We start from the raw sequence: 57,671 nt of genomic DNA, 5'->3' as shown, positions 1-57,671 counted from the left end.
AGGAGCTGGAACGACAGAAGCGAGCCATTGAGGAGCAGCTCCGGTTTGCCAGTGCTAAATTTCTAGGTGACCATCCGGAGATACTAAAGCTGAAGGAAGAATTGCGGCAAGTGGACGCGGCGCTGGAAGTCGAATTAAATGTCTCTGTTTCTGGCTTTGAACTGCAAAAGGCCCGCTTGACAGAAAAACTTTCTGAACTGGAGAGCAAGCTTCCTGCATATTATCAAGCAACGAAAAACTTTGATGTTAAAAGGCAGGATTATGACCTGTTGGAAAAGAGCCAGCTTTCCTGGGATAAAGCCTATGAAACATTGAGCAAGAGAATCGAAACGCTAGGCTCCGATGATGGCAAAACGTCCATGAATATGGAGTTCCGTGGTTTTACCAATTTGCGAGATGGCAGGCCCGCTTCTCCGAATAAAATGAAATTGTTGATGATGGGGTGTCTTCTTGGCTTTGGCATGGCAGGCGGGGTGCCATTCTTACTCCGCCGGTTCGACAGCTCGGTGGTGGATTTGAATGAGTTTGAGGGGACCTTAGGCATTAATGGCATCGGTTTGATTCCGATGAGCGATCCAAAGGTGCTGCAAGAGCTGAACCGCTCGCCTGCCATTGGTGCGACGGTGCCTAACGCGCTGCTTGAAAACTTCCGGCTTGTCCGAAGCAGTATTCTTCTCAATAAAAGCCCAAAAGGTGATGGCCGCATCATTATGTTTACGAGTGCGCGGCCAGGTGAGGGGAAGACCACCATTTCATCCAATGTTGCCTGGGCTTTTTCTTCATTGGGAGAGCGTACATTGATAATTGATTGTGACCTTCGCCGTGGACGGCTTCATAATGTGGTTGGCGTTTCAAATGAATTTGGCTTGACCAATTTGCTTACCGGTCGTGCCACTCTTGATCAATGTGTTCAAAAATCCAATACTGACAATCTCTGGACAATTAGCCGGGGTCCCGTGGTTCCAGGCACCACTGAGCTGCTGAACTCTGGCGTGTTTGCAGCTGTGCTTGATCAGTTAAAAGGGCAGTATGACCGTATTATCCTGGATACCCCGCCAGTACTTGGCCTGAGTGAGACTGCATTTTTGCAGAACCACGCTGATGGCATTGTGATAATCGTGCGATGTGGAATCACTCAACGCAAAGATGTGGTAGATGCAGTACAGACCCTTCAAAAGCTTGGCGGTCACTTCTATGGTTTTGTGTTGAATGGAGTGGATTTCAGCAAGCGCTTAAATCATTATTACTACTATTATTATTCGTCCAGCTATTATGACTCGAACTGGGATGAGGAAAAACCCAAAAAGATGAGTTGATCGCGGCCTGGGCATCTCAAGTGCGCTGTGTCTGACTGGATTGTGCAATTCGAGCAACATCCCTCCATGATTGCTCGTTTTTGCTTTTCTTTTGAGGCCAAACAAGACCAATTTCTTATTCCCATTAAATCATATGAGTCATTCTAAACCAAAACTTCATAACGCAATGTGGCCCGGACTGGTGGGCAAAGGTGATGGCGAAGGCCAGGAGCCGCCAATCAGCCTGGAGCACATGCTGGATCTGACGGCTGCGGCAGAGGTCGGCGGCCAAAAGTTCGACGGTATTGATTATTTCCTGTTCCATCCTCACACCGATCCCAACGCGAGCGATGACGAGCTGAAGAAAATCGCGGATCTGATCTCGGGCAAGGGTTTTGACGTGGGCTCCCTGGTGGCCCCGGTCTGGCCTGGCACCGTCGGTGATTCCGCCATGGGTGATGATGCCTCCCAGGCGAAGTTCCTCGACGCAGTTACTGTGGCCTGCCGGATTGCCAAAATCTTCAATGAACACGGTGTGCGCAAATATGGCGTCATCCGCGTGGATTCGGCCGAGTTCGGGGTGGCCAAGTGGAAGGAAAACCCGGCAGTGAATACTTCCCGGATCGTGGATACCTTTAAAAAGGCCGCCAAAATTGCCGCTGACCATGGTGAGCGACTGGCCGCTGAAGGAGAAATCTGCTGGGCGGGCATGCATTCCTGGAAAGATATGCTGGACGTTCTCGAAGGGGTGGGGATGCCGGAGTCCTTTGGCTTCCAGGCGGATCTGGCCCACACCTATCTTTACACTCTGGGGTACAATGCACCGGAACATGCTCTGGTTCAGGAAGGCTATACCGATGAGGAATTCTGGACGGCCTATGAGAAAATGACGGACAAGCTCCGCCCATGGACGATTGATTTCCATGTCGCCCAGAACGACGGCCAGGTCCATGGTGCAGGCTCTCATGACAAGACCGGCAAGCATTGCCCAGCGGACGATCCAAATGGCAAGCTGGACATCACCAAAGCTGCCGGTTACTGGCTCAAGGATGCGCCGAGCCGAGGCATCCAGCACATTTGCTGGGATGGCTGCATGTTCCCCAACGCGACGCTGGAGAAGCCTGAGACGTGGAACAACATCCTGGATGCCATGATCAAGGTGCGAAACGCCCACGGCTGGTGAGGGGAAATTTATAATAACGTGTTCAGGCAGTTTGAGAGGGAACTCTCAGGCTGCCTGATTTCATTTCGCGGTTGTCCGCATTCGGTTCGGGGTTTACCCCACGGTGTTCGTATCTTCGGTATGTCAGACCTTCCCTTTCACTATGCCATCGTCCAGGCAGTTGAAAAAGATCCCCGCTATCACCCTCATGCCTATGAGTTTGTGCGGGATGCCCTGCATGTGGCGGTGAAGCACTATCGTGAAGGGCAGGAAAACCAGCATGTGTCCGGCCAGGAGGTGCTGGAAGGGGTGCGTCTCCATGCCTTGGCGGAATACGGTCCCATGGCCTTCACCATTCTGGGGGAATGGGGTCTGCACCAGGGATCCGATGTCGGAAACATTGTCTATAACCTCATCGAGACCGGCTACTTTGGCAAAAATGACGGCGACAGCCTGGAGGATTTTAGCGGCGGGTATGACTTTGAAACGGCGTTTACCGAACCGTTTAAGCCGAAATTGAACCGGCAGGAAGCCTGAGTTTTTCAGTCACCTTTTAGGTCATTTCAGCAAAACCAGGCTTGAGCCGGAGGCAAGTCTGCGCATTCTGCGCGCCCCTATGCCCGCCATTCCTGCTGAATTTACCCAAGTCACCGCCATCACCAAAGCCAACGTTTATTTCGATGGCAAGGTCGTCAGCCACAGCATCGTCTTTCCGGACGGCCGGAAAAAGACCCTCGGCCTCATCTATCCGGGCAGCTATCACTTCGGCACCGAGAAAGCTGAGATCATGGAAATCGTCGCCGGTGCCTGTGAAGTGAAACTGGATGGCAGTGAAGAAAAGACCGCCTACGCTGCTGGTGATGTCTTTGAAGTCCCAGCCAAGTCCGGGTTCGACATCGCGGTGACCGCAGGCATCTGCGAATACATCTGCTCTTTTATTGACTGAACCCTGACCGCACCCCGGCCCGCAGGGCAGGGAAGTGATTACTCTGGTTTCACCTTCGCCCATTCTTCATGCAGAACGGGCTTCAGGATCTTGGTCCATTCTTCGTAGCCTTCCGGGCTGAGATGGAGCAGATCCTTCGCATAATATTTGCGGATGGGATGGCCGGTTTCATCTGCCAGGTAGCTGTGGCAGTCCACATAGCGTGCCCAGTTCTTGCCCTCGGCCCAGGCTTGGAGCTGGCGGTTGACTTCAAGTACCTGCGGGATCTGGGCGATTCTTTTTTCGCCGATTTTGACGGAGGTGATGATGACGCGGGCTTTGGGAAAGCGCTCGTGGACGAGCTCCAGAAACTTCGTGTAATCGGCCATCGTTTCCGCGACGGTCAGCTTGGCATTGATATCGTTGCTGCCGGTATAAGTGACGATGAGCCTGGGCTTGTGGCGAGAGATGAGGGTGTCAAAATGGACGATGAGGTCATTGGCCACACTGCCGCCGAAGCCGCGGTTTAGAACCGGGAGACCCGGGAAGTCCTCGTTCAGCGTCTTCCACAGCCGGATGCTGGAACTGCCGGTGAAGACGATGCCGCCTTTTTCCGCAGGCTGCTCTGCAAAGGCGGCGATGTCTTTGGCAAAGCGGGCCGGATCTGGACGTGGAGTCGGCTCCAGGGCGAAGAGGGAGGGCGCTGCAAGGGCAACGAGAAGGGAGAGTAACAGGCGTTTCATGTTTGGATAACAGGAGTCAGGGGGTCACCAGAGGGTCGTTGTTTTCGCAAAGGGGTGCAGGTTGGACCGATGAGAGATCCAGACCTTCGGCCACCTTAAAGAACCCGTTATTGCGGAGGGTGTGGCGGGCGTCCTCAGGCTGGGGGCTGGAGCTTGTGATGCTTATTGCCTCCTGACTGTCGCGCACTTCATTGCCCTCCAGCAGGCAGGCGTGGCTGGAATGGAGGTTAAATGCCGTTGCCACGCGAATGATCTGATTGCCCCTGGCTACGCTGGCCTGCGCGCTCTCCCACTTCATGGCTGCGCCTGTCCCATCGCGGAAACTGCATCGCTCAATGGCCACCGCCGCTGCATGCTTCACCGAAATGGCTGAACCGGGAAAGTTTTGCAGCAGGCAGTCGCGGAGGGTGACGTCTTGAATGGACGCCGTGGGGGCAGCAGGTTTGGCAGGCACCTGGTATTTCTCCGGCAGGCCTGTCATCAGCACGAGTTCTTGGGGCTTGCCGCTGCCGCTGTCGAGGGTCAGACTGGCGATCTCCAGGGTCTCACAGGTGCCTGTGATCTGGATCAATGCACTTTCATCGTCTGTGGCGGCCAATTTAAGAATGCAGCGCTCTTTGTCCACACCACGCAGGGCCAGTTTGTTGGCATCTTTAATGACGAGCCCTTTATCCAAAACGTGCTCGCCCTCCGGAATGGTGACCACACCGCCACCGGCCTGGATGGCCTCGTCAATCCATTGCTGGATGGGCGGAGCCTCCGCCTGGGCCAGGGTGCAGACCAGGAGGAGGCAGAGGAAGGAAACAGAACGCATCAGAGCTTTTCGTCCGCTACGGGCTGCTTCTTGCGACTACTCCTTTTTGATTTCGATAATCTGCTTGGCCACACCCCAGGCGATGTCCTGACGCGGCAGCACGCCATCGCCGCCGACATAAAATTTGCTCGCCACGATGTAGTTCTCGCGCTGGATGCCGCCCTTTTCGCCACCGGAGACGAGATCGGCCACAGCCAGACCTACCGTCCCGGCGATGCCGGTTTTCTGCCGCACGTGCTCGCGGAAGTCTGCCTCGGTGGGATTGGTGAATGCGAGGCCGCCGGCGACGACGATGAGGAGCAATAAGAATTTCATAAGAACAGGTTGGTAGGAATCATCGTTGATTCCATGGGCTTAATCGTGCCACTGCCGTGCTCCGGTTGTCAAGGGCGCGACATTTTTCGTTTCAGCTTCTTCAGCAGTTCCGGATTGCCCTCCAGCTCCTCCATGAGCAGCGTCAGCACATCCAGCGTCTGTCGGCTGATGTGGTGCTCCATGCCTTCCACATCGTGATGTACGGTCTCGGCATCCAGGCCAAAGGTGGAGAGCAGCCGGGTCAGCACCTCATGCCGCCGGGCGATCTCCATGCCGATCTGCCGCCCTTCATCCGTGAGCACCACGCCACGGTAGCGCTCATAGACGAGATAACCTTCGGCATCCAGCTTCTGGATCATGTTGGTCACACTGGCCTGGGAGATCCCCAGGTTTTGCGCGATGTCCACCACCCGCGCATAGCCCTTGGACTCGATCAGATTGTGAATCTGCTCGAGGTAATCTTCAATGGCCGGGGAATGCACGTGGGCCGTGGGTTCTTTGCGCTTGGCGGGCATCAGAGGATGTATAGCAGCGGCTGGGTGGAAGGAAAATCGGAAATCCTCAGGCTCTGGCGAATAAAAGTTAGCCTCGACTAAAAATGTTGTTGTCGAAATGATCTGCGCGAATTATTAGCCTAGACTAACTTTATGAAGCTGGACAATTTATCTTTTCTCCCCATCGTATTCCTTGGCGTGGCTGTGAGCTACGCCGGTTCCCCTGCTGCCGTCATGACCGAAGCTCCCCTCGCCCAAGTCCGCCCCATGAGCACCGACCGCCCTGACACCACTGAATCCGCCTACACCGTCCCGGCTGGCATGTTCCAGATGGAGGCCGGTTTTTTTGATTACGAGCGGGATGCCTCAAGCGGCAGCCGGACGGAGACGTCCACCTGGGGACAGATCAATTTTAAAGCTGGCCTGACTGACAGCATGGACCTCCAGCTCGTTTTTGATTCCTATCAGGAAGTCCGCACTTCCACGGCAGGCAGCACGCTGCGGCAGTCCGGTTTTGGCGATGTCATCCTGCGGCTCAAGAAGAACCTGTGGGGCAATGATGCAGGCCGCAGCGCCTTTGCCCTCATGCCGTATGTGAGCATTCCCACCGGCACGGAGCTGAGCGCCAATGCCTGGCGGGGCGGCCTGATCGCACCGTTTGCCTATGAGCTGAGTGACCGGCTGGCATTTGGAGCCATGGGCCAGATGGACATGGTGCATGATGCGGAGACCCAGGGATACGACCTGCAATGGCTGGCCTCCGCCACTCTGGGCCTGGCGGTCACGGACCGCGCCGGCATGTATTTCGAGGCGGTGGCCGCGGCCGGGGAGGATGTGGATTTCATTGCCCTTTTTAATACTGGCGTGACTTATGCGGTCACGGACAACCTGGTCTTCGATGCCGGGGTTCGCATCGGCTTGAACCGCCCCGCGCCAGACTTTGGCATCTTCTCTGGCGTGAGCTTCCGTTTTTAATCCGACCTCTATGAAACGAAATCATTTTCTCCTTCTCCTGGCTGGTTTTCTGGTCGCCTGCGGCCCTTCGGCCAAGCCATCTGCCGACGGTAAAAAACGCATCCTCACCACCTTCACTATCATCCAGGACATCGCCCAAAACGTCGCTGGGGATGCCGCCATCGTGGAGTCCATCACCAAGCCGGGGGCTGAAATCCACGATTACGAACCGACGCCGCAGGACCTGGTGCGGGCGCAAAAAGCGGACCTGGTATTGTGGAATGGAATGGGCCTGGAGCGCTGGTTTGAGAAATTTCTCCAGCAGGTCAAGGACGTGCCCGGCGTGGTGCTGACGGAAGGCATTGAGCCTGTCGGAATCGGCGAGGGACCGTATTCCGGCAAGCCGAATCCGCATTCATGGATGGCCCCGGCGAATGCCATCCTCTATGTGGAAAACATCCGCCAGGCGCTGGTGAAACTGGACCCCGAGAATGAGGCCACGTATAACGCCAATGCAGCCGCCTATACGGAAAAACTCCGCGCGGTGGATGAACCCGTGAGGAAAGCGTTGGAGAGCATACCGGAAGAGCAACGTTGGCTCGTAAGCTGCGAAGGAGCCTTCTCCTATCTCACCCGTAATTATAGCATGAAAGAACTGTACCTCTGGCCAATCAATGCCGATGAAGAAGGCACGCCCCAGCAAGTGCAAAAAGTGGTGGATACCGTCAAGGCCAACCGCATCCCTGTGGTCTTTTCAGAAAGCACCATCAGCGACAAGGCCATGCAGCAGGTGGCCAAAGAAACCGGTGCCCGCTTCGGCGGCGTGCTGTATGTGGACTCACTCACCAGCGCAGATGGCCCGGCTCCCACGTATCTGAAATTGCTGCAATACAATGCTGACACCATTGTGAAGGCATTCTCGGCTCCCTGACCCCACTCCATGCTCCAAGACTCCCCGCCGCTCTCTCTGCAAGTCACCGATGTCACGGTGGCCTATGCCAATGGCCACACGGCGCTGAGGGATGCCACCTTTGATCTCCAGGCAGGGACCATTTGTGCGCTGGTGGGCATGAACGGCAGCGGCAAAAGCACGCTGTTCAAGTCCATCATGGGCTTCCTGAAACCGGTGAAAGGCCAGGTCAAAATCGCCGGTGGCACCGCCCTGGCTGCGCGCCGCAGCAAGCTGGTGGCCTATGTGCCGCAGAGCGAGGAGGTGGACTGGAGCTTTCCTGTCAGCGTTTGGGATGTCGTGATGATGGGCCGCTATGGCCACATGAATTTTCTGCGCATCCCGCGTGCGGAGGACAAGCGAGTGGCCCTGGAATCCCTGAAGCGGGTGGGCATGACGGAGTTTAAAGAACGCCAGATCGGCGAGCTGTCCGGCGGGCAGAAGAAGCGCGTTTTCCTGGCCCGTGCCCTGGCGCAGAAGGGCCGCATCATGCTGCTGGATGAGCCCTTTACCGGCGTGGATGTGCAGACGGAAACAGCGATCATCGAGCTCCTCCGCTCCCTGCGGGAAGAGGGGCACATCATGCTCGTCTCCACGCATAACCTGGGCAGCGTGCCCGAGTTTTGTGATCATGTGGTGCTCATCAACCGCACCGTGCTCGCCCATGGCCCCACGGAGGAGGTCTTTACGGAACAGAACCTGACTCACGCCTTCGGCGGCGTGCTGCGCCAGTTCCACTTTGAGCAGTCCACCATCCAGGAGCACGACGGGCGCACCGTGAAGCTCCTCACCGATGACGAGCGCCCGCTGGTCTTTGGCAAGGACGGCCATCTGGAATACACCGACCGCCAGGGCAGGGAAGCCCTGGTCAAAGAACGCGCCAGGGAGGTGGGGGAATGAATGAGGAATGCCGAATGACGAATGTCGAATGTCGAATGACGAATGTCAGAATCCCTGCATGGGCGCCCGGCATGCATTCATTCCTGCTATTTGGAATCATTCGTTCCCGCCTTGCGGGATCATTCGTCATTCGGAATTCGTCATTCGGATTTCAAAGAAGGGGGTGCCCATGTCCCTTCTAACTCCCTTCGAATACGAGTACATGGTGAAGGCCATCCTCATCAGCGGCCTCATCGGCGGCGTGTGTGCCTTTTTGTCCTGCTTCATCACACTGAAGGGCTGGTCGCTCATGGGGGATGCGCTTTCCCATGCCGTCGTCCCCGGTGTGTCAGTGGCCTGGATGCTTGGGCTGCCTTTTTCCGTCGGCGCATTTATCGCGGGCATTCTCGCAGCCCTCGGCATGGGTTGGGTGAAGGCGAATTCACGGCTGCGGGAGGATGCGGTTATTGGGGTGGTTTTCACCACCTTCTTTGCCGCCGGGCTTTTGTTGCTGACGCTGTATGAGAGCAACATCAGCCTGAAGACCATCATCTTTGGCAACATCCTGGCCATCTCGGATCCGGACATTGTTCAAGTCGTCATCATCTCCGCCATCTCCATGCTGGTGCTGGGGATGAAATGGAAAGACTTGTTGTTATACTGCTTTGATGAAACCCACGCCCGCAGCATCGGCCTGAACACGCGATTTCTGAATGTGCTGCTCCTTGCCCTGCTCTCGGCCACGGCGGTCGCTGCGCTGCAAACTGTGGGTGCCTGTCTTGTCGTGGCCATGCTGGTCACACCCGGTGCCACGGCTTATCTGCTCACGGACCGCTTTGGCCGCATGCTGGGCATCGCCACCGGCCTGGGTGTTTTTTGCGGCGTGACCGGCGCTTACATCAGCTACTACTTCAATGGCTCCACCGGCGGTTGCATTGTCGTTTTGCAAACTATCATCTTTCTCCTGGCCCTCGTCCTCGCCCCCAAGCACGGGCTCATGGCCGCCCGTTCCCAACGCCACCAAGCCACTGCCGCATGAACTGGCTGGACCCTTTTCAATACAGCTTCATGAACGAGGCGCTGCTGGTCGGTGCCCTCGTCGGGGCGGTCTGCGCGGTGCTCTCCTGCTACCTGGTGCTCAAAGGCTGGTCGCTGATGGGCGACGCCATCTCCCATGCAGTTCTGCCGGGCGTGGTGCTGGCATATATCGTCGGCTTTCCTCTCGCGGCGGGGGCTTTCGTTTCCGGGCTGCTGTGCGCCACCGCTACCGGCTGGATCAAATCCAACAGCCGCATCAAGGAGGACACGGTGATGGGCATTGTGTTCACCGGCCTCTTTGCCCTGGGGCTGGTCATGCACTCCAAAGTGCAGTCCGACCTGCATCTCACGCACATTTTGTTCGGCAATATCCTGGGCATCGAGCGGAGCGCCATGATCCAGACGGCCTTCACCGCGCTCGTCACCCTCGCCGTCACCCTTCTCCTGCGCCGGGATCTGCTGCTGTTCTGCTTTGACCCCTCCCATGCCCGCGCCATTGGCCAGAACACCGCCCTGACCTATTATCTATTCCTGGCTCTGCTCTCCGCCACCATCGTTGCCTCCATCCAGGCGGTCGGCATCATCCTCGTCGTTGCCATGCTGGTCACGCCTGGTTGCACGGCCCGGCTGCTGACGGACCGCTTTGACCACATGCTCATCATCGCGGGCGTCTCATCCGTCCTGGCCAGCTGCCTGGGGGTCTATATCAGCTTCTTCATTGATGGCTCCACCGGGGCCTGCATTGTGCTCACGCAGGCGCTGTTTTTCACGTTAGCCTTCGTGTTTGCACCCAAGCATGGCCTTCTGGCGACCAGGCGCGGCCAGCGGCGCATCTCCCCGGAGCCACTGCCATTGTCAGAGGACCGCGAAAAAACCCCGGTCATTCATTGAAACAATCGCTTGCCAGAATGAAACGGAGAGTCCAATATGTCGGCCCGTTTCACAAGAACGGGACCACACTCCTGAGTAGCTCAGCGGTAGAGCGGGTGGCTGTTAACCACTAGGTCGTAGGTTCGAACCCTACCTCAGGAGCCATTTAAATAACACCCATGGCAGTGTAGCTCAGTGGTAGAGCAGAGGACTCATAAGCCTTTGGTCGGCGGTTCAAATCCGCCCTCTGCCACTCTCTGGAGCGAATGATCTGGAGACCGGCATTCCGGCGAAACGGAGCCAAGCGAAAAAAGACTGCGGAGGCGGCCATCTGGCATTTCTCTCTCGATATGTTTCGGGGGATGCCGTAATCCTCTGTCTTGCATGCTAAGAACAGTGCTCACATTTTCTATCGGTGGCGTCAGCCTGGGGCTGGATGCCAGCCATGTGCAGGAGGTCATCCCAAGCGTGCGGCTGGTGACTCCGCCGGAGATACCGCCACTGGTGCGGGGCTTTGTCACTTTTCATGGCGGGCTGATTCCCGTCATCCGGCTGGAAAAACTGCTGGATGGGGGAGCTGAGCCGTCTTCTCCTGCGATGAAACTGAGCGACCGGATCATCATTGCCAGGCTGGGCGGCACGCAGGTCGCCTGGCTGGCGGGGGCGCAGATGGAACCCCTTTCCTACCGCACAAGGGACGTTGCAGAGCTTCCGGAGGATCATGTGCTGAACAACTGCGCCTTCGGTGTGCTGCAGCACACGCCTCCGGTCATCCTGCTGGAGCCTGACAAACTGCTGCTGGCCAGTGAAATCAGGCGGCTGGCGGAGCTGCGGCAGCGGGCCGCAAGCCGGATGGCCATGCTGGAGATGGAAACCGCCTGACATTGCTGTGAGAATCGCTGTGGACAAACCTCATGAGCTGCTGAGTGATCCTCAGTTTTTCCTGTTGAAGGACTGGATCATTGGCCGGACGGGGCTGTCCTATTACAAGGAAAGGGATGTGGATCTGCTGCTGGCCTTGGAGCGGGTGTTTGGCCCAGAAGGACCGCTGCCGGGGGGAGGGGCGCTGTTAAAACGGCTGAAAACGGATGCTGAGGCTCAGGATGCGCTGGTGGAGCAGCTTACGATTGGGGAGACTTTTTTCTTCCGCCATGCGGAGATGTTCACTGCGCTGCGGGATGCGGTTTTTCCAGACATCCTGCGGCGGAAGGCGGGCTCGCGCAGTCTGCGCATCTGGAGCGCGGGCTGCTCCATCGGGGCGGAGCCGTATTCGCTGGCCATCCTGCTGCGTGAGATGCTGGGAGAGCAGTTCAGAAACTGGTCCATCCAGATCCTGGGGACGGACATCAACCGCAAGTTCCTGCGCATTGCCGAGGCCGGGGCCTACGATCCCTGGGCGCTACGGGGCACGCCGCCGCATGTTTTGCACCGATGCTTTACCAAACAGGGGGCGAAATGGCGGCTGACGGACCCCTGCCGGGAAGGGGTGACTTTTCAAAACCACAATCTGGCCACGGACCCGTTTCCAGATGAAACCCGAGCCCTCTCCGGGTTTGACCTGATCATCTGCCGGAATGTGATGATCTACTTTGACCAGCCGTCCATTCAAAAGCTGGCCAGGCAGTTCTATGATACGCTGACGCCTGGCGGCTGGCTGGCCGTGGGGCACGCGGAGCCGCATACGGACACCTTTCGTATGTTCCGCACGGTGAATACACCGGGGGCGGTGCTTTATCAGCGGCCGGTTTCGCCAGATGAGGTGGCCTGGACTCCACCTGTTTTGCCTGTGTGGTTTCCGTCGGCTGAATGGCAGAGGCAGCCTGAACCGCCTGCGCCGGAAGTCCGGCTCAGGAGTGCGGAGCTTCCTCTGCCTAAAGCACCGCCCCTGCCGGCTGCGCCGGTGCAGCCCGCGGCAGGGGAGGGAGAGCTGGCGGAGATCACGCGGCATGCAGATGCGGGGGACCTGCATGCGGCCCTCAAGGCCTGTGACCGGGTGCTTTTGCAGTCCCCGCTCTCCGCAGGGGCGCATTATTATCATGGCATGATCCTTTTTCAGCTCGGCGAGTGGACGGCTGCGGAGAAGTCCATTCATCGGTGCCTGTACCTGGCGCGCGATCTGGCGCTGGCGCATTACTACATGGGGCTGGTGCAGGAGAGGCAGGGACGCAACGCGCGCCGCCATTTTGAAAATACACTGAATCTCCTGGCACCGCATCATCCGGAGGATCCTGTGCCCTTGGGCCAGGGCTTGACCGTGAGGGAATTTCGCTCTCTGCTGGCCGTTCCTGAAAGTGCCTGTGCAACATCCATCCGCGCATGAGTGACCAACGCAAAATTGACTGGCAGGCAGTTCATCATCAACTGGATGAAAGCTCCCTGCTTTTGAAATCCGCTTTTGAGCCGACACCGGAGGTTGTCGAGCGCACGCTTGCTGCCCGGGCTGACCTGCTGGCGCGGCGTGAAAAGCTGACCACGAGCCAGTCTGCACTCCGGACGGTGCTGCTTCTTGAAGCGGGCGGGCACATGGCGGGAATCGAGATCCAATGGATTCAGGAGGTGGTGAATTTGACTCAAAGCTACACGCCGGTACCGGATGCGCATGAGCTTCTCCTGGGCGTGGTGAATGTGCATAACCATCTAGTGAACCTGGTGAATCCTGCGCCGCTTTTGAATGAGGGTTTTGCGGCCGTTGCCAGTGAGTTTTCCCAGGCGGTGCTGCTCCGGCATCCGCAGTTAAAGGTGGCCATCGGTTGCACCCAGGTATTGGATCTGGTGGAACTGCCGGAGGACGCCTGGCAGAGTGACCGGTTGTTTTTCTTCAGCCCGGAGCGCAGCCCAGCCGTGCTGCTGGATGTCCGCGCCCTTCTGCAAAGCTGGGAAAAGCAGGCTTAGCACTTGTTCCAGTGTTCTTTTTCAGGTTCAGTTCTCCAATCCTTATTTTAACTTTTCCACTTCATGTCCCCGCTACCCAGATCCTCATGGAACGACCTCAGTGTCGGCGCCAAACTTACTTTCATTCCGCTGTTTTTCCTGGTCATTCTGGCCGTGGTTTTGTCTCTGACCATTTCGACATCAAAGGACCAGCAGGGGAACATTGAAGTGGTGGAAAAGGTGGGCCGCCAGCGCATGCTCCAGCAGCAGCACTTCGCGACAGCTCTTCTGATCACCCAGGGAAAGATGACCCGTGAGAAGCTGGACTATGTCCGCAAAGTGTGGCTGGATGGCCAGAAGGCCCTGACTTATGGGGGCCCCATTCTCGCGCGCCTGAATGAGACGGGGACAGTGGAAATGGAACCTGTTCCATCGGATCATCTCCGGGGGTTGCTGCAAGCCCAGACCCAGCTCATCAATGTATCCGTACAGGAGATTGACCGGTTGCTGGCCACGCCTGTGGATTCTCCGGATTATGAAGAGGTCCTGGCCAGCCTTCTGGTCAAAGAGACAGAGATTCAGAATTACGGCATGGAGATCGCCAGGGGGTACACCCGCCACATGGAAGGCCAGGTGGAAGAGCTTATGCGGATGGGCTGGGTGATCGCCATCGTGGCGGGCGTACTGAGCTTTCTGTTCAGCTGGTTCATCGCACGCAGCATCAGCCTGCCCCTGCAAAGGGTGGCGGAGTCTGCGGACAGCATTGCCACGGGGAACCTGAGGATTGAAAAAATGAACGTCAGAAGCCGTGACGAGATCGGCAAGCTGGGCAGCGCGTTTAACAACATGCTGGACAACTTGAAGGACCTCAGCGGGCAGATCCTCGGCGTCACCGGCAACATCAATTCCGCAGCGGCGGAGATCCTGGCCTCCACCCAGCAGCAGGCCTCCAGCACCAAGGAGCAGGCGGCGACGGTGCAGGAAATTTCCGCGACCATGCAGGAGATCAGCCAGTCCGGAAACGAGATTACCGAGAAGGCCAAGCAGGTGGCCGCCTCTGCGGAGGCGACCTCGGCTGCCGGTGAATCCGGCATCAACGCGGTGAAAACCACGAGCCGCCTGATGGAAGGCATCCGCCAGCAGGTGGAGGATGTGGCTACCAAGATCGTGGCGCTGAGCGAGCGTACCCAGGCCATCGGGGAGATCGTCAGCACGGTCAATGAGATCGCCGAGCAGTCCAACCTGCTGGCGCTTAATGCCAGCATTGAGGCGGCCTCTGCCGGGGAGCAGGGCAGCCGTTTTGCCGTGGTGGCCGGAGAGATGCGCAACCTGGCCCAGCGTGCCAAAGAGAGCACGGTGCAGGTAGGGACCATCCTGGGGGAAATCCAGCGCGGTATCAATGGCACCGTAATGATGACGGAGGAGGCCGTGAAGCGCTCCGACTCCGGCAAACAGCAGGCGGAGATCACCGAGCAGACCATCCACCAGATGACCCGCACGACGGTGGAAAGTGTGCATGCCTTCCAGCAGATCATCGCATCCACCAGCCAGCAGCAGATCGGTTTTGACCAGGTCACCCAGGGCATGCGGGACATCCGCCAGGCAACAGAGCAAACGGCCCTCGGCACCTCCCAGCTGGAAAAGGCCCTGGCCAACCTCAACGACCTGAGCGTGCAGCTCCGCACTGCCGTCAGCCGCTATCAGGTCTGATTGTCCTGCCTGTTTACCTTTAACCCCGGCCACCCACACCGCGCACTTTAGAGTTTCATGTCCGACTCTGACCTCCATCAGCGGGTGCTGGCCGCCTTTCAGACGGAATTCAAGGAGCAGATGGAGGTCATCCGGGCCATGCTTGCGGCCTGGCCGGCGGTCTCCACCGCGATGCTGGATGATGCCTTCCGCATGGCGCACAGCATGAAAGGAAGTGCGCGGGTCTGCGACCTCGAGGAGGTGGAATCCATCGCCCATGAGATGGAGAGCATCCTGTCAGACCTGACCAAAGGCCGGGCGGGATTAAATCCGGATGTCAGGGAAAAGTTGACAGCGCATGCGGATGCTGCGGAAGACGCCATGGCCCTGGCCTTGGAGATGGAGCAGGTCTCTGACACTCCTGAAGAAGCAAAAGCTCCGCCGGCGGTCGTGCAGGAGACACTGCGGATCGAATCCGTGCTTTTGGGAGAGCTGCTGCAAACCTCCGGCCTGCTGCTGATGGAGGCGACCGGCCAGGAAAGCCTGGGGCGTGAACTGGACCTGCTTTCGGCAAAGTTGGAGCAGCTCCGCCGGCTGCTGCACCAGGACCGCTATGAGCCGGGGGACTTGCGGTTTCATGTGCGTGAAGCAGGGAAGCATCTTCAGGAGCTCCGCGACAAACAGCAGCGGGGCAGCCGCAGCCTGCGGGTGCTCAGCGGCCAGTTGCAGCAGAATGTCAGCCGCATCTGCATGGTGCCTATCAGCAGCGTGTTTGAAGGGTTTCCCAAAATGATGCGGGATCTGGCGGGGGAGACCGGCAAGCCGGTCAGCTTCACCATGACCGGAACCGAGCTCCAGGCTGACCGTGCGGTTTTGCAGGCGCTGAAGGATCCGGTGATGCATGCGCTGCGAAACGCCCTTTCCCACGGCATCGAGCCACCGGCGCAGCGCCGGTCCGCAGGCAAGCCGGAGAAGGGCGACGTACGCCTGCACTTGGAAATGGACGGTCACTTTTTGCGCCTGAGCATCCGGGATGACGGCCGGGGAGTGGACATCGCCCAGGTCAAAAGCAAGGCTCTGCAGGCAGGGATCCTTTCCGCAGCAGAGGCTGAGCAGCAGACGGACGAGGCTGCGATGGACCTCATTTTCCATGCCGGGCTCTCCACGGCACGGCAGGTCACCAATGTGTCTGGCCGTGGCATGGGCCTATCCGTCGTGCGGGAACGGGTGGTGCAATTCCAGGGGAATGTGCGCATGAGCACCCGGCCGGGGCAGGGGAGTGAGCTGGAACTGCGGGTGCCCGTGAGCATCTCCGCGCGGCGGCTGCTGTTGTTCCGGTCGGCAGGGCAGCTCTTTGCCCTGCCCATCAATAACATCAGGGCTCTCCTGCACGTGGATGAGGTGCATGTGGCGGAAGGGCGCAGCATCATCTTCTGGGAGGGCAGCTCCATCCAGGTCACCACGGCGGCGGAAGCGGCCGGAAAAACGGCGCGCATCCTGCGCAATGAAGAAGGGCGTGTGCAGGTGGCTGTCTTGCATGGGCAAAAGCCCCTGGCGCTGCATGTGGAGGCCTTTGTGGGGGAGATTCATGCTTTGATCCGCCCGCTGCCCTATCCGGCCTCCCTGTCGCCGCATTTTTCCGGAGGCATCGTCACCGAGGAGGGGGCCGTCGTACTCGTGCTCAATCCCCAGACGCTGGCAGACCGCTGCCGGGCCACGCCGCTGCAGGAGGACACAAAGACCGCCCCTGTGCAGGTGAGGCGCTCCACCATCCTCGTGGCGGATGATTCCTTCACGGCCCGCACTTTGCAGAAAAGCATTTTGGAGACTGCGGGCTATAACGTCCGCACGGCGGAGGATGGCAGAGCGGCCCTGGCCATCCTGCACAGCACGGAGGTGGCGCTGGTGGTCAGTGACGTGCAGATGCCGCATGTGGACGGTTTCCAGCTCCTGGCCACGATGAAAAGCCAGCCGGCACTCGCGGAAATCCCGCTGATCCTGGTCACTTCTTTGAGCAGCCAGGAGGATCAGGAGCGCGGTCTGGCCCTGGGGGCCGATGCGTATATTGTCAAAGAACGCTTCGATCACCAGGAGTTGCTCGCTGTCGTCAGGCAGTTAGTATGATCCGGTTCCATCCATCTTTTACCCTTAAAAAATTATCGTCCTCCGCCCCACTCGATCCATGAAGAAAGTCACGGTCATGATTGTCGAGGACTCGAGAACGGTCAGCGAGTTCTTGGAGCACATCATCAACCGTGATCCCCGGCTGGTGGTGGTGGCGAATGTGAGGAGTGCGGAAGAAGCTCTGGAAACCCTGGAAGAGGTAAACCCAGACATCATTTCCCTGGATATCCGCCTGCCTGGGATGAACGGCTTTGAGGCCACGCAGCGGATCATGAATGAGCATCCCACTCCTATTGTCGTGGTGTCCTCAGACGTGCAGGATGAGGAGTTGAACATCTCCATGAACGCCCTGCGCGCAGGTGCGCTGGCCGTGGTGCAAAAGCCGGTGGGCCTGAAGCATGATGACTATGACAAGCTGGCCACCGAGCTGTGCACCAAGCTGACCATCATGAGTGAAGTGAGGGTCATCCGGCAGCGTTATCGGACCTTTGCCAATCCCAAAGAGACGGTTTCGGCTCCGGTGATGCCGACCGCGCGGTTTGGAAAAAATGGTGTCCCGAGTGTACTTGGGCTGGTCGCTTCCACGGGCGGACCGAATGCCATTGTGCAGCTACTGAACGGACTGGATCCTCAATTTCCCGCCCCCATCCTCCTGGTCCAGCACATCACTCCGGGGTTCGTTCGTGGTTTTGTCTCCTGGCTGGGAGATGTCCTGCCCGCCCTGAAGGTGAAGGAGGCGCAGCACTGCATGCCGCTGGAGCCTGGCACGGTGTATGTGGCCCCGGCCAACAGGCATCTCATTTATGCTGAGCCGTTTCAGGCGCAGCTCCTGGATACACCGTCCTTCAATGCGCAGAAGCCGTCAGGGACAGTGTTGTTCAAATCTCTTGCCAGCCTGGGGAGCGGAGCGGCAGCGGTGCTGCTTACGGGCATGGGTGAAGATGGAGCGCTGGGCATGCGTGACATGTTCCAGGCGGGTGCCTATACTGTCGCTGAGCATGAATCCACAGCGGTCGTTTACGGCATGCCCGCTGCGGCCGTCAAGCTGGGGGCTGTCAGTGCCGTCCTTCCCTTGGGGGAGATCAGCTCCCGCCTGAATACTCTGTTTAATCCCCGTCCTGCAACCAGCCATGAATGAACGGACCTACCATCTCATGCTGGTGGAAGATTCCACCACCCAGGCCATCAGCCTGACCGCCCTGCTGGAGGGGGAGGGATGGAAGGTCACCTGGGTATCAAGTGCTGAGAAGGCCTTTTCTGTTCTGCGGGATTGCCAGCCCGATCTGATTCTGCTGGATTATCACCTGCCGGGCATCCGCGGAGACGAGGTCTGCCGCCGCATCCGCATGAATGTGGACTCGCGCAGCCTGCCCATTGTGATGCTGACCTCCCAGGAGGCGCACCAGGTGCAGGGGCTGGACAGCGGTGCGGATGATTTCGTCGCCAAATCCACCAACCCGGAAGTGCTGCTTGTGCGGCTGCGCACCCTTCTTCAGAAGTCCGAGGCCAAAGACCGCATCATTGCGGGTTCACAGGATTCCTTCCGCGAAGTTCATCTCCTGGCCATTGATGACAGCGCCATCTTTCTTGAAAAGCTGAAGCATGAGCTCGCGGCTGAGGGCTACAAGGTGGAGACGGCGCTGGATCCGGAGGAGGGGCTGGAGCGGCTGCGGGCAGGCAGGTTCGACGGGGTGATCATTGATCTGATCATGCCCAAGGTGGACGGATTTGAGGTCTGCCGCCAGGTCAGCGAGTGGCGCAAAAAGAACCAGTTCCCCCTGGTCTCCATCCTCCTGACCGGGGCAGAATCCACCGACAACCTCTCCAAAGCCCTGGATGCCGGGGCGGACGATTTTGTCGGCAAGTCGAATGACTTTTCCATCCTCAAAGGCCGCATCCGGGCCTTGCTGAGAAGGAAGTTTTTTGCCGAGGAAAACAACCGCATCCTGCAGGAGCTGAAGCACAAGGAGCTGGAAGCCCTGCGCGAGCGTGCGGCAAAGGAGGCTGCTGAAACACGCGCAGCACTGGTGGAGGAACTGGAGGCCAAGACGGAGGAGCTCAACCGGTCTCGCGAGGAACTGCGCCGGGCCAGTGCCGCCAAGGACCAGTTTCTGGCCATGCTGAGCCATGAACTGCGCACCCCGCTGACGCCGGTGCTGGCGGTGGTGGAAGACCGCAGCCAGGACCCGGCACTGCCGGAGGATGTGCGGCGGGATTTTGAAATGATCTCCCGCAACGTCAAGCTGGAGACGCACCTCATCAATGATCTGCTGGACCTGACCCGCATCACCCAGGGCAAGCTGGAGGTGAACCACGACCCGGTGGACATGAACCGTATCGTGACGGAGGTCGTGGCAATGTGCTGCTCCGCCCAGGCAGTTCAGCCAAAAATCACTTATCGCAGTGCGGGTGCACAGGCCATGGTCATCGGAGATGCCGTAAGGCTGACCCAGGTCGTCTGGAACCTTCTTCAAAATGCCATCAAGTTTACCCCGGCGGATGGCGGTAGCATTGACATCCGGCTCACTCAGGAAACCGTCGGCGGGGTGCCTTGCCTGGCCTTGGAGGTCCAGGATACGGGGGTGGGCATCGAGCCTGAGATGCTGGGACGTATTTTCGATGCCTTCCAGCAGGAGAGCGTGCAGACCACGCGGATGTTCGGCGGTCTGGGCTTGGGCCTGGCCATCAGCCGCGCCATTGTGGAACGCCATGATGGGCATCTGCGCGCCAGCAGCGGAGGTCCTAACCAGGGCTCCACTTTCCGGCTTGAGCTTCCCGTCCAGGATGCCTCCTCAATGCAGATGCCTGAAGGGAACCAGGATGACGGAGATAAGAGTGAAGTTGCGGGACAACCGCCGGAGATGAAGGAGCGCCAGACCTGGCGCATCCTGCTCGTGGAAGACCACCAGGATACCCGGGACACTCTCGCACGTCTGCTGCGCCGTCGCGGACATGAGGTGCACACGGCGGGCAGTGTGGAAGAAGCGGCCCGCCTCTCGTCCGAAGCGGCCCTGGACATCCTCGTCACGGATTTTGGCCTGCCGGACGGCAATGGCATTGATGTGTTTCGGAACGTTTCACAAAAACAGGCAGTCCATGCCATCGTCCTCAGCGGCTTTGGCATGAAGGAGGATGCCCAACGCGCGCTGGACGCGGGTTTTGCGCATCATCTGGTGAAGCCCGTGGAAATCACCCGGCTGGAGGCCGCCCTGGTGCACGGCTGATTAAGTCTGTGCGGATGGTCAGGCCGTCTTGCTGCCGATATAGAGGGAGGCAATGCCGAAGGACAGACGGTGCGACTTCACCGGATCAAAGCCGGCGTTGCCAATGAGCTCTTCCATCGCCCTGCCAGAGGGGAAGCGCTCCACTGAACTGCACAGGTACTCGTAGGCGGCACGCTCCCCGGTGATCCAGCCGGCGATGCGGGGCATCACCTTTTTCAGATAAAAGAGATAAGCGGGCCGGATGAGGGGCAGGGTGGGAAGGGAAAAATCCAGCACGTAAAGTCTGCCTGCGGGTTTCAGCACGCGGTTCATTTCCTGCAAGGCACCCGGCCAGGAGGCCATGTTACGCAGGCCAAAGGCGACCGTGAGCGCATCAAAGGCACCGTTTTGAAAAGGCAGGTTGGTGCCGTCTGCCGCGACAAGCTGATGGAAGTGGTGGGCCTGGGCCTCACGCATCATGGGCAGGGAAAAATCAGCTCCCAGGACTTTGGCGGCAGGATTCTGGCGCTGGATTTCGCGGGCGAGGTCGCCGCTGCCCGTGGCCAGGTCGAGGATGATCCGGGGCTGGGCTTCGGCCACATGGCGGGCGGTCTTGCGCCGCCAGAGAACGTCAATGCCCAGGCTGAGGACGTGATTGGCCAGCATGTAACGCCGGGCGATGCCTGCGAAGGCGTTTTTGACATAACCGGCGTCCTGCATCTTATTAACGGCACCCCAACAAGTTGTTGAGGTGGTGCGCGCGAGAGGACTCGAACCTCCACGATGTTACTCACTAGAACCTGAATCTAGCGCGTCTACCAATTCCGCCACGCGCGCAAACGCCTTGGGTCGGGGTGGGGATCATCCACTGTCCCGAACAGATCTCAACTGAAAAAAACAGATAATCGAAGAAATTTCGAAGCCTCCGAAGGAGCTTCAAACAATCACCAGTTCTTGATCCACTTCTGGCTGGCGTCCTTGATGGGGCCAGGGGGGAGGGTATCAACCGAACGGGCGGTTATGTTCACATCGTCTTCACCGTACGACCAGAGGTCATGGGTGGAATTGATGGTCCGTGGGGAACTGCCGCCGACGGGCGGTTCGGCTTGGACGTATTGGAAGGGCCTGCCGAAACCGTCCACCATGAAGTAACGTCCGTCGCGCTCCATCCACATTTCCCTGGGCATGTCAACGAGCCTGACGTTTGTAACCTCCTCGGATTCCAGTTTTCCATTTGAAGAGGCCTGTCCGGCGGACCGGGAACCGGGTGCATTCAGAATGTTGTCAGAACCGTCGCCGCTGAGTGCCTGGTATAGCATGGTGGCGGCACCCACCAGGTAGCTTTTGCCATCAATTGTGATGGTGTCCTGCGGATTTTTGGGGGTTGGATATGCGCCAAACTCATTGTGGTAGCCCTCAAGGGCGCTTTTCATGGCATTCATTGCAACCCTGGTGCGGCTAAGCTCTGCCGATGTGCCCGTGACGATCCAACCACCAGAGCCGAATATGAAGAGCAGAGCAATGACCGCGACAACGACGAGAAGCTTGAGAACGGTCCCACCCGGACTGGCAGCTCTCTTGATGTGACCCTTCATAGCGGGAGTAGAGATAGTTATGTCCCGCCAGCTACGATTTCGATTCCTGCCAATGCTCTGACTTTAATCCGTCTGAAAATGACGTAGCCTCCAGAAGGAGGCTTCAAACAATCACCAGTTCTTGATCCACTTCTGGCTGGCGTCCTTGATCGGGCCAGGGGTCAGGGTGTCCACGGAACGGGCGGTGATGTTCACATCGTCTTCGCCATAGGACCAGAGGTCATAGGTGGAGTTGATGGTCACCGGGGACTGGTCACCGGCGGCGGGCACGGCTTTGACATACTGGAAAGGTTTGCCAAAACCGTCTGCCATGAAATACCGTCCATCCCGCTCAATCCACATTTCCTTCGGCATGTCGGTGAGCATGACGTTTTTGGATTCTTCCGGTTCCAGGGAGCCGTTGGAATTGGGCTCTCCGGCGGAGGGTGAACCCTGGGCGATGACGATGTTGTCATAACCGTCGCCGCTCAAAGCCTGGTAAAGCATGGCGGCGGAGCCCACTTCATAGGTCTTGTCTGCAATGGCGATGCTGTCCTGCGGATTTTGAGGGGCAGGATATTCGCCAAATTCATTCCGGTAGCGCTCAAGAGCACTTTTCATGGCATTCATGGCCACGGTGGTGCGGCTGCGGGCTGCGGATCTCTGGGCGAAGGTGAATCCACCGACGGTGAGAGCGAAGAGCAGGGCAATGATGGTGATGACAATGAGGAGCTCCACAATGGTGAAGCCTGGGCGGGAAGCCTTCCGGAACTGACTTTTCATAGCGTGGGGGGGATTGCAGGGATTTCTATGCACCGCCACTGAGGCCTTTGATCACCTCGATGAGCGGAAGGAAGAGGGCCATGACGATCACGCCGACGACCACCGCAAGAAGCACAATCATGAGGGGCTCCAGCATGGAGGTGAGGGCGGAAACGGCGTTGTCCACTTCGTCCTCATACACATCGGCGATTTTGAGCAGCATCTCAGGGAGCTGGCCCGTTTCTTCACCAACGTCCACCATGGAAATCACCATGGGGGGGAAGACGTTGCTGGCCTCCAGCGGGGCCACCATGGATTCACCTTCTTTGACGGCATCATGCACCTTGGTGATGGCGTCAGAGATGACGACGTTGCCGGCGGTTTCACGGGTGATGTTGAGGGCCTGAAGGATGGGAACACCGGAGGTGACGAGGGTGCCGAGGGTACGGCTGAAACGGGAGATGGCCGTCTTGCGCTGGACGTCACCAAAGAGCGGCATCTTAAGCTTGAGCTGGTCAATGACACGACGGCCTTTGACCGTGGAGGCATAGAGCCTAAAGGCTACCGTGATCACGACTCCGGCAATGACGAGGTAAAGGAAGTTGCCCTGCATCCAGCGGCTGAAGCCAATGACGAGCTTGGTCAGGCCGGGGAGCTTGTCGGCGGATCCCAGCATGTCTTCGAAGATTTTTTCGAAACGGGGGACGATGACCAGCATGAGGAAGACCATGATCAGAATGGCAATGACCATGACGATAATGGGGTAAACCATCGCCGCCACGACCTTGTTCTTCAGCTTCTGGGCCTTCTCCTGATATTCGGCAAGACGGTTGAGGACGATTTCCAGCACCCCGCCCAACTCACCGGCCTTCACCATGTTGATGTAAAGCTTGTTAAAGATTTTCGGGTATTGCGAAAGTGTCTCCGAGAAGGTGCTGCCGGTCTGCACGTTTTCGGCAATGGTGGTCACCGTGCTCTTCATGATCGGATTGGGCTCCTGGCGGGCCAATACGGTCAGACCGCGCAGCAGGGGCAGACCTGAATCAATGAGGGTGGCAAGCTGTCGTGTGAAGATCATCAGCACCTTGGCCTTGATCTTCGAATTGGCTCCCGCTTTGGCGGTTTTACCTTTTCCTTGCGCAGAAGTGGTGGCCTTGGCGCGTTTTTTGACTGCCGCATCGCCTTTGCCCTCCTGGGCGACCTGGGTGGGATAAAGCTGGCTTTGGCGGAGGAGATTGATGGCCTCGGCTTCAGTGGAGGCATCAAGTTCACCGGCGACTTCTTGCCCGTTTTGGTCAAGGGCGATGTAGTGGAACTTCGGCATAGAAAAGTGGGCGCTGCGGGGGTTCTGGAACGATTTTGAGATTACCGGGTCGGATGGGAGAATGTCCAACAAATAAATGCAGCCAATGATGACAATGCATTATTTTTGGACATTTGGATCACGTGTATTTCAAGACTTCTTCAATGGTGGTCTCGCCATCATAGATGTTTCTGAGGCCGTCATCGCGCAGCGTCTGCATGCCGAGCTCGATGGCCTTTTGCTTGAGGACAAGGGTCGCGGCACGCTGGGTGATGAGCTCACGGATCGGGTCGGTGACGTCCAGCAGTTCGTAGAGGCCTTTGCGTCCTTTGTAGCCGCTGCCTCCGCATTTGGAACAGCCGTTGCCGGTATAGAACATTTTATCACCAATGTCAGACTGGCTGAGGTTGAGCTGGTTCAGAATGGAGAGGCTGGGCTCGTAAGGAGTGCGGCAGCTTTTGCAGACGGTACGCAGCAGACGCTGGGCGAGGACACCTTCCAGCGTGGCGGAGACCAGGAAGGGTTCCACCCCCATGTCCACAAGACGGGTGATGGCCCCGGCGGAGTCGTTGGTGTGCAGCGTGCTGAGCACCAAGTGTCCGGTCAGTGAGGCCTGGATGGCGATCTGTGCCGTCTCCTTGTCACGCATTTCTCCCACCATGATACGGTCGGGATCCTGACGGAGGAAGGCGCGCAGCGCTTTGGCAAAGGTCAGTCCCACCGCGTCATTGATCGGCACCTGCATGATGCCATCGAGCTCGTATTCGACCGGGTCTTCCGCGGTGATCAGTTTGGTGTCCACCGTATTGATGCGGCGCAGGCAGGCGTACAGAGTGGTAGTCTTGCCGGCACCTGTGGGGCCTGTGACGATAAAGATGCCGTTAGGCTTGTTGATTGTGTCCGTGATGTAATCAAACAGGTAAGGCGTCATGCCCAGGTGCTCGAGATCCAGGTTGACCGAGCTGCGGTCAAGAACACGAAGCACGACGGATTCACCATGCTGGGTGGGCAGGGAGCTGACACGCATGTCAATGGCCTGGCCGTTGACGGAGGTCATGATGCGTCCGTCCTGGGGAATTCTTCGCTCCGCAATGTTCATGCTGGACATGACCTTGATGCGGGAGATGACGCTCGCGGCCAGGTGCACTGGCGGCGGGGCCATTTCATACAGGGCGCCATCCACACGGTAGCGGATTTTGAATTCGTGCTCAAAGGGCTCGAAGTGAATGTCCGAAGCGCGTTCTTTGATGGCCTGGGTCATGACCAGGTCCACGAACTTCACGATGGGGGCCGAGTTGGCCTCCATCTCCGGGGTGTTCTTCCCGGCGTCCTTCATGCTGCCGAAGATTTCATCAATGCTCGGGGCGGCGGTGCCGTAATGTTTGTCTATGAGGTTCTGGACCTGGCTGCGACGGGCGACGACGGGGACAATGATCTTGTCAATGCCGAAGCGGAGGTCTTCGGCAAGCTGGGGGTTCAGCGGATCGGTAAAGGCCACATGAAGTCCGCGGCCGTCCAAAGTGACGGGAAAGGCACCATAAAGGCGGGCCATACCGGCGGGAATCAGTCCGATGACGGAAGGGGGCGGCTCAAATTCAGTCAGGTCAAAATGGTCAGCGCCAAGCTCTTCGGCCACCATGGCCCAAAATTCGTCTTCGCTGGCAAAGATGCCATAGTCGAGCACCACCTGGAGGATTTCCTTGCCGTTGTGAACGGCATCCTGGGTGATGTCATAAGCCTGGCCGTTGTCAATCACGCCACGGGCTTCGAGCATATCTACCACATTCTGGGCTGTCATAAAGGGGGGGGAGTAGTCGTTCTGGAGATTTAAATTCGTTGGCGCAGCAGCATCAGTCAGCGTCAGCCATGGTGGCCTCGATGACCTCTTCGGCAGTGGTCATGCCAGCCAGCACTTTGCGGACGCCGTCTTCACGCAGGGTGCGCATGCCGAGCTCTCTTGCGCGTTTGCGGATCTGCGGGGTGGAGAGCTGCTGGTTGATCATGTTGCGGACCTCATCATCAATTTTGAAGATTTCATCAATGACCATTCGTCCCTTGAAGCCGGACTGGCGGCACTTGTTGCAGCCTTTGTTGCCCATGATTTTGGCATTGAAGAGCTGGCTGGCCTCCAGCCCCAGGTTGCGCAGTTCGCGCTCGCTCAGCCCGGTGGGCTGCTTGCATTCGTTGCAAAGCTTGCGGACCAGACGCTGGGCCAGGATGCCGCGGACTGCGGAGGCGATGAGGAAGGGCTTCACGCCGATGTCTGCAAGACGGGCGACCGAGCTGGGGGCGTCGTTGGTGTGCAATGTACTGAAGACAAGGTGACCCGTGAGAGAGGCGTTGATGGCGATGGAGGCGGTCTCCAGGTCTCGGATTTCCCCGATCATGATGATGTTGGGCGCCTGACGAAGGATCGCTTTCAGGGCGGCGCCAAAACTCATGCCGACATCCTCGCGGACCCCCACCTGGTTGATACCTGCAAGCTCGTATTCCACCGGGTCTTCCACGGTAATGATCTTGCGGTCCGGCCGGTTGATGAAGTTCAGACAGGCATAGAGTGTGGTGGTCTTTCCTGACCCGGTCGGACCGGTGACCATGACAATGCCATCCGGCAGCGTAATAAGCTTTTCAAAGGTGTCCTGGTCATCCGAAAGGAAGCCCAGATCTGACAGGCCCAGACGGAGGCTGCCTTTGTCCAGAACACGCATGACGATGCTCTCCCCGTTGTTGGTGGGGATGATGGAAACACGCATGTCCAGTTCCTTGTCATTAAAGGCCATTTGAAGGCGTCCATCCTGCGGGATGCGTTTTTCATCAATGCTCATGGAGCCGCACAGGATCTTGATGCGGGCAATGATGGAAGAATGGAGCCTTTTTGGATGGTGCTCCACATCGTGCAGCACACCGTCAATGCGAAGGCGGACGCGGACATCTTTTTCAAGCGGCTCGATGTGGATGTCGGAAGCGCCGTTTTTGAAGGCCTCCATCAGGATGTTGGTCACCAGCTTGATGACGGGCGCATCGCCTTCTCCTGCGCCGGGAGGCAGAGGCTGCTCATTGAAGTCATTGCCGTAAATATTGGTCTGCAGGAGGGAGATCAGGGCCGGGGTGGAGCAGAAGTATTCAATGTCCGGCTGCAGGACGTGCGGCAGTGCGTCCAGGGTCTCAAAGTCATAAGGATCGGTGATGGCAACCTGCAGGGTGCTGCCATTCATGCCGATCGGGCAGACTTTGTATTTTTTGGCGATGTCCTTGCTGACCAGGGTTTTCAGAGCCGGGCTGGCTTCAAATCCATGCAGGTCCACATACTCCATACCGGAGTTGACAGCCACGGTCTGGGCGACCTGCTCGTCGCTGATGACGCCCGTTTTGATGAGACAGACTAAAAGAGTCTCGTTGGCCTTTTTGCTCGTTTTGGCCTTTTGGATGTCATGGTCGGTAAGGAGGCCTGACTCAGTCAGCAGTTCCAGGAGATACTCTTCGTTTGAATACATGCGGCGGGGGGTTCGCGGAAATTTTTATGAGAATAATCAAACTAGAGGATTTTAGCGTTGAGTGTCAATCACGCTGGTGAAAGGGATGGATTTCTTTTTGGAGGTGCGAGAACCGAAATGGCAAAGAGCGAAAGATCGGGACGACTGTTTTTTTAGGATTTGCGGGCATCGGTGCGGCTCAAAAAAGGAAAATAATGAGAATTTGTTGATTATTAGCTAAAATTTGATAATTTTATGGTAATTTTGGAAAATAATGTCCTTTCTGCCCTCCACTCTGAGCCGAGCAGGCCGGGCCGCTAAATCAGCGGCGTTGGTGCTCAGTGGCGTCGCTGGGCTGGGCAGATCACAACTGGCGGGAGAGGGGGCGGTGCTGGCCTTTCATGGGCTGCGGGCAGATGCTGTGGAAGCTGGGGTAGGGGATGAAGCGCTGCATTTGCCGGTGAGCACCTTCCGCAGCCTTTGTGAGCACCTGGCTGGGAAGTATGAGGTCATGAAACTGCAGGAAATGGCGGAATGGCTCGCCCGTGGAGAAAAGCTTCCGGCTGGGGCCGTGGCGATCACCTTTGATGACGGGTATGCTTCCAATCATGAACTTGGGCTGCCTGTATTGAAGGAATTCGGGCTTCCGGCGACGATTTTTCTGACCACGGGCTTTCTGGACAGAGATGTTCCGCTGTGGTTTCAGCAGGTGGATCTGGCCATGGGAAAAGGGGCCGCTCTGGACTCCGGGGCCTCGCTTTCCGAAACACTGGCCCACTTTAAAACACTGCCGGATGAGGAAATGCGGGCAGCTCTGCGGCGGCTGCTGGAAAAAGTGCCAGGAATGCCGCTGGCCGAAGAGCTGCCGCCGGTGATGCGGCCGATGAGCTGGGGGCAGGCGCGCGAAATGCAGGAAAGTGGCCTGGTGGACTTCGGCGGGCATACTCACACGCACCCCATCCTGGCCCGCTGCACGGTGGAAAAGCAGCGCCGGGAGATCATGACCTGCCGTGAGCGGATGAGGGTGGAGCTGGGCACAGAGCCTAAGCTCTTTGCCTTTCCCAACGGGGGGGCGGATGATTTTACGGAGGAAACCCTGCGCCTGCTGGCTGAGGCAGGGTTTGAATCTGCCTGGACGATGATGAGCGGACGGGCCTCTGCGGCTCAGCCGCCGCTGGCGATGCCGAGGTATGGATCCCCGTCATCTGTCTGGGAGGCGGAAGCCACGGTTTCCGGAGCTTTTGAACTGATCAAAAAATGGAGAGGAGCTGCTGCATGAATGCGATCCTGAAAAATAAATATGCCTGGCTGGCCAGACTGTCCACCTGGACGGAAGCCAGCCTGCATGGGGCCGGTCAAGGACTTCACACCGCCAGCCAGATGGCGACGGCACTGGGTAAAAAATTCTGGCCCGGACGTGCGGGGGAGTTTGACCTCAAGAAAAGAAAAACGGTGGTGCATTTCATCGCCACGCCCGGCGGCGGAGGTGCCGAGGCGATGCTGGGAAACCTGGTCAGCGCGATGGACGGCCGCCAGTGGAAGACGGTGGTGATCGTGCTGGACGGCAGGGCCTGGCCTGAGGCGGTGTCCAGGCTGGAGGCTGCCGGGGCGGTGGTGCATGACCTGGAGGCGACGGCTTTTCTGCGGCCGCGCACCGTGGTCCGGCTCATGAAACTGCTGCGGGAGATCAAGCCGGACGTGATGCAGACCTGGATGCACTATGCGGACTTTGTGGGCGGCTGGTGTGCACGGCTGGCGGGAGTGAAGAACGTGGTGTGGGGCATCCACTGCCGGGAGGTGCACCGGAGCCCTGGGGACAGCGATTTAAAAATGGCGCTGTTCCGCTGGATGGTCGGCGGCAGCTCGCGGGTGGTGCCTACCCGCATTGTCTCCTGCTCCGCCGCAGCGATGAAGGACCATCTGCCCATGGGCTATCCGCAGGATGCGATGACCTGGGTGCCCAACGGCATTGACACCTCCCGCTTTGTGCCGGATGCCGCCGCCCGCAAGGCGGTGAGGAAGGAGCTGCGGGTGCCGGAAGGAGCGAAGCTGGTGGGCTACATCGGGCGTTTTCATGAGATGAAAAACCTTTCCACCTGGCTGCGTGCGGCGGCGCTGTTGCAGGCCCGCAAGCCGGAAACGCACTTTTGGTTATGCGGGGTGGAGGAGTGGGATCTGGATGACTGCGCACGCGCCGCTCTTTCAGTGATGCCGCATCGCAGCCAGGTGCACTTCACGCCTTTCCGTGCGGACCCGGAGCGGGCCTATCCGGCCATGGATGTTTTTTCCCTGTCCTCACGGACGGAGGCCTGCCCGATGACCGTAATGGAGGCGCTTTCCTGCGGGGTGCCTTGCGTGACAACAGATGTGGGAGACTGCGCCCGCCTGCTGGAGGGCGTAGGCCAGGTGGTTCCGGTGCGGGATGCGGAGGCTTTGGAAAAAGCCTGGGAGGAGATGCTGGACCGGCCCGTAAATGCAAAGGCTCTGCGCGCCCAGGCGGTGCAGCGGTTTGACATCGGTGTGGCCGCACGGGCATATGAGCAGGTTTACAAGGAGGTGCTGGAGGCATGAGGAGAGGCCGCCTTATTCTGCTGCTGCTGATGGCTGCGGCCCCGGCGGTGCAGGCAGAACTGGAGGTCTCCCTGGCGGATGCCATGACGCGCGTGCCCAGGCTGGGGGCGCAGCCCATGACGCAGATGATGTCACTGCAAGCCGCGCGTGGGGAATGGGAGGCGATGCAAATCGTCGTGTCCGGCACGCCGGAGGAAGTGAAAGAGGCCACGGTGGAGGCGACCGGCCTGACAGGACCTGACAAGGGTCGCATCCCGGCACCCTCGGTACTGCGGGAGCATTATGTCAAAGTGACAAAATCCACCTTGAAGGCTCCTCTGCCTGCCGGGGAGTATGCAGATGCCCTGGTGCCGTCGGACTTTCCGTGGCCGGAGCTGCCCAAGGAAGAGTCCATCAACCAGCCCTACTGGGTGGATGTCTTTGTTCCTTATGGAACCAAGCCCGGTGTCTATAAAGGGGAGGTCCGTGTGCTGGGGCCCGGGCGTGTTTTCCTGGCGACCCGGCAGTTTATCGTGACGGTGCTGGACTTTGACATGCCGGTGGTGCCCAGGCTGAGGACGTCCATCATGACCGGCTGGCGGCGGATTGCGGAAGTGCACGGATTTGACCGTGACCAGGTGCCGCCGGAGCCGGAGCTGAGGCTGCTTCTGGATGAATATGCGGACCTGCTGGCCAGGCACCGGATGAGCATTGACCAGATGTATTCCACCTATCCGGAGCCGGATACTGGAAAGCTGGATGAAAGCAAGGTGGAGGCTGCCATGCGCAAGCACCTGCTGCACCGGCATGTGAGCACCCTGGCCCTGCCCATCTGGCCTCAGTGGCCTTTTCAGGATCCTTTGGGAAAGGACCGGCAGGCGGCGCTGCGCTATGTGGCGGACTGGATGAAGATCATGCAAAAGCTGCGCATGGAATCCCGCGGATATGTGATCATGGGCTCGCTGGATGAACCGAATGACAACGAGGCCTACGCCAGGGTGCGGCGATGGGGAGACTTTTTCAATGAAGCGGAGGCCGTGCACAAGGTGCGCATCCCCCTGCTGATCACGGAGCAGCCGACACCTGACGACTGGTGGTGGGGACGGCTGGATGGAAATGTGGACATTTGGGTGCCGCATTTTTCAGATGTTTGGAAAGACATGGAATCTCCTGATGGCAAGCGTGACATCGCGCGCCGGCTGGCGGTTGGGGATGAAGTCTGGTGCTATGCAGCGCTGGTGCAGATGCCGGATGAGTGGATGGCTGCGAAGGGAAGTCCGGAAACGCTGAAGGAGGGGAATCCGCCCGTGTGGTGCCTGGACTACCCGGCCATGAACCATCGCGTGCTGGCCTGGGTGATGCCCCGGCATGGGATCACCGGTCTGACCTATTGGGACACGCTGTTCGCCAGTCCCGGTGTGGATGTCTGGGAGGATGCAGGTTCGTTTCATCACCCCGGCGGCGGCATCTATAACGGGGATGGCAGCTACATCTATCCGGCCACGCAAGAACGCCACGGCGCGCACATGCCGGTGGCCAGCATCCGGCTGAAGTGGCTGCGGGAAATGGCCGAGGATTATGATTACCTGATGCTGGCCAAGGACATGGGCCTGGAAAAGGAGGCCATGGAACTGGCGGCGACGTTTGCGCGCGGTTTTGGCGACTGGGAAGATGACATGGCCAAGCTCTATGAGGCGAGGAGCAAGCTGGCGGCGCTGATCGTGGCCAAAGGAGGAGCCCAATGAGGCTGGACATCGTCAGAGATGAAGCGGGCTTCGCCGCACTGGAACCGGTGTGGGACGCCCTGCTGGATTGCAGCGCCACCTGTACGCCATTCATGCGCTGGGACTGGGTGCGGCTGTGGTGGGAGGAGTTTGGAGCGGACTTTGAACTGACGATTGCGGTCTTGCGGAATGACGCCGCGTTGCCGGTGGCAATCGCTCCGCTCATGATCGGCCGGGAAAAAACCGGCATGCGCAAACACCTGCGGCATCTGGGTTTCCTGGGTGGTCTGGGGGAGGCCCGAGGGGAGCGAATGGACTTTCTGGTGCCTGCCGGAAACGAGGATGAAATGACTCCTCAATTATGTGAAGCCTTTGCCTTGCTGCGTGAGGAGTGGGAGACGGTGTGGCTGAACAAGCTGCCGGAGGAATCGCCTAACCATGCGCATGTGTCAGCCGCACTGAAGGCCTGCGCGGTGGAATCGGGCGTCGTCATCCGTACGAGTTGCACCATCATCCAGCTGGCGGGCGGTTGGGCAGATTTTGAGCGGCGTCTGCCAGGCAGGCAGCGGCGGAAGCTCCAGCGTGCCGGGGAGATGCTGCGGGCCGATCACCAGGTGATTGAATCCCTGGTAACGGCAGAGGAGGCGGCCTCCCGCCTGGATGAATTTGCCGCTCTGCACCGACAGCATTTCCCAGAGGGGGTGAGCACATTCATCACGCCGCGAAGCTGGAGGTTCCACCGCCGGCTGGGGGTGAAATGGCTGGCCAGCGGCCGGGCGCTTTTGCCCTATATTTCGTTAGACCGGCAGATGGTGGGAGGCATTTACGGCTTCGTGGAAAGAGATGAATTTTTCTTTTACCAGATGGGCTGGGATGCCGGTTATTCGCGCTTTTCGATGGGTCATCTGAGCCTGCGCTGGGCACTTGAAGGCTGTCTGGCACGGGGCATGCGGATATTTGACATGCTGCCGGGCACCTACCGGTATAAATCCGACTGGGCACCCTCGGTCCGCTATGTGATGGACCTGGAAGGCTACCGGTCTGAGAGCATGCGGGCCTCGGCTTTCCGCTCGGTACGCCATCTGAAACGCCTGCTGCTGCGCAGCCCGAACCCATCTTCTATTGAATGAAAGTCGTCGTCCTCACTGCAGATGCCAATACGCTGGTCTATCATCGCGGAGATCTGATTCGCGACATGGCCGCGAGCGGGTGCGAGGTCGTCACCTCCGCAGCGGAGGATTATCCGCATGTGCGGGAATACCTGGCAGCGGCAGGCGTGCGGCACGAGGCCATCCGGATGGTGCGCAGCCAGGTGAACCTGGCCAAGGACTGGATCACCTGGCTGGACATGTTCCGTCTGTTCAAAAGAGAAAAGCCGGATGCGTTGTTTGCCTACACAATCAAGTCGGTGGTCTATGGCTGTGTGGTGGCCCGGCTGGCGGGTGTCCCCAAGGTGTATGCGCTGCTGCCGGGGCTGGGCTTTACCTTTGTGAAGCCGGAGACATTGAAGCAGTCACTTGTACAGTGGGCATCCAAGGCACTGCACCGCTTTGCCCTCCAAAGGGCGGATGTCATTTTCATGCAGAACCGGGATGATGTGCAGCTTTTTACGGAACTGCGAATGCTGCCCAAGGGGGTGCCGGTGCATGTGACGGCAGGCTCCGGGGTGAACCTGGAGGAATATCCGCATGTGCCGCTGGAAGGGGATGCTGACATCGCGGCGGGGCGCATCCGCTTCGTGCTGGTCAGCCGTCTGCTGATCAGCAAAGGCGTCTGTGTCTTTGCGGAGGCGGCGAGGAAAATCAAAGCACGGTATCCGCTGGCGGAATTTCATCTGGTGGGGCCGTTTGATCCGAATCCCAACCGGGTGCCTGAGGCGGAAGTGGAGGCCTGGGTGAAGGAAGGCATTTTGATTCATCACGGCATGGTGCGGGATGTTCCGGCGCTGCTGAAAGGGATGCATGTCTTCTGCCTGCCGACGTGGTACCGGGAAGGGGTGCCGCATGCCTCCCTGGAGGCGCTTTCGACCGGAAGGGCGATGATCACGACGGATTCGGTGGGGGCGCGGGAATGTGTGCCGGAGGGAAAAAACGGTTTCCTGGTGCCGACGCGCGATGCTGACGCCGTGGCACGGGCGATGGAGTTTTTCCTGGAGAATCCGGCGCAGATTGCCGTGATGGGCCTGGCTAGCCGGAGGCTGGCGGAAGAGGTCTTTGATGTGAAGATCGTCAATGGCATCATCCTGCGGGCGATGGGAATCGCGCAGAAAGGGGGTAAAACGGACCATTCTTTTGAGTCTGCTGCTTGCTCCCAGGGGGCAGGTGCATGATGGTACTTATAATTATTTGCCGATAATCATGTCCTACCAGCTCACCTTTGATCCTCACCGCGCCCAGCCAGGCGGGGGCGCGGGGCAGCATGGGCTGGTGCCGCTGGCGCCTTCGCAAGTGGGGGCTCCGCTCTCACTGCCGCAGGTGGATACCAATCCCTACCTCTCCACGCCGAGACCGCACTTTAGTGAGTCAGTGATCAGCGTGGCAGACCTGATCGGGTATTTGAAGAGGTTTGGTCTGCTGGGGTTCCTGCTGGCGCTGCCTGCCGCCGCCGCGGTTTTTTATCTGCTGGGCATGGGTGCCAATGTGTATGAATCGGAGGCCAAGCTGCGGCTGCGGCTCCAGGACACGAATGTCTTTAACTTCAATGAGATGGGCCGCCAGGGAGTGACGGAGCTGAGCGCTCCGCAGCTCATCAATAACCATCTCACGGAGCTGAAATCCCGCCGCTTTGTGGACTATTTTTATGACCACTTTGATCCGGTGCAGCGGGATGTCTTCATTGCGGATGAACTGAGTACCCTGGGACGGAAGGACCAGTTGCTGAAGATGGTGGGCATGTATGAGCCGTCCAAACCAGCTCCCCCGATGGATGTCTTCGCGGAGAGCATAGACGAATGGGTGCGGGTGGAGCCGCAGAAGGAATCCCACATTCTACGGATCCTGGTGCGCAACCGGGACCCGAAGATGGCGGCGGACATCGCCAACGGCTTCGCCCAGGAATACATCCGTTTCTTTGGCGAGCAGGAGAGCGGGCAGACGCAGAGCGAGCGCGACTATCTGCAAACCAAAGCGGATGAACTGAGAAAACGCCTGGAGGTCAGCGAGCGGGAACTGGCCGCCTACAGCAAGAGCGAAAACCTGATGCAGGCGGATGCCGCGCAGGATGTAGGCGGTGACAAGGTGCGCCAGCTCATGACCGCGATCACGAATGCCGAGATCGCCCTGGCCAAGGCCAAGAGTGATGTGCAGAGCATCCGTGCCACCCAGCAGGCGGGGCGTGACCTGCTGGAGGTACGGCTGGTGGCGGACAATCCGGATGTGGCCTTTAACCGCAAGGAAATGGATGCGGCCATGGCGGAGCGCAAAGCGCTGGAGCCGCTGTGCGGGCGCAGGCACCCGCAAATGATCGCGCTGGCCGGGCGCATCGAATCCTCGCGGAGAGCTTTGGACCAGGCGGCGATGGCGGTCGTGACGATGGCAGAGGCGGAAGTGGCCAACCAGGAAAGACAGATCGCCGATTTTCAAAAACAGCTCCAGGCTTCCCGGGGCGACGTGCTGGACCAGAGCGGTAAAAATGTGCAGCAAAAAATGTTGAGCGACCAGGTGGCGGCTGACCGGGAGATGTACCAGACCATCGTCAAGCGCCTGAACCAGGCGGAAGTGACCGGTAATTTCAAAGACAGCGGGGCCCTGAGCCTTTCAGATATTGCGAGCACTCCCGACAAGCCGGTGAAACCTAACAAGCCTGTTGCCGCCGTCGCCAGCCTGATCATTTTCGTGTGCTTTTTTCTGGGCCTGCCGGTGGGCTGGGGATTGTTTGACGATCATGTCCTGAAATTAATCCGGCAGAACGGTTCACCCTCAGCCAACATTCCGTCGGTCAAAGAGGTGCCGCACATTCCCACCGGGCACACACGACCGCTCGGCCCGGCTCCAGTCAACTTGCCCTCTATCCAGCCTTCCACCCTGCCCCAGGCACAGGCTCAGGTCAGGACATCTTTGTTTGGCGCCGCCGCAGCCGCTCCCGAGCCATCACCGCTGGTGATGCAGGCGCCCAACCAGGCACCCGTGGTGGCACGGCTGCCATTGATTGGCCATGGCAATCCGGAAACGATGCTGGGACAGCTTTTACAACCGGAGCCGCATGGCGCGGCGGGAGCGCTTTCCCAACTGACGACCACGCTTGAAATGCAGGCGCTGAAGCGCAGCGGCATGGGCGGCATCATTCTCCTGACGAGTGCCGAGGCTGGTGAGGGCAAGACGCTCTCCGCTGCGGCGCTGGCGGCGGCCTTTTGTCATCAGGGCCGCAGTGTTTTCATGATGGAGTGCAATGCGGTGTCTCCAACCCTGCACCAGTGGTTCCCGCATGCCTCGCATCACAGCTCCTGGGCGCATGATCTGGAATCATTGCGCTATGGAAAGACCAACCTGTTTTTGCTGCCGGCGCACGATCTGCCCGCCTATGCAACGAATGAACTCCTGGACGGCTACCGGTCCTGGATTGACCGGGCGCGGCAGCAGGTGGACTGGATCATCCTGGATGGCGGCCCGATTCTGAAAAACTTTGCCGATGTGGCTCCCCTGGCACCGCTGGCCACGGATGTTCTGATCGTGAACAATCCCAGTGTCTCCAATCCGGCCAAACTGCGGGCAGCCATGAATCTCCTGCAGCCGATGATGAGCAGCAGCGCCTTTCGGGGCATGATCGTACACGGTGCATCTTGAAGCCGGCGGCGGCTTATTTTTTCACCGGTCCAAGGGGATACTGGAAGTGAAGCCCGAAGTATTCACCGACGGCTGCGGTGAAAGCTTTGGCAAAGCTCCGCTGGTTGGCCTCCGTATCGCGCACTCCCTCCCACGGGCATTCGATCTGGATGGCGCTGATGCTGCCGCTGTCCCGTGAACCATGGGCGAGGATGGTGTAAGAGCCGCTGAAGTAAATGGCGGTGCCTGGAGAGGGTTTGGATGGGCTGGGAATGGAATGATAGTCGCGGGCTTCCAGCAGTGCGCCGAGACTTTGGGGACCGCGAAGCAGCTCGGCAAAGTTCAGGGGGGAACGCCGCGCCAGCTCATGGATGCTGGACATGGACTTGAATCTCCCATCGGTGTTCAGGGCTGCATCACTGTTATTGAGCTGGGTGCCGGGGATGAGGTAGCCGAGTTCCACACGGGGATCTACATGGCGGTGGCCGTGAAGATCGAGGGTCAGGCCGCTGCCAAATCTTTGGGTGATCTGCTTTCGGATCTCGGTGGCGGCTCCATGGAATCTCTGCCATGCCGCTGTGGCAATGGGGTCTCCCTGGGTGGCCTCGGCCAGCTCGCGGTTGCAATCCACCTTGGACCGGTGAAGGCGGCAGATGATGGCATGGGGAGCACCGCCAAACTGCTGCTGCATTTCCTCAATGATCATGAGGCTGAGTTCTGCCGTGTTGGCATCCTTGGTGGTCACTCCGTAGCGGCGGGCCAGGATGCTCTCCGGTTTCAGGTCTCCGCCATGCGGCACGGTCAGCAGGATGGGGAGGGTGCCGGGGCGGATGTCCACGTATTCAGTGATATCCTGGGCTGGCAGCGTCAGAACGGAGGCGGCGAGGGCGGCAAGAAGCGTACTTTTCCCAAACATAGGGCCAGCCTAGGGCAGGGGTGAAGATTCTGTCCAGTCTGGAAGACAGTTGCGCAGAAGAACGTGCGTTGTTAGGGGCTGATCATGATGCGACTTCCCCTCCTTCTCTTCTTCTTCACGGTTTCTTTTGCTGCTGCTGAAAACTGGCCCGAATGGCGCGGGGTGGGTGGGCAGGGGATCAGTGCGGCAAAATCCCTGCCGGAAACCTGGAGCGAAACGAGCGGGGTGGCCTGGAAAACGGAACTGCCCGGACGTGGCCATTCCACCCCGGTGATCTGGGGCGAGCAAATATGGCTGACCACGGCGATTGAAAAAGCAGCGAGTGCGGAGGAGGCTGAGAAGCGGCTGAAAAACAACACGGGTGACCAGCCGGTGACGGTGCTGGAATCCGTGAGCCTGCGGGCGGTGTGTGTGGACCGGGCCAGCGGCAAGATTTTGCAGGAAGTGGAGCTGCTGAATGTGAAGGAGCCGCAGTGGGTGCATCAGCTCAACAGTTATGCCTCGCCAAGCCCGATCATTGAAGAAGGCCGCCTCTATGCGCATTTCGGCAGCTTTGGCACGGCCTGTCTGGATACGGTGACCCATGAGGTGCTGTGGAAGAACCAGGAACTGCAGATCATGCATGAGAACGGTCCGGGCTCCACGCCGGTGGTTTGGGAAAAGCTGCTGGTCATTCATTTCGACGGCAGCGACCAGCAGTTCATCGCGGCCTTTGATAAAGAGAATGGCAAGCTCGTTTGGAAAACCGCGCGGACAGGAGAGATGCGGGAGAATCCGCAGCAGCGCAAAGCCTATGGAACACCGCTGGTGCTGGAAATGAACGGGAAGCCGGTGGTGGTGAGCCCGGCGGCGGACTGGATTTATGGTTATGAAGCGGCGACGGGCAAAGAGCTGTGGAAAGTGCCGTATGGCGAGCTGGGCTTTTCCATGTCAGTGAGGCCGGTGGCGGATGAAAGCCAGATTTATTTCAGCACCTGCTTCGGTAAGTCCCAGGTGATGGCGCTGAAGTATGCAGGTCTGGAAGTGCCGGAGGTGGCCTGGCGGAATAACAAAAACGCACCCAAGATGTGCTCGCCCGTATTGGCCAACGGGCTGCTGTTTTATGTGGATGATGGCGGTATCGTGAGCTGTGTGGACTGTCAGACCGGTGAGGCTTTGTATCGCGAGCGGTTAGGTGGAAAGTTCAGCGCGTCCCCCATCCTTGCGGACGGGAAACTGTATTTCTCCAGCCGTGAAGGCGTGGTGACCGTGGTCCCGGCGGCGAAGGAATTCAAAATTCTGGCGCAGAACAGTCTCGACGGCGGGCTGATGGCCAGCCCGGTGGCGGTGGATGGCGTGCTCTATCTGCGCACGGACAAGGCTCTTTACAAGATTGGCGGAAAGTAAGCGCTGACTAGGTTTTTTCACTCCGCCGGATTGATCACGCGCACACGAGCGAAGCGGCGGGGATGGAGGTGGATGGCAGGATGGATGCGCACCTTCACAAGCTCCGTCATGCCGTCTGCAGCGGGAGTGGCGGACAGGACTTCCGGCGGTGCATCCAAAGGCTGCCAGTCATCCATGTCGGGGCTCGTTTCGACAGAGTAGGTTAGGCCGGCGGGGTTGTGGATCAGGCGGTGGTAGCTGAGGATGAGGTGGGTGGCATCCGTGGTGGGATGTTTCTCTGCGCTGATGAAGGGCCACTTTTCACCCAGGGCACTGCCATTCGTGTGAAAGGCGTATTCCAGGAGGGAGGACATGCCGTTGTGGTCTCCGTCCGCTTCAGGCTGGGAGATGCGGGTGATGACCCAGGTGGCCTGGCTGACATTGGGCGGAATCGCTTTGTCGGTGGCCGTAACCGTGAAGGTGTTGATGCCTTCCATCAGCGGCAGGGCGGAAGTGCTCCAGGCGGCAAAGGAATCTTCGGCAATGCTGATGATGTCATTGACCCGGATGCTGCTGATGCCGCTGACCTGGTCTGTGCCCGTCCCCGCGAGATCCACTGAGGCGAGGGCGGTGAGGTTGCCCGTGGCCTGGGTAAAGGTGATGGCTGGCGGAGTGGCATCCTGCGTGGAGCGCTCCACGGCGGACCAGTTTCCCCGGGCACCTCCGGTGCGGGCGCGACCCCGGTAGTGATAAAGCTGGCCGTCCGTGAGGTTCGTGAAAAGGTGGGCCGGTGATGCGACGAAACCGCTGGAAGCCGCATCACTGAAGTCCCCCTGAGTGGCGCGCTGGATCTCATAGGTATAGCCGTCTCCAAGCGGCTGGCCGGTGATCTGGTTGGTGCTGCCGCCTGTGAAGGGAGGCTCCGGATCCAGGATGAAGTCTTCCACTTCCACGACCTTGAGCGGGGCGGAAAGGCCGTGGATGGAAGGTGTGACCGGATCATGAGCTTTCAGCCGGATGCCATCGCCCGTGCCATGAAGGGTGATCTGTCCTGTCCAGCTTGCATGGGCATAGGTGCCGCTGATTTCCGGAGTAAGAGGTACTGCGATGTCAGCACGTTGCAGGCGGAGGTTGGGCAGCCCGTTGTAGGCCAGGGCATCCGGGTAGCCGCCGGACCAGGTGAGCGGATCTCCATAGGTGCTGTCACTGCGGAAGGCGAGGGTGCGGTAGTTGCTGATGATGGTGGTGCGGGTGGCACCGTTGGTGCTGAAGCTGGAGTTGTTGTAACTGAAGTCCACCATGAGGTTGCTGCTGCCGTCGTAGTCAAACGGGGTGGTGAAAACAAACCATGTCCAGCCGTAGGCGGAGAGGGTCTGGTCAGCGGCATAAACCGTGGTCCAATCCTCCGATTCCCAGGTGAGACCGCCGCTGAGATAGTCGGTCTTGCTGGTGTGGCGGAGTCGCACGGTGAAGCCTGAGAGGGACTGTCCGGGGGGTTTGGACACTTCAATGGCCAGGGCCGTCAGCCGGCCTGCGGGGCCGATTTCTGCCGGGGTATAGATGCTCTGGCTGCGGGCGTCGTGGTAGTTGGTGGCCAGGGGATACTGCCAGGGATAGCTGCCTGTGCCGGTGACGGTTTCCGGCTGGGAAAGCTGGGCGCTCAGCGGGGTGCGCAAATCATAGCGCTCCAGGGCAAAGTCATGCTCGTCCACGGCGGTCACACGCACAGGGAAGGGGACGCCCAGGGCCACCGCAGGAGGGGTGGAATCCCACATGAAATGATGCAGCGCACCGACCTCTGGCGTGGTGAAGGACCAGACCGGGCCAGGCCGGCTGGCGCTGCCACGGCGGGCGACGACGCGCCAGTAATAGGTAGTGGCCGAAGAAAGACCTGGCAGGGGCAGGGCCCAGAGAGGCTCATCGGATACGCCGAGAAGTTCTTGGGGGCTTGGTGCAGTGCCGAAATAGATCTCGTAACTTTCCGGAATGCCGCCGCTGTGGGGATCATACTGCCAGGACAGACTGCTGCCTGGATGGACTGGATTTTGACCATTGGCCGGGACGGGCAGGACAGGCAGGGCGGGTGCTTCATCGTCTGCGACCACGATGAGGGCCGCACCTTCGGTGAAACCGGGGCTGCTGACCGTCACCTGGATGGTTTGGTCTCCATCACTGACATCATCATCCACCAACTGGAGATCAAAGCCGGCAGTGGAACTGCCAGCGGGAATCACGAGGCTGGCGGCTACGGTCAGCTCGGAAGAATCACTGCTCAGGAGACTGACCGTGAGCGGAGCCGCGAGGATGCCGGAGGTGCTGACGGTTCCTGCCTCAGGCAGCAAGCCCGCGCTCTCCAGGCGCTTGTCAGGGAGGGTGACCGTCAGGTGAAGAGGTTCATTATCTGCAATCGTGAGGCTGGCCTGTGCGACAGGCCAGTTGGTGACGGTGGCGGTGACAGTGACCGTTTGCTGACCGTCAATGATGACATCATCCGGGACAGTGAGCGGCAGGGACACACTTTGCTGCCCCTGAGGCAGGGTGATGCTGGCAGGGACGAGAAGCTCGGTGACATCGCTGGAAAGGAGGCTGATGAGGATGTCCGCAGCGGCCGGGGCAGGGAGGCTGATGGAGGCCTGGTTGAATATTTCACCGCTGCCTTCCTGGAGGCTGGCCGGCAGATGGAGGGTGAGCTGGGCCTGCTCATCATCATGCACTTGAATGTTTTTGGAAGCAGGTGGGTAGCCCGGTGCGGTGGCCGTGATGGTGACGGTCTGGCTGCCGTCCGCCAGGGCATCCTGGAGCGGGGTGAGGTCAAAGGTGGCCTCCTCCTGCCCGGTGGCGATGATCACGCTGGCAGGCAGGGTGAGCTCCTCGCCGGGCCGGTTGGAGCTCAGGGCGATGGTGAGGTTTTCCGTGGGTGCGGGGGAAATGGTGACACGTGCCTGGGCCGGACTGCCGCCTTCCGTCAGGGATTCCGGCAATTCCAGAGTCATCTGCTCCAGCGGGGAGCCGAGAAGCTGGATGTCATCAATGTTCCAGCCCGAATAAGGGTAGGCACCGGAACTGGCGACGTGATGCCCCCAGCGGATGTAAACCTCCGGCTGGCCGTCGGCATAGGCGGAGATGTCATATCCCACCTGGGTCCAAGCAGATTCGCCACTGGGTGCGCCGTGGTTGTTCCAGACCTGATGCCAGTCGTTTCCATTGTTGGATACTTCCACGGTTGCCCAGACCCAGCTTGGGTAGTCGGAGTTTAACCAGCGGTGGAAGCGCAACAGGACATTGCGATGCCCGGTGAAGTCAAAAGGACCGGCGGTGAGATGTTGGGGCTGGCCGACCTGCGTGGAATAATCCCCCGCCAGATTGATCCCGAAAACGTTGGAGCCGCTGGCCGCAGTTTTGGGATCTGCCCGGCCATAGGAGTTGCCGCCGCCACCCTGGGGAGTGCCATAGTCCCATTCGCCATCGCGCGGCCAGCCGGGGTCTGTTTCCAGATCAAAGACATAGATGGGCATGGAATTCACCTGCAGGGCGATGTTGCGGATCTGGGAACGTCCGGTTGCCGGATTGGTCACGGTCAGCTTGGCGATGTGAGTGCCTGCAGGGAGGATTTCCGCCTGCTCGTTGAGGGTGAGGGTCAGGTTCATGCTCTCCCCCGCAGACAGACTGCCTGATAAGGGGAATGCAGTGACCCAAGGACGGTCGGAAGAGGCGGTCCAGGTGGCGCTGGTCTGGGTGTCGTTGGAAACCAGATATGTCTTGCTGGCCGGGCTGAAGGGACCTACAAAGGGGCCTGTGGCAATGAAACCGGTGCCAGGGGTGACGAGGATGTCGTCGGCGGCCATGAGGGCATTGAACAGATTCAGCCGGCTGCCGGTCACGGTCTTGCCTGTGAGCGCAGGGAGTGAATCGGCGGATTTGAGGATAAGCTCACGAATGTTTTGATGCGTAAGCGCGGGCCGGTGTGCCATGAGCAGGGCGCAAGCTCCGGCAACATGGGGGCAGGCCATGGAGGTGCCGCTTTTATAGCCGTACCCGCCACCTGGGATGGTGCTGTAGATATCCTGGCCAGGTGCGGCAAGGTCTGTGGAGATATCCCCATAGTTGGAAAAATCCGCCAGCCCATCCTCACGGGTGGTGGCGGCGACGGAAATCAGATTCGTGTTTGCATAGTTGCCTGGATACTCCGGGTAAAATTCGACATACGATCCATTGTTACCGGCCACGGTGATGAACAGAATTCCGGCATCCCGGGCTTCATCAATGGCTTCCACCATGGCCTGGGAATAAGCGCTGCCGCTGTAGGAATTGGAGGTGAGGTTGACGCCGATGGAGGTCGCATAAGACACGGCCTCCACGGCATCCGAATTGGGCCCGTTGCCGGAAGCATCGAGAAACTTGACGGCAACCAGGGAAACCTGCCAGCATACTCCGGCGACTCCGCTGCCGTTGTTGCCTAATGCGCCAATGGTCCCGGCGCAGTGGGTGCCGTGGCTGTTGTCATCCTGCGGGCTGGCATTGTCGCTGACGAAGTTCCAGCCCCGGACATCATCAATGAAACCGTTGCCGTCATCATCGATGCCGTTGCCGGGAATCTCATGAGGGTTGGTCCACATGTTGGCCTGCAGATCGGGGTGGGTGTGGTCAATGCCGGAATCAATCACGGCCACTCTGACCGAGCGGCTGCCAGTGGTCAGGTCCCAGGCCTCGGGGGCGTCAATGTCGGCATCTTCCACGCCGTTGTTGGCCCCGGTATTGTGCATGCCCCACAGATTGCTGAAAGAAGCATCATTGGGCAGCACATTGGCGCTCATGATGAAGTCGGGTTCTGCGTATCGCAGGATCTTTTTTAACTCACTGAGCCGGGTCACCATTTCCGGGACAGTGTCCAGATCCGGCCGGGGAAAGGCGATCAGCCAGGTGCCGGAGGCGTGCATCTTTTTCCGGACCGTCGCCCCTGTGTCTTTGAGCAGGGAGAGCAGATCTTCTTCACGGATGGAGGCGTCGGCAGGCTTTACCAGGACATGGTCGCCCACCATGGCGATCTGGCGAATGAGGCGGTCGCCTTCGGGGCCCCGGACCAGTTCGTCCTCCACTCGGATGATCGGGTATTTGAAGGAGGGATCGCGCACCAGCCGCACCCGTTTGACCTGGCGGACGCCTTGGAGCACTTCTTCCGTTTCCTTTTGGGCGATGATGTCCCGGCCAGCGTATTTGTCTTGTTTCTGCGGTGGGGTTTCCAGGGTGACCAGGCCCTTCTCAGCCTTCATGAGAGGCGGTATGGCCAGCCTGGGCGGCGGGGAGAAGGTTTGCAGAGGCTGCTTTTGCTCCGGCTCAGATTCAGCCGCCAGGGGTCTCCACATCTGCCACGCGCCGATGCTCAATAGCACCAGAACCGTCGCCGCCAGGAGGCGCTGGGTGGAGTCTTTCATGCGGGGATTAATGAGACAGCCTTAGCGCAATGGAGGTTAGACCATAACGAGACTTAAGCGTTCGACATGCTAGCCTGAAGGTGGCCGGGATGTAAAGTGCCGATATGCAGCGGCATTTCCCGTTTCAAATCAAACTGCTGGCTGCAATCAGGGCCGCAGCCAGCCAGTCGCGGGTGCCGAGGCGGTCGGCATCGCCAGTGAAGCGGATGAGTTTAAACAGAGCACCGGTGGGGCAGCCGTATTTGCAGTAGGCCAGGGGGGTGAAGAGGGAGGCGATGACCCCGGTAACGGCGATGATGATGCTGGCCAGACCGGCGACGCGGAAGACGTAAGCATCAAAAGGCTCCAGGTCGTTCAGGTCCACCCGCAGACCCAGTATGACGGTGAGGAAAACGAAGGCGAGCAGCAGGAAGGGGAGCTGGGAAAGTGACTTGTCCAGCCAGGCCGGGACGCGCCACTGCCAGCGCAGGCGGCGGGCCAGGAGCTGCTGCAAGGCCCCATGCGGGCAGATGTGATGGCAATAGAGCTGTTTGCTGGTGAGTACGGGGCCTAACAATGCGACAGCGGCGAGCAGGAGCAAACCGGGGGCGCTGCGCCAGGGCGTGCCATGGGCGGCCCAGCCGGCCAGGAGGCCCTGGGACAGCAGCTCCCCGGCGATGAACCCGGCGTATAAAACGAGCAGGGCGTGGTGCGTATGGCGCAGCCAGGCGCGGCCACGCAGGCGGGTGAAAGCCATGATGAAGGCGGAGGCCAAGATGGCCAGGTGGCCCCAGTCCTGCCAGCGCCAGGTGACTTTGCGCAACCAGCCGGCGGGCTGCTGCTGCAGGAGGGTTTCGGCGCGGCGTTTCAGGCCTTCCGCCATGGACCAGCTCGTCTCGGTCGCACCGGAGACCCCTTCAATCCGGGCCTCTTCAAAATCCAGAGTGGCGAGGTCTTCCAGGGACCTGTCATTGAAGAGATTGAGGAAGTACTGATCGCCTGTGATGTAACCGACGTAGCGCTTGGTATCGTAACTGCGCCGCAGGGCGATCTTTTTTAAATTCTGACCGCTGGCATCCAGCAGCATGAGGGTATCCGTGGGGCCTTTGTAGCCGATGAGGGTATCCGTGACGGGGGACGTGCGGACGGCGATGGCGATGCGTTTTTGATCCGCGTCCAGCACTTCAAAACCGCCGGGATATTGGGGGGCAGTTTTTAAAGAAGCGGCTGCTGGGAGCAGCGTCTGCACTTCGGCCAGGGTGATTTCATCCGGGAACCGAAGGGAGGTGCCGGTGGACTGGCCCAGCTTTTGCAAGATACCCTGGGCGATGGCGGCGCTGGTGAGGGTGGCCCCTGAAACGGTGTGAAGGGGGGCTTTCAGCGGCTCGCCCGGCTTTTGGTCTTTAAACTGGTTAAAGAACTTCCGGTCGGCGATGACCTCCGCCAGGTGGTCGGAGGTATCATGGCTTTTCAACACTCGGATGCCGGTGAGGACGCCTTGAGGACTGAAGACAAGGAGGGAATTTGTGGGGCCGGAATAACCAATGATTTTGTCAGATTCGGGTGCGGTGGTGGTGATGTAACCGAGCAGCTTTTCATCGGTTCCCAAGACAGGCCGCCAGCCGCTGGTGGCCAGGGCGGGACCGAGAGACTGGATGTCCGGAAAAAAGTCCCGCAGACGCTCCGGCTGCAAAGCGGCGGCGGTTTCCTCAGCCGCCCGCTCCTGTACCGCCTCACGGATCACCAGGACCGCCGCCACCAGGAGCACCAGCCGGAACAGGCGGATGAGGAGGTGGCGGTGGAACGGTAAAGACATGAGGGGAGGGAGGTCGGGTTTGGGCAGCTATTGTTCATAAAACGCCGGGGGGACAACTCAAGCGCTCCTGGACGTGGGGAGTCGTGTTACTTCCAAAGTTTTTTGACCTCATCTGCCAGGATTTCCAGGCCTTCCTGGACGATGTGGGCTGGCTGGCTGTAGGTGAGGCGGAGGCACTCGTGGGGGTGCTTCCAGTCTTCCTTCAGGCCGAAGGCGAAGTAGTGACCAGGGATGACGAGGACCTTTCTTGCCTTGAGTCGGCGGTAGAGCTCTGCGGCGGGGATGGGCAGGTCTTTGAGCCAGAGCCAGAGGAAAAAAGCCCCCTCCTGGGCATGCAGCGCCCAGGGGACGTGAGTGCCCAGGTGGTTGCCGAGGAGGGCTTTGGCGACATCGGACCGCTCTTGGTAAAAGGGGCGGATGACCTCGCTGCCCAGGCGCAACAGGGTGTCATCCTGAAGCAGCGGAGCCAGCAGGGCCTGGCCGAGATTGCCATTGGCCAGGGAGACAATGGCGTTCATGTTGGACAGAGCTTTCACGATGGGCGCATCGGCGACGACGATGGAGGTGCGCACGCCGGGCAGGCCGACTTTGGACAGGCTGATGCTGAAGATCATGCCAGGCTCCCAGCGCGGGCGGAAGCTGCCGTGGATGACATCCGGGAAGGGATGGCCGTAGGCATTGTCTATCATCAGCGGGATGCCATGATGGCGGGCCAGGTCACGCAATTGGTTAAACTCCGCCTCGGTGAGCACATTACCGGTAGGATTGGTGGGGCAGGACACGCACATGGCGGCGATGTCCGGCGTGATTTTCACTCGGTCGAAATCCACATGATACTTGAACTCATGAAGTCCCTGGTCGGTGATGATGGGGCGGACAGCGGTGAACTGGCCTTCGGTGAGAGCCTGATTGGCATAACCGATGTAGTCTGGCAGCAGGGGAAAAAGGATGCGCTTTTTCCCTTCCGGTGTCTCGCCTGCCAGGAGGTTAAAGAGCAGGAAAAACGCGCTCTGGCTGCTGGGCATGACGGCGATGTTTTCGCGGGTGACGTCCCAGCCGCACTCGCGTTTCAGAAAAGTGGCGAAGATCTCCCTGAACTGCGGATTGCCACCAGGGGGATCGTAATTCAGCAGGGTTTTGTCCAGGCTGCCGTCATCCAGCATGGCCTGCATGCGCTGCCGCCACAGGACCTGCACCTCTGGGATGGCGGCGGGCTGACCGCCGCCGAGCATGCGCATGTCCGGGGTGACGGAGAGGGCTTCGCCCAGGTCATCCATCAGTTCCTGGATGCCGCAGGGACCGGAGAGACGCTGGCCGATGGTGGAGAAGGTGGACATGGGAATGACAAATGATTCCGCAGAGTGCCTCATTCGTCATTCTTTTCATTCCACATTCGTGGTGATCCAGCCGCGCAGGTCAAAATCATCGGCGACTTTTTCGAGCTGCCAGCGGCCGTCGGCGTTCAGGCGGAAGGTGCCGATCCATTTTTGATGCCAGGATTCCGGCTCAATCATGCTGAGGTGGTGCTTTCCGCCGACCGCGTAAAGGTGATATTGTTCACCAATGACGGGCTCGAAACCGAAGTGGGCCTCGTAGATGAGCTTGTTCCAGTTGAAGGAATCAATGACCTGGAGGTATTTTTCCCGCAGCTCGATGAGTTCCTGCTGTAGCTCGCGCTCGACGCGGGAAACGCCCCGGCTTTTGAAGTTGGTGAGGTCCTGTGGGATGATTTTGGCACCCAGCCGGGAGGTGGGATAATGGAGGAAATTGCCACGCGGGGCAGTCTGGGCGAGGTCGGTTTCGATGGGGTCGTGCGCCATGGGGTTCGGGAGTGGAGACAGAGCGTTACGTCAGCCGGGGCGGCGCGGTTTGGATTGAAAAGGCGGCGCTTCTCCGTTATGGTCCGATTAATGAGTCCGCGTCTTGCCCTTTTCATTGCTATCCCGGTGCTGCTGAGCGCCTGTGTCTCCAGTACCCCGACGGCGGAAAAACTGGATGAACTTGAGCAGACCGTACGTGCGGAATACCGGCAGGAGTATGTGCAGCTGGAGGACCAGCGCCGCAGTGGAGAGCTGAGCGGGGAGGAATACACCCTGGCCAAATCTAAACTGGAACGCCGGGTGCAAAACCGGGTGGATACGATGGCCTGGAGCCGCCATGCCCTGGTGGAAAGCGACATGAAGGCCAATGCCATCCCCACGCCTGACCGTCCCCAGCAAAATATAGCCCCGGGTGTCGGAACCATCACCGGTTCGGTTTACAATTCCCAACGCCAGAACGGCATCGGCAACCAGGTGATGGGCAACATGATGCAGGAACTGGGCGGCACCAGTTTCAATGCCCGCCGCGCAGGCAGCATGTACGACCAGCCGTGATCCTCCCTGCCTGATGCGCGATGAACGTCTGGACACCCTGGCGGAGACGGTGATCCGGCAGACGCTGCAAAGCCTGCCTGCCAACGTGCGCCTGGCGGTAAAGTCCTGCGTGATCGAGGCTGTCTTCATGGCGGACTGCCGGGCCTGCGAGGAAGGGCTGGAAGATGACCTGCTGGGCCTTTTTGAAGGCTGCTCCCTGCTGGACGGGGAGCCTGCCTCGGCGGAGCAACTGCCGCGCATCCGATTGTTTTTGGACAACCTCTGGGACTACGCAGAGGGGAATCTGGCCGTCTTTAAGGACGAAGTGCGTGTGACCCTGCTGCATGAGCTTGGGCATTTCCTGGGCTACGATGAGGATGAGGTGGAGGTGCGCGGGCTGGGATGACCAGGCAGGCCGGACCCGAAAAACACCCGTAGAGGGGAAGAATGCAGGAAATTCGTGCTTCATCATTCCGGCATTCGTCATTTTCTTTTGACCGCCCGCCTCTGCCTCCTATGCTCGCCCGTCCCTGACCCTGGGGACTTACCAGCCCTTTCCCCCACTTCCGCTCCATGAATATCCACGAATACCAGGCCAAAGAACTGTTTGATAAATTTGGTGTCGCCACGCCTCCGGGCAAGGTGGCCTCCACTGCTGAAGAGGCAGGGAAGATCGCCGAGGAGCTGGGCGGTGCCGGGCTGGTGGTGAAGGCCCAGGTGCACGCGGGTGGCCGTGGCAAGGGCACGTTCAAAAACGGTTTCAAAGGTGGTGTTCATGTCATCAACACCGCTGCTGAGGCCCAGGACATCGCCGGCAAGATGCTCGGCCAGACCCTCGTCACCCACCAGACCGGGCCGGAAGGCAAGCTGGTGAGCAAGGTGCTCATCGCCAAGGCGGTGGACATTTCCAAGGAACACTACTTTGCCATCCTCTTCGACCGTGACAGCAGCAGCCACGCGCTCATCGCCAGCACCGAAGGCGGCATGAATATCGAGGAAGTCGCGGAGAAGACTCCGGAGAAAATCGTCAAAGAATTCGTCCACCCGACCCTCGGGCTGCAGAGCTACCAGGCTCGCAAGATCGCCTATTCCCTGGGACTGACCGGTGCGCAGGCCAACCAGGCTGTGAAGCTGGTGACCGCCCTGTGGAACCTTTACATCAAGAGCGACTGCTCCCTGGTGGAAGTGAACCCGCTGGCCATCACCACCGACGGCCAGGTCGTGGCCCTGGATGCCAAGTTTAATTTCGACGACAACGCCCTCTACCGCCAGAAGGACGTGATGGCGATGCGCGACACCACCGAGGAAGACCCTCGCGAAGTGGCCGCCAGCGAATATGGCCTGAACTACATCGGCCTGGACGGCAACATCGCCTGCCTGGTGAACGGCGCTGGCCTGGCCATGAGCACGATGGACATCATCAAGCTGCACGGTGGCGAGCCTGCCAACTTCCTGGACGTGGGCGGTGGCGCGACGAAGGAGCAGGTGACGGCGGCCTTCAAGATCATCCTCGGCGACCCGAACGTGAAGGGCATCCTGGTGAACATCTTCGGTGGCATCATGGACTGCGACATCATCGCCAACGGCATCATCGCCGCTGCGCAGGAAGTCAGCCTGAACATCCCCCTCGTCGTCCGCCTGGAAGGCAACAACGTGGAAGCCGGCAAGGCCACCCTGGCCGCCAGCGGCCTGGCCATCACCAGCGCCGAAGGCCTGACCGACGCGGCACAGAAGATCGTCGCGGCCGTGGGCAAGGCAGCGTAACCGCAGGCCTGTCAAAGGTCAGGGGGCAAGGCCGTCAAAAATGTCAAAGCTCCGGGGGCGACCTCGGAGCTTTTGGCGTACAGTATTAATCACTCTCCGAGTGATGCGATGCACCCCGGACTTCCGCCAGCCCTTTGCACCGGACGAATGCCAGGCTAAGTTCTCAATATGGACGAAGCCACCCTTACAGAACCTAGGGTGAACGAAAGCTCATGGAGACGCCTTAACAAAGACCTGAAGGTGACTTTTGTATGGGCTTATGATACTGTGGCGATTCTACCTGAGTATGACGACTCGGAACCTGGGATTTTACCTTCTGGGCAGTTGATCAAATTTTCTGAGAGCGCTGAATTTGAAGGACACTATCTCTGTGACCTTGATAATCCAACTTTCGTGGAATCAGTGGCACTGCCGGAAGGACGAATACATCGTTTTAGACCTTGGTGCTTTGCGACTGTTCTCCAAGCAGTGATTTCCGCTGAGGATTATCATCAAGGTACTGCGGAGGCAGCACGTCCCGCCTGGTTTAAGAGGGTAATCAGACGAATCCTGCATGGATAAAAGCTTTTCACAAAGTGACGCATAGAATCCCTGGAAATCCGGTATTCTTTCCCCCCACATCCCTCCTTTACATCCGCCCCACTTTCCCCTCCCATAGCTCCCATGATACGGCTCGCCACACCTGAAGACGCCCGGAGGATCGCGGAGATCCAGGTGGAGGCGTGGCGGGTGGCTTATTCCGGAATAATGCCGGGGGAGTATTTGCAAGCCCTACAGGTGGAGCCGCGTGAGGCGGTGTGGCGGGGGGCTTGCGGGCAGGAGGGGGCTCCGGTGTGGGTGGGGGCGGTGAAGACGGGGGCGGAGTCGGAAGAGAAGCTGGCAGGCTTTTGCCATTTGCGACCGTCGCGGGATGAAGACGGCGAGGGGGCAGCGGAGGTGACATCCATTTACTTGCTGTCGGACCATTGGCGGCGGGGTCTGGGCCGGGAGCTGCTAGCGGCCGCGATGGCCTTTGCGGCGGAGCGGGACTTTGTGCGGGTGACGCTGTGGGTGCTGGTGGAAAACCTGCCCGCCCGGGAGTTTTATGAGGCCCTGGGCTTTCGTCCGGATGGGCGTCTGAAGCAGGAACAGAAACCCGGTTTTTGCCTGAATGAGATGCGGTATGGGTGGGAGGTGGGGGCGTTTTAAGCTCCTGCTTCAACGGGCGGATCATCAATTGGGCACCTCGGCTTCGACGACCTGGCCGTCGAGGGGCTTGACGAGGGATTCGACGACTTTATCAAAGGACCGGCCTCGGCGGGAGGCGTGGATGATGAGCTTTTGCTTGCGATACTTGAGCTTGCGGCGGACGGAGGTCATAACGTCTTCGGTGACGGCGTCCATGAAGTCGGCAAACCAGTAGATGGTGTCGGCCTTCATGACTTCGTCGCTCATGAGCGCGGACTGGGTGTGGGCGATGCCGTTGAAGTCAATGAAATAGGTGTTGGGGCGGCCGGAGAGCTTTTTGTAAATGGCTTCCAGGGGCATGGGCTTGGCGGGATCGTAGATGAGGGCTTTGCGCTCCTCCGGGGTCAGTCTAAGTCCGGCCTTGCCCTGCCAGTTCTGCCAGTAGCGGGCGAAGGGCTCGCCTTCGACCTTGAGGACTTCGTCTTCGATCCGGCCTTTGGGTTCGGTGAGGCCGCAGCCGAAGTAGAGGACGAGGGTGCTCTGGCGGGCGATTTTATCCAGCTCGGCGACGACGGCGGGGAGGTATTTGGTCATGGAGCGGGAGACGTCCATGACGACGGCGATGTTACGTGTGTCCTTCAGCTCCATGCCAAACATGGTGACGGGGCCAAAGGTGATGCCGGACATGCCGCCGCTGCCCACGCCCTTGCCAAAGCCAGTGCCCATGCCGGCGATGGAATGGCCCATGCTGCCGCTGCCGCTGAGCATGGCGGAAGCATCCGGAAGGTCGAGAAGGTTGGGAGGGGCGTCCGGCAGGGTGAAGGCGGTATTGAGGCTGGTGGAGACGAGACGCTGGCGCGGGAGGCTTTTGGTGAGCGTGGTGCGGCGCTTTTGCTGGACTTTGTGGGCGAGCTCCTGGGAGGCCTGGGCACCCTTCTGGCTGCCGCCACCGGGCATGAAATCCACGGCTTTTTCGGGTATGACCCTGGTGAAGACAATGAGACCGCCAGCGAGGAGGATGCCAACATGAATGAGGATGGATGCGGCGAGGGAACCGCCGCCGATACGACGCCAGGCCTGGACGAGTGGATTTGGCTGGCGCGGAGGGGGAATGGAGGCCGCAGGTGGCCGGAAGGGCTGGGCCGCGTCCAGAACGGGGAGAACTTCTTCAGAAAGGAGTTCAACCTCGGCAACGGGAATCTCCAGATCGGTCTCAGGGGCGGATGCTGCTGTAACAGGCAGATGACCGGAGGGTTGCTGGGAGTCGTTCATGGGCGAAGTCTAACCAATCACGGTGGTGAAAGGGAAGCTTTGTCTGCCCTCTGGAACGAAAATGCCAGATGTGAACAGGGAATGACCAGGGCTCAGCCCAAGGAGTGGGGGCGTCCCGCCCGCACCGAATGGAATTGGGGGCACACCAAGGTGTGAGGGCGTCCCGCCCTCATGTAGGGGCGAGACGCCCCTACTCCTTGTGGTAACCCCGATTCCTTGGTCAGAATTGTTTGTCCGTCACCGCGCCTTCGCTGGCGCTGGTGGTGAGGGCGGCATACTTGGCCAGGACGCCGCGGGTGTAGCGGGGCTTGGGCTGCTTCCAGGCTTTCAAGCGGGCGGCGAGTTCCTTGGCAGGGATGCCGAGGGTGATGGCGCGTTTTTCGGCATCAATGGTGATGGCATCGCCATTTTTGATGACGGCGATCGGGCCGCCAACGAAGGCTTCCGGCGTCACGTGGCCGACCACAAAACCGTGGCTGCCACCGCTGAAGCGTCCATCGGTGATGAGGGCCACATCTTTGCCCAGGCCCTTGCCCATGATGGCGGAGGTGGGGCTGAGCATCTCGCGCATGCCGGGGCCGCCTTTGGGCCCTTCCATACGGATGACGATGACGTGGCCTTTTTTGACCTTGTCGTTGAGGATGGCTTCCAGCGCTTTTTCTTCGGATTCAAAGACGATGGCCTTGCCGGTGAAGGTGAGGCCTTCTTTGCCGCTGATCTTGCCGACCGCACCTTCGGGGCAGAGGTTGCCTTTGAAGATGACGAGGTGGCTGTCCTTTTTGATCGGGTCGCTCAGCGGCCGGATGATTTTCTGGTTTTTCGGCCAGACGATCTTGGACTTGCGCACGTTCTCTTTCATCGTGCGACCGGTGACGGTGAGGCAGTCGCCATGCATGAGGCCCTCTTCCACCAGGATGCGCATCAGCGGCACGGTGCCGCCGATTTTCACCAAGTCGTTCATGAAGTATTTGCCGCTCGGTTTGAGGTCGGCCAGCACCGGGGTCTTTTTGCCGATGCGGACGAAGTCCTCAATGGTCAGCTTCACGCCTGCACTGTGCGCCATGGCGATGAGGTGCAGCACGGCATTGGTGGAGCCGCCCAGGGTGATGATGAGGGTGATGGCGTTTTCAAAGGCCTCCTTCGTCATGATGTCACGCGGGGTGATGCCCAGCTTGATCATGTTCATGACGGCAGCGCCGGCATCGAAGCAGTCAATGAGCTTGTCGTCACCTACGGCGGACTGCGCGCCTGAGTTTGGCAAAGACATGCCCAGGGCCTCGATGGCGCTGGCCATCGTGTTGGCTGTGTACATGCCCCCGCAGGAGCCTTCGCCAGGGATGCTGTGCTCCTCAATGTCAATAAGATCGGCATCGGTGATCTGGCAGTTGGCGTGTTTGCCCACGGCTTCAAAGACGGTCACAATGTCCGCATCCTTTTTCTCATGGCCCACGCAGCCCGGCAGGATGGTGCCGCCATAAACGAAGACGCTGGGGCGGTTCAGCCGTGCCATGGCCATGAGGCAGCCGGGCATGTTTTTGTCGCAACCGCCGATGGCCACAAAACCGTCCATGCCTTCGCAACCGACCACGGTTTCAATGGAATCCGCAATCACCTCGCGGCTGACCAGGGAATACTTCATCCCCTCGGTGCCCATGGAGATGCCATCGGAGATGGTGATGGTGTTAAAGATGAGGCTTTTGCCACCGGCTGCATCCACGCCTTTGGCCGTCTCCTTGGCCAGGCGGTCAATGTGCATGTTACACGGCGTGACCATGCTCCAGGTGCTGGCGATGCCGATCTGCGACTTCTGGAAGTCCTCCCGCTTAAAACCGACCGCATGCAGCATGGCGCGGCTGGGCGCCCGCTCGACACCGTCCACGACGATGGCGCTGTGTTTACGATGGAGGGATTCGGGTTTCTTGGATGCTGCTTTCTTGGCCATGATGGGTGGGCATACATCCTGCCAGCAGGCGAGTGAGCTTGCAAGCGGGGAACAGCGCTGCTTGCAAGGTCCAGTAGCGGATCACAATCTCTCCACCCTCACCCCGCGAATCTTCGCCGTGGTGTTCCAGGTGGCGAAGCCGAAGGGCAGGCAGTGGTCGATGAATCCGGGTCGCAGGGTCACCTGGCGGCCTTTGATGCTGGCATTGACGACGATGCGGCCTTCCACCCAAGCACGGATGTCCTCCGGGCGCACCTCGATCCGCACTTGATACCAGCGGTTGTTTTCAAACCGCTGCTCCCCGCGCGTCTGGTTTTCCCCGGCATCGCGGAAGTCAATGCTGGAGAGGCCGGTCACGGTGCCGCCCCAGCCGCCGATGACAAAGGTGGCATGTGACTGATGGCTGCCGACAGGAAAGGTGGCCATGCCGAAGATGTCGTTTCCCTCCACCCGCATGGCTTCATACTCGATGGCATAACCGGTGGAAGGCAGCGCATCGGTCCAGCCGGTCCACTTTGCCCCGGTCATCGGCAGGCCTGCGTGGAGGATGAGTTCGGTGCCTTGTACCTCCACTTTTCCTTCATCGGGTATGCCCGCCTGCTGCCATTGGCTGACGGCTTCGGCAGCCAGCAGATCCCAGGAGCGGACTGGCGGTACAGTAGGTTTGGCCTCAGGACCGCAGGCGCACAGGCCGGCCAGCAGGAGGCAGAGACAAAAACGATGCATCGTATCACCCTAACGCCTGCCGCCGCTTTTGGCGATGCTTCTGCTTGGACTCGGAGCAGATGCGGTGTTTCATGGAAGCATGACCATTGAAGCCCTGACTGAACGCATCTGTGCCTTTCGCGATGCCCGTGACTGGCAGCAGTTTCACAATCCCAAGGACATGGCCGTGGCCATCGCGGCGGAGGCCGGGGAGCTGATGCAGCACTTCGTCTGGAAAACCCAGGAGCAAACCCAGCAGGTCATTACCGAAAAACGCGCCGAGATCACCGATGAAATCGCCGATGTGGGCATCCTGCTCTTTGAGCTTGCCCATAATCTGAACATCCCCCTGGCCCAGGCCATGCAGGCCAAGCTGGAGCGCAATGAACTCCGCTACCCAGCGGAGAAGGCCCGGGGCAACAATCTGAAATACAATGAGCTCTGAGGCTGACTCTCCCCTCACGCCCCCAGCGGGGACGTATAAACGCCGCCCACGCTACAGTGGCAAGAATCCGCGCCGGTTTGACCAGAAGTATAAGGAGCTGAATGCGGACCAGTATCCGGATGAGGTGGCGAAGGTGCTGGCGGCGGGCAAGACGCCGGCCGGGCAGCATGTGCCGATCATGGTGCATGAGGTGCTGGAATGCCTGCGCCCGCAGCCGGGCGAGCGGGCAGTGGACTGCACCCTGGGATATGGTGGCCATAGCCGCGCGCTGTGGCAGGCGCTCCAGCCAGGCGGCCACCTGCTGTCTCTTGATGCGGACCCTATCGAGCTGGAGAGAAGCTTGGCGCGGCTGCGTGCCGGGGGGATGGAGGCGGATACTTTTACGGCGCTGCGTTGCAACTTTGCGGGCCTCACCAAGGCGCTGGCGGACCAGGGCTGGCATGAGGGCGCGGACGTGATTTTTGCTGACCTGGGCCTGTCCTCCATGCAGATTGACAATCCGGCGCGCGGTTTCACTTTTAAACACGACGGCCCGCTGGACATGCGCCTGAATCCTCAGCGCGGCAAACCGGCGTCTGAATGGCTGGCGGAGCTGAGTGTGGAAAAACTGACGCGTCTGCTGGAGGAGAATGCGGATGAACCGCGCGCCGCTCTGCTGGCCGAGCATCTGTATCAAACCGCCCGGCAGACACCGCTCACCCGCACCAAGGCGCTGGCGGAATGCATCCGCCAGGGGCTGCCGCGATCCGTGTCGGCAGAGGATGCGGACAACACGGTCCGCCGCGTCTTTCAGGCGATCCGAATCCTTGTGAATGAGGAGTTTACGGTCCTGGACGGCCTGCTCCGAGCCCTGCCGGGTGCCCTTAAACCGGGGGGGCGGGTAGCCATTCTGACCTTTCATTCCGGGGAGGACCGGCGGGTGAAAAAGGCCTTTCAGGAAGGGCGGAATACAGGTCTTTATTCGGACGTGGCCCGGGAAGTCGTCCGTGCCGGGATGGAGGAGCAGCGCCAAAATCCGCGTTCGTCCCCGGCCAAACTGCGCTGGGCAATACGCGCACACTGATTGACAAACGCGTCTTCAACGTGAATTTTCACGAGTGCCGCGAATAGACATCCCCCGCAAATCGATCTACCGCCTTTCCATCTATCAGCGATGCCTAAGCAAGCTGCGCGAGAATGACGTGGACACGGTCTCCTCTGAAGCTTTGGCCAAAGCTGCGGGAGTGAAACCGACGCAGCTTCGCAAAGATCTGACTTACTTTGGCCAGTTCGGCACGCGGGGTCTGGGGTATAATGTGGATGTGCTCAGCAACACGATCTCCGAGGTGCTAGGGCATAACCGCCTGCAGCCGGTCATCCTGGTGGGCGTAGGGAATCTGGGCTCCGCCCTGCTGCGTTATGGCGGTTTCCGCAAAGAGGGTTTCGAGGTGGTGGCCGCCTTTGACGTTTCCCCCAAACGCCAGCCGGACCTTTCCATCCCCATCCTGGGCATCACCGAGATCAGCGACTTCATCCGCACGAATCAGGTAAAGATGGCCATCCTGGCCGTGCCTGCCAGCGCCGCGCAGAGTGTGACCAATCAGATGGTGGAAGCCGGCATCCAGGCCATTTTGAATTTCTCTCCGTCTGTCCTAGATGTGCCGGAGCATGTGGTGGTGAACAGCGTGGACCTGGCCGTGGAGCTGGAGAATTTGAGCTACTTCATTCGTTAGGCTTTTTCAGAAATCGAAAGATTTGCGGAATAAATGGCCCAGCCACGCGATCTTATGAGTGCGTATTCAACGTAATGCGTTAGATTCACTGCACCCATGATCCGGTCCCTCATCCTTTTCATCGCTCTTCTAGCCCAGGCGCTGCCTGTGCCTGCGATGATGCGAGATGAGGCGGAGCCGGTTTGCAGCATGAGTTGCTGCGCTGTGGTCGCGGCTATGGAGGCTGAGGGCTGCGGCTGCGTGGACGCGCCTGTTCATGATACCGCCCCAGCACCTGTCCAGGCGCCTTCGGGCAGCGGGCGTGAGCTTTTGGCGCAGCCTCAGTGGAGCG

50 protein-coding genes and 3 tRNA genes (2 of these 53 only partly in view) are annotated in these 57,671 nt (G+C 59.4%); 34 read left to right on the top strand and 19 right to left on the bottom strand.

Features of this window, described 5'->3' with window-relative positions; genetic code table 11:
- From WJU23_RS01015 to WJU23_RS01000, 4 genes are all read left to right on the top strand, one after another.
- Positions 1–1,316, top strand: the 3' portion of a protein-coding gene (locus WJU23_RS01015) for a polysaccharide biosynthesis tyrosine autokinase (protein WP_346330659.1). Its footprint begins 922 nt before the window's first position; only the last 1,316 of its 2,238 coding nucleotides appear in the window; its start codon lies beyond the left edge, outside the window; its stop codon occupies positions 1,314–1,316.
- Between the two features lie 166 nt (positions 1,317–1,482).
- A complete protein-coding gene (locus WJU23_RS01010) occupies positions 1,483–2,478 on the top strand; it encodes a TIM barrel protein (protein WP_346330658.1) in 996 nt (331 codons plus the stop codon).
- Between the two features lie 120 nt (positions 2,479–2,598).
- On the top strand, positions 2,599–2,994 hold the full coding sequence (locus WJU23_RS01005; RefSeq protein ID WP_346330657.1) for a Minf_1886 family protein: 396 nt from the start codon (positions 2,599–2,601) through the stop codon (positions 2,992–2,994).
- Between the two features lie 79 nt (positions 2,995–3,073).
- Positions 3,074–3,403 carry a pyrimidine/purine nucleoside phosphorylase gene (locus tag WJU23_RS01000; protein WP_346330656.1) on the top strand — a complete coding sequence of 110 codons (330 nt, stop codon included), beginning with the start codon at positions 3,074–3,076 and terminating at the stop codon, positions 3,401–3,403.
- Between the two features lie 38 nt (positions 3,404–3,441).
- Here the strand turns inward: WJU23_RS01000 and WJU23_RS00995 are convergent, their stop codons facing one another.
- From WJU23_RS00995 to mntR, 4 genes are all read right to left on the bottom strand, one after another.
- Complete coding sequence (locus WJU23_RS00995; RefSeq protein WP_346330655.1) at positions 3,442–4,125, bottom strand: GDSL-type esterase/lipase family protein; 684 nt, start codon at positions 4,123–4,125, stop codon at positions 3,442–3,444.
- Between the two features lie 16 nt (positions 4,126–4,141).
- Complete coding sequence (locus tag WJU23_RS00990; protein ID WP_346330654.1) at positions 4,142–4,939, bottom strand: right-handed parallel beta-helix repeat-containing protein; 798 nt, start codon at positions 4,937–4,939, stop codon at positions 4,142–4,144.
- A 36-nt stretch (positions 4,940–4,975) separates the two neighbouring features.
- The gene (locus WJU23_RS00985; RefSeq protein WP_346330653.1) at positions 4,976–5,254 is read right to left on the bottom strand and encodes a hypothetical protein; all 279 of its coding nucleotides are present in this window, start codon (positions 5,252–5,254) and stop codon (positions 4,976–4,978) included.
- A gap of 68 nt (positions 5,255–5,322) precedes the next feature.
- The gene (mntR, locus tag WJU23_RS00980; RefSeq protein WP_346330652.1) at positions 5,323–5,769 is read right to left on the bottom strand and encodes a transcriptional regulator MntR; all 447 of its coding nucleotides are present in this window, start codon (positions 5,767–5,769) and stop codon (positions 5,323–5,325) included.
- Between the two features lie 213 nt (positions 5,770–5,982).
- Here mntR and WJU23_RS00975 point away from each other — a divergent pair, with 213 nt between their 5' ends.
- The 14 genes from WJU23_RS00975 (at position 5,983) to WJU23_RS00910 (ending at position 20,346) form a co-directional block, all read left to right on the top strand.
- A complete protein-coding gene (locus WJU23_RS00975; RefSeq protein ID WP_346330651.1) occupies positions 5,983–6,723 on the top strand; it encodes a transporter in 741 nt (246 codons plus the stop codon).
- Positions 6,724–6,733: 10 nt separating this feature from the next.
- Positions 6,734–7,633, top strand: coding sequence for a metal ABC transporter substrate-binding protein (locus tag WJU23_RS00970; RefSeq protein ID WP_346330650.1), 900 nt, complete (start codon positions 6,734–6,736; stop codon positions 7,631–7,633).
- Positions 7,634–7,642: 9 nt separating this feature from the next.
- A complete protein-coding gene (locus WJU23_RS00965) occupies positions 7,643–8,551 on the top strand; it encodes an ATP-binding cassette domain-containing protein (protein ID WP_346330649.1) in 909 nt (302 codons plus the stop codon).
- Between the two features lie 169 nt (positions 8,552–8,720).
- Complete coding sequence (locus tag WJU23_RS00960) at positions 8,721–9,569, top strand: metal ABC transporter permease (protein ID WP_346330648.1); 849 nt, start codon at positions 8,721–8,723, stop codon at positions 9,567–9,569.
- Positions 9,566–10,459 (top strand): metal ABC transporter permease, encoded by an 894-nt coding sequence (locus tag WJU23_RS00955; protein WP_346330647.1) that lies wholly within the window; start codon positions 9,566–9,568, stop codon positions 10,457–10,459. The genes WJU23_RS00960 and WJU23_RS00955 overlap by 4 nt, the downstream gene beginning before the upstream one ends.
- Before the next feature lie 69 nt (positions 10,460–10,528).
- A tRNA-Asn gene (locus WJU23_RS00950) sits at positions 10,529–10,603 on the top strand.
- 16 nt (positions 10,604–10,619) lie between these two features.
- Positions 10,620–10,691, top strand: a tRNA-Met gene (locus tag WJU23_RS00945).
- Between the two features lie 143 nt (positions 10,692–10,834).
- The gene (locus WJU23_RS00940) at positions 10,835–11,320 is read left to right on the top strand and encodes a chemotaxis protein CheW (protein ID WP_346330646.1); all 486 of its coding nucleotides are present in this window, start codon (positions 10,835–10,837) and stop codon (positions 11,318–11,320) included.
- 7 nt (positions 11,321–11,327) lie between these two features.
- Complete coding sequence (locus WJU23_RS00935) at positions 11,328–12,758, top strand: CheR family methyltransferase (RefSeq protein ID WP_346330645.1); 1,431 nt, start codon at positions 11,328–11,330, stop codon at positions 12,756–12,758.
- A complete protein-coding gene (locus tag WJU23_RS00930) occupies positions 12,755–13,330 on the top strand; it encodes a chemotaxis protein CheW (RefSeq protein ID WP_346330644.1) in 576 nt (191 codons plus the stop codon). The genes WJU23_RS00935 and WJU23_RS00930 overlap by 4 nt, the downstream gene beginning before the upstream one ends.
- A 63-nt stretch (positions 13,331–13,393) precedes the next feature.
- Positions 13,394–15,019 carry a methyl-accepting chemotaxis protein gene (locus WJU23_RS00925; protein WP_346330643.1) on the top strand — a complete coding sequence of 542 codons (1,626 nt, stop codon included), beginning with the start codon at positions 13,394–13,396 and terminating at the stop codon, positions 15,017–15,019.
- 57 nt (positions 15,020–15,076) lie between these two features.
- The gene (locus WJU23_RS00920; protein WP_346330642.1) at positions 15,077–17,122 is read left to right on the top strand and encodes a response regulator; all 2,046 of its coding nucleotides are present in this window, start codon (positions 15,077–15,079) and stop codon (positions 17,120–17,122) included.
- 58 nt (positions 17,123–17,180) lie between these two features.
- Complete coding sequence (gene cheB, locus WJU23_RS00915) at positions 17,181–18,260, top strand: chemotaxis-specific protein-glutamate methyltransferase CheB (RefSeq protein ID WP_346330641.1); 1,080 nt, start codon at positions 17,181–17,183, stop codon at positions 18,258–18,260.
- On the top strand, positions 18,253–20,346 hold the full coding sequence (locus tag WJU23_RS00910; protein ID WP_346330640.1) for a response regulator: 2,094 nt from the start codon (positions 18,253–18,255) through the stop codon (positions 20,344–20,346). The genes cheB and WJU23_RS00910 overlap by 8 nt, the downstream gene beginning before the upstream one ends.
- 18 nt (positions 20,347–20,364) lie before the next feature.
- Here the strand turns inward: WJU23_RS00910 and WJU23_RS00905 are convergent, their stop codons facing one another.
- The 7 genes from WJU23_RS00905 to WJU23_RS00875 form a co-directional block, all read right to left on the bottom strand.
- Positions 20,365–21,045, bottom strand: a complete 681-nt coding sequence (locus WJU23_RS00905) for a ubiquinone/menaquinone biosynthesis methyltransferase (RefSeq protein ID WP_346330639.1) — start codon at positions 21,043–21,045, stop codon at positions 20,365–20,367.
- 32 nt (positions 21,046–21,077) lie between these two features.
- Positions 21,078–21,162 (bottom strand) — tRNA-Leu (locus tag WJU23_RS00900).
- Between the two features lie 107 nt (positions 21,163–21,269).
- Positions 21,270–21,758 carry a hypothetical protein gene (locus WJU23_RS00895; protein ID WP_346330638.1) on the bottom strand — a complete coding sequence of 163 codons (489 nt, stop codon included), beginning with the start codon at positions 21,756–21,758 and terminating at the stop codon, positions 21,270–21,272.
- A 273-nt stretch (positions 21,759–22,031) separates the two neighbouring features.
- On the bottom strand, positions 22,032–22,682 hold the full coding sequence (locus WJU23_RS00890; RefSeq protein ID WP_346330637.1) for a type II secretion system protein: 651 nt from the start codon (positions 22,680–22,682) through the stop codon (positions 22,032–22,034).
- Between the two features lie 25 nt (positions 22,683–22,707).
- Positions 22,708–23,985, bottom strand: coding sequence for a type II secretion system F family protein (locus WJU23_RS00885; protein WP_346330636.1), 1,278 nt, complete (start codon positions 23,983–23,985; stop codon positions 22,708–22,710).
- Between the two features lie 118 nt (positions 23,986–24,103).
- On the bottom strand, positions 24,104–25,762 hold the full coding sequence (locus WJU23_RS00880; RefSeq protein WP_346330635.1) for a GspE/PulE family protein: 1,659 nt from the start codon (positions 25,760–25,762) through the stop codon (positions 24,104–24,106).
- 52 nt (positions 25,763–25,814) lie between these two features.
- On the bottom strand, positions 25,815–27,458 hold the full coding sequence (locus WJU23_RS00875) for an ATPase, T2SS/T4P/T4SS family (protein WP_346330634.1): 1,644 nt from the start codon (positions 27,456–27,458) through the stop codon (positions 25,815–25,817).
- 253 nt (positions 27,459–27,711) lie between these two features.
- Here WJU23_RS00875 and WJU23_RS00870 point away from each other — a divergent pair, with 253 nt between their 5' ends.
- The 6 genes from WJU23_RS00870 to WJU23_RS00845 are packed head-to-tail and all read left to right on the top strand — an operon-like array spanning position 27,712 to position 36,492.
- Positions 27,712–28,716, top strand: coding sequence for a polysaccharide deacetylase family protein (locus WJU23_RS00870; protein WP_346330633.1), 1,005 nt, complete (start codon positions 27,712–27,714; stop codon positions 28,714–28,716).
- The gene (locus WJU23_RS00865; protein WP_346330632.1) at positions 28,713–30,008 is read left to right on the top strand and encodes a glycosyltransferase; all 1,296 of its coding nucleotides are present in this window, start codon (positions 28,713–28,715) and stop codon (positions 30,006–30,008) included. The genes WJU23_RS00870 and WJU23_RS00865 overlap by 4 nt, the downstream gene beginning before the upstream one ends.
- Positions 30,005–31,732, top strand: coding sequence for a hypothetical protein (locus WJU23_RS00860; RefSeq protein WP_346330631.1), 1,728 nt, complete (start codon positions 30,005–30,007; stop codon positions 31,730–31,732). Before WJU23_RS00865 ends, WJU23_RS00860 begins: the two co-directional genes overlap by 4 nt.
- On the top strand, positions 31,729–32,841 hold the full coding sequence (locus WJU23_RS00855; RefSeq protein ID WP_346330630.1) for a GNAT family N-acetyltransferase: 1,113 nt from the start codon (positions 31,729–31,731) through the stop codon (positions 32,839–32,841). The genes WJU23_RS00860 and WJU23_RS00855 overlap by 4 nt, the downstream gene beginning before the upstream one ends.
- Complete coding sequence (locus WJU23_RS00850; RefSeq protein ID WP_346330629.1) at positions 32,838–34,040, top strand: glycosyltransferase family 4 protein; 1,203 nt, start codon at positions 32,838–32,840, stop codon at positions 34,038–34,040. The genes WJU23_RS00855 and WJU23_RS00850 overlap by 4 nt, the downstream gene beginning before the upstream one ends.
- A 28-nt stretch (positions 34,041–34,068) precedes the next feature.
- Entirely contained in the window at positions 34,069–36,492 is a 2,424-nt protein-coding gene (locus WJU23_RS00845) for a hypothetical protein (RefSeq protein ID WP_346330628.1), read from the top strand.
- Positions 36,493–36,505: 13 nt separating this feature from the next.
- Here WJU23_RS00845 and WJU23_RS00840 read toward each other — a convergent pair whose 3' ends face one another.
- A complete protein-coding gene (locus tag WJU23_RS00840; protein WP_346330627.1) occupies positions 36,506–37,387 on the bottom strand; it encodes a hypothetical protein in 882 nt (293 codons plus the stop codon).
- Between the two features lie 84 nt (positions 37,388–37,471).
- Between WJU23_RS00840 and WJU23_RS00835 the strand changes: the two genes are divergently transcribed.
- On the top strand, positions 37,472–38,773 hold the full coding sequence (locus tag WJU23_RS00835; RefSeq protein WP_346330626.1) for a PQQ-binding-like beta-propeller repeat protein: 1,302 nt from the start codon (positions 37,472–37,474) through the stop codon (positions 38,771–38,773).
- 17 nt (positions 38,774–38,790) lie between these two features.
- Here the strand turns inward: WJU23_RS00835 and WJU23_RS00830 are convergent, their stop codons facing one another.
- The 4 genes from WJU23_RS00830 to WJU23_RS00815 form a co-directional block, all read right to left on the bottom strand.
- Positions 38,791–44,184, bottom strand: coding sequence for a S8 family serine peptidase (locus WJU23_RS00830; protein WP_346330625.1), 5,394 nt, complete (start codon positions 44,182–44,184; stop codon positions 38,791–38,793).
- 124 nt (positions 44,185–44,308) lie between these two features.
- Positions 44,309–45,979 (bottom strand): 4Fe-4S binding protein, encoded by a 1,671-nt coding sequence (locus WJU23_RS00825; RefSeq protein WP_346330624.1) that lies wholly within the window; start codon positions 45,977–45,979, stop codon positions 44,309–44,311.
- An 86-nt stretch (positions 45,980–46,065) separates the two neighbouring features.
- Positions 46,066–47,316, bottom strand: coding sequence for a valine--pyruvate transaminase (locus WJU23_RS00820; protein WP_346330623.1), 1,251 nt, complete (start codon positions 47,314–47,316; stop codon positions 46,066–46,068).
- Positions 47,317–47,361: 45 nt separating this feature from the next.
- A complete protein-coding gene (locus tag WJU23_RS00815; RefSeq protein ID WP_346330622.1) occupies positions 47,362–47,799 on the bottom strand; it encodes a DUF2452 domain-containing protein in 438 nt (145 codons plus the stop codon).
- Positions 47,800–47,889: 90 nt separating this feature from the next.
- On the opposite strand from WJU23_RS00815, the gene WJU23_RS00810 reads away from it, so the two are divergent.
- The 5 genes from WJU23_RS00810 to WJU23_RS00790 all read left to right on the top strand — a co-directional run bounded on the left by WJU23_RS00810 (position 47,890) and on the right by WJU23_RS00790 (position 51,285).
- A complete protein-coding gene (locus tag WJU23_RS00810) occupies positions 47,890–48,354 on the top strand; it encodes a hypothetical protein (RefSeq protein ID WP_346330621.1) in 465 nt (154 codons plus the stop codon).
- Positions 48,355–48,367: 13 nt separating this feature from the next.
- Positions 48,368–48,739: a metallopeptidase family protein gene (locus tag WJU23_RS00805; RefSeq protein WP_346330620.1), complete on the top strand. Its 372-nt coding sequence runs from the start codon at positions 48,368–48,370 to the stop codon at positions 48,737–48,739.
- A 167-nt stretch (positions 48,740–48,906) separates the two neighbouring features.
- Entirely contained in the window at positions 48,907–50,097 is a 1,191-nt protein-coding gene (gene sucC, locus WJU23_RS00800) for an ADP-forming succinate--CoA ligase subunit beta (protein WP_346330619.1), read from the top strand.
- A 168-nt stretch (positions 50,098–50,265) separates the two neighbouring features.
- Positions 50,266–50,658, top strand: a complete 393-nt coding sequence (locus WJU23_RS00795) for a hypothetical protein (RefSeq protein ID WP_346330618.1) — start codon at positions 50,266–50,268, stop codon at positions 50,656–50,658.
- A gap of 102 nt (positions 50,659–50,760) precedes the next feature.
- Positions 50,761–51,285 carry a GNAT family N-acetyltransferase gene (locus tag WJU23_RS00790; RefSeq protein ID WP_346330617.1) on the top strand — a complete coding sequence of 175 codons (525 nt, stop codon included), beginning with the start codon at positions 50,761–50,763 and terminating at the stop codon, positions 51,283–51,285.
- A 24-nt stretch (positions 51,286–51,309) separates the two neighbouring features.
- Here the strand turns inward: WJU23_RS00790 and WJU23_RS00785 are convergent, their stop codons facing one another.
- The 3 genes from WJU23_RS00785 to WJU23_RS00775 all read right to left on the bottom strand — a co-directional run bounded on the left by WJU23_RS00785 (position 51,310) and on the right by WJU23_RS00775 (position 55,204).
- On the bottom strand, positions 51,310–52,536 hold the full coding sequence (locus WJU23_RS00785) for a hypothetical protein (protein WP_346330616.1): 1,227 nt from the start codon (positions 52,534–52,536) through the stop codon (positions 51,310–51,312).
- 220 nt (positions 52,537–52,756) lie between these two features.
- The gene (gene ilvD, locus WJU23_RS00780; RefSeq protein ID WP_346330615.1) at positions 52,757–54,478 is read right to left on the bottom strand and encodes a dihydroxy-acid dehydratase; all 1,722 of its coding nucleotides are present in this window, start codon (positions 54,476–54,478) and stop codon (positions 52,757–52,759) included.
- 81 nt (positions 54,479–54,559) lie between these two features.
- Positions 54,560–55,204: a hypothetical protein gene (locus WJU23_RS00775; RefSeq protein ID WP_346330614.1), complete on the bottom strand. Its 645-nt coding sequence runs from the start codon at positions 55,202–55,204 to the stop codon at positions 54,560–54,562.
- Between the two features lie 79 nt (positions 55,205–55,283).
- On the opposite strand from WJU23_RS00775, the gene WJU23_RS00770 reads away from it, so the two are divergent.
- The 4 genes from WJU23_RS00770 to WJU23_RS00755 form a co-directional block, all read left to right on the top strand.
- Positions 55,284–55,628, top strand: a complete 345-nt coding sequence (locus WJU23_RS00770; RefSeq protein WP_346330613.1) for a nucleotide pyrophosphohydrolase — start codon at positions 55,284–55,286, stop codon at positions 55,626–55,628.
- Complete coding sequence (gene rsmH / locus WJU23_RS00765) at positions 55,618–56,691, top strand: 16S rRNA (cytosine(1402)-N(4))-methyltransferase RsmH (RefSeq protein ID WP_346330612.1); 1,074 nt, start codon at positions 55,618–55,620, stop codon at positions 56,689–56,691. Before WJU23_RS00770 ends, rsmH begins: the two co-directional genes overlap by 11 nt.
- Positions 56,692–56,725: 34 nt before the next feature.
- The gene (locus tag WJU23_RS00760; RefSeq protein WP_346330611.1) at positions 56,726–57,340 is read left to right on the top strand and encodes a redox-sensing transcriptional repressor Rex; all 615 of its coding nucleotides are present in this window, start codon (positions 56,726–56,728) and stop codon (positions 57,338–57,340) included.
- A 96-nt stretch (positions 57,341–57,436) separates the two neighbouring features.
- Positions 57,437–57,671, top strand: partial view of a hypothetical protein gene (locus tag WJU23_RS00755; RefSeq protein WP_346330610.1) — the 5' portion only. 137 nt of this gene lie beyond the right edge of the window; only the first 235 of its 372 coding nucleotides appear in the window; the start codon lies at positions 57,437–57,439; its stop codon lies off the right edge, out of view.

This window comes from Prosthecobacter sp. SYSU 5D2 (assembly GCF_039655865.1).
Classification (GTDB): Bacteria; Verrucomicrobiota; Verrucomicrobiia; order Verrucomicrobiales; family Verrucomicrobiaceae; genus Prosthecobacter.
The sequence above is the reverse complement of the archived record's forward strand: the minus strand, read 5'-3'. Positions and strand labels throughout refer to the sequence as shown.

Coding starts and splice junctions, on each gene's coding strand:
- WJU23_RS00845 (WP_346330628.1), top strand. CDS start 34,069: ATGTCCTACCAGCTCACCTTTGATCCTCACCGCGCCCAGCCAGGCGGG.
- WJU23_RS00880 (WP_346330635.1), bottom strand. CDS start 25,762: ATGACAGCCCAGAATGTGGTAGATATGCTCGAAGCCCGTGGCGTGATT.
- WJU23_RS00875 (WP_346330634.1), bottom strand. CDS start 27,458: ATGTATTCAAACGAAGAGTATCTCCTGGAACTGCTGACTGAGTCAGGC.
- WJU23_RS00790 (WP_346330617.1), top strand. CDS start 50,761: ATGATACGGCTCGCCACACCTGAAGACGCCCGGAGGATCGCGGAGATC.
- WJU23_RS00810 (WP_346330621.1), top strand. CDS start 47,890: ATGAGTCCGCGTCTTGCCCTTTTCATTGCTATCCCGGTGCTGCTGAGC.
- WJU23_RS00770 (WP_346330613.1), top strand. CDS start 55,284: ATGACCATTGAAGCCCTGACTGAACGCATCTGTGCCTTTCGCGATGCC.
- WJU23_RS00905 (WP_346330639.1), bottom strand. CDS start 21,045: ATGCAGGACGCCGGTTATGTCAAAAACGCCTTCGCAGGCATCGCCCGG.
- WJU23_RS00840 (WP_346330627.1), bottom strand. CDS start 37,387: ATGTTTGGGAAAAGTACGCTTCTTGCCGCCCTCGCCGCCTCCGTTCTG.
- WJU23_RS00835 (WP_346330626.1), top strand. CDS start 37,472: ATGATGCGACTTCCCCTCCTTCTCTTCTTCTTCACGGTTTCTTTTGCT.
- WJU23_RS01010 (WP_346330658.1), top strand. CDS start 1,483: ATGTGGCCCGGACTGGTGGGCAAAGGTGATGGCGAAGGCCAGGAGCCG.
- WJU23_RS00930 (WP_346330644.1), top strand. CDS start 12,755: ATGAGTGACCAACGCAAAATTGACTGGCAGGCAGTTCATCATCAACTG.
- WJU23_RS00815 (WP_346330622.1), bottom strand. CDS start 47,799: ATGGCGCACGACCCCATCGAAACCGACCTCGCCCAGACTGCCCCGCGT.
- WJU23_RS00890 (WP_346330637.1), bottom strand. CDS start 22,682: ATGAAAAGTCAGTTCCGGAAGGCTTCCCGCCCAGGCTTCACCATTGTG.
- WJU23_RS00865 (WP_346330632.1), top strand. CDS start 28,713: ATGAATGCGATCCTGAAAAATAAATATGCCTGGCTGGCCAGACTGTCC.
- WJU23_RS00775 (WP_346330614.1), bottom strand. CDS start 55,204: ATGCATCGTTTTTGTCTCTGCCTCCTGCTGGCCGGCCTGTGCGCCTGC.
- cheB (WP_346330641.1), top strand. CDS start 17,181: ATGAAGAAAGTCACGGTCATGATTGTCGAGGACTCGAGAACGGTCAGC.
- WJU23_RS00820 (WP_346330623.1), bottom strand. CDS start 47,316: ATGTCCACCTTCTCCACCATCGGCCAGCGTCTCTCCGGTCCCTGCGGC.
- WJU23_RS00955 (WP_346330647.1), top strand. CDS start 9,566: ATGAACTGGCTGGACCCTTTTCAATACAGCTTCATGAACGAGGCGCTG.
- WJU23_RS00920 (WP_346330642.1), top strand. CDS start 15,077: ATGTCCGACTCTGACCTCCATCAGCGGGTGCTGGCCGCCTTTCAGACG.
- ilvD (WP_346330615.1), bottom strand. CDS start 54,478: ATGGCCAAGAAAGCAGCATCCAAGAAACCCGAATCCCTCCATCGTAAA.
- WJU23_RS00885 (WP_346330636.1), bottom strand. CDS start 23,985: ATGCCGAAGTTCCACTACATCGCCCTTGACCAAAACGGGCAAGAAGTC.
- WJU23_RS01005 (WP_346330657.1), top strand. CDS start 2,599: ATGTCAGACCTTCCCTTTCACTATGCCATCGTCCAGGCAGTTGAAAAA.
- WJU23_RS00995 (WP_346330655.1), bottom strand. CDS start 4,125: ATGAAACGCCTGTTACTCTCCCTTCTCGTTGCCCTTGCAGCGCCCTCC.
- sucC (WP_346330619.1), top strand. CDS start 48,907: ATGAATATCCACGAATACCAGGCCAAAGAACTGTTTGATAAATTTGGT.
- WJU23_RS00785 (WP_346330616.1), bottom strand. CDS start 52,536: ATGAACGACTCCCAGCAACCCTCCGGTCATCTGCCTGTTACAGCAGCA.
- WJU23_RS00975 (WP_346330651.1), top strand. CDS start 5,983: ATGACCGAAGCTCCCCTCGCCCAAGTCCGCCCCATGAGCACCGACCGC.
- WJU23_RS00985 (WP_346330653.1), bottom strand. CDS start 5,254: ATGAAATTCTTATTGCTCCTCATCGTCGTCGCCGGCGGCCTCGCATTC.
- WJU23_RS01000 (WP_346330656.1), top strand. CDS start 3,074: ATGCCCGCCATTCCTGCTGAATTTACCCAAGTCACCGCCATCACCAAA.
- WJU23_RS00895 (WP_346330638.1), bottom strand. CDS start 21,758: ATGAAAAGCGCCCTTGAGGGCTACCACAATGAGTTTGGCGCATATCCA.
- rsmH (WP_346330612.1), top strand. CDS start 55,618: ATGAGCTCTGAGGCTGACTCTCCCCTCACGCCCCCAGCGGGGACGTAT.
- WJU23_RS00830 (WP_346330625.1), bottom strand. CDS start 44,184: ATGAAAGACTCCACCCAGCGCCTCCTGGCGGCGACGGTTCTGGTGCTA.
- WJU23_RS00925 (WP_346330643.1), top strand. CDS start 13,394: ATGTCCCCGCTACCCAGATCCTCATGGAACGACCTCAGTGTCGGCGCC.
- WJU23_RS00855 (WP_346330630.1), top strand. CDS start 31,729: ATGAGGCTGGACATCGTCAGAGATGAAGCGGGCTTCGCCGCACTGGAA.
- mntR (WP_346330652.1), bottom strand. CDS start 5,769: ATGCCCGCCAAGCGCAAAGAACCCACGGCCCACGTGCATTCCCCGGCC.
- WJU23_RS00910 (WP_346330640.1), top strand. CDS start 18,253: ATGAATGAACGGACCTACCATCTCATGCTGGTGGAAGATTCCACCACC.
- WJU23_RS00965 (WP_346330649.1), top strand. CDS start 7,643: ATGCTCCAAGACTCCCCGCCGCTCTCTCTGCAAGTCACCGATGTCACG.
- WJU23_RS00870 (WP_346330633.1), top strand. CDS start 27,712: ATGTCCTTTCTGCCCTCCACTCTGAGCCGAGCAGGCCGGGCCGCTAAA.
- WJU23_RS00860 (WP_346330631.1), top strand. CDS start 30,005: ATGAGGAGAGGCCGCCTTATTCTGCTGCTGCTGATGGCTGCGGCCCCG.
- WJU23_RS00970 (WP_346330650.1), top strand. CDS start 6,734: ATGAAACGAAATCATTTTCTCCTTCTCCTGGCTGGTTTTCTGGTCGCC.
- WJU23_RS00795 (WP_346330618.1), top strand. CDS start 50,266: ATGGACGAAGCCACCCTTACAGAACCTAGGGTGAACGAAAGCTCATGG.
- WJU23_RS00850 (WP_346330629.1), top strand. CDS start 32,838: ATGAAAGTCGTCGTCCTCACTGCAGATGCCAATACGCTGGTCTATCAT.
- WJU23_RS00805 (WP_346330620.1), top strand. CDS start 48,368: ATGCGCGATGAACGTCTGGACACCCTGGCGGAGACGGTGATCCGGCAG.
- WJU23_RS00960 (WP_346330648.1), top strand. CDS start 8,721: ATGTCCCTTCTAACTCCCTTCGAATACGAGTACATGGTGAAGGCCATC.
- WJU23_RS00990 (WP_346330654.1), bottom strand. CDS start 4,939: ATGCGTTCTGTTTCCTTCCTCTGCCTCCTCCTGGTCTGCACCCTGGCC.
- WJU23_RS00825 (WP_346330624.1), bottom strand. CDS start 45,979: ATGTCTTTACCGTTCCACCGCCACCTCCTCATCCGCCTGTTCCGGCTG.